This is a genomic window from Sphingomonas sp. AC411, from assembly GCF_979253035.1.
Genome location: NZ_CEEDAQ010000001.1, coordinates 173,161 through 227,738 on the forward strand (window position 1 = coordinate 173,161; position 54,578 = coordinate 227,738).

Sequence of the window (54,578 nt, forward strand, 5' to 3'; positions counted from 1 at the left end):
GGCACGCGGTCGATGGCGAGCGATCGCGTCTTATAAGTTCGCTCCCGCGTCGGCAGCCCGGAAGCCGACCACAAATATTTCGATGAACAAATGTCTGAAGTTGGGAAGCCGAAAACGAACCGCGAATGACCGGCTATGGGTCTTCGCCGCCAAAGCCGGTGAGAGAGGAGGTCGGGCAGAGCCCCTGAGCTGATTTGTCAGCAGGGCCTCTGCGTTTCCGATCCTGCGTCGGCTATCGCTGCTTTTGACGAATAGGGTCAGACTTTTGCGCTTGCTCATTGATCTGAACGTTAGAACCATGCGCGATGACGAGTTCATCCGCTTGCGGGATCAGAACGAGTGACATGCGATCGCGGCTTGGCGGCATCTGCTCGCCGAAGGGCGTTTTGAATGCGCCAATTGTCCATCGAAGCACGGTGACGACGGCTCCTCCGGGCAGCGCGACGGCGGACTCGACTGCTTCGAGCATCAGAGGGACACCCTTGAACATGATGCCGAAGTACACGCGGTGAGCCTGGTCGACCTGCGCCTTGCCCTGCCAGTGCATGCCCACGATGTTCACCCAGTGCACATCATCAGCGTACAGCTTGGCCATCGCGTCCATGTCGGAGGCGTTCCACGCATCGGCGTATCGTTCCGCCAGCCGCCGCACCTTGTCAGCCGTCGTGTTCAGCATCGCTGCCCCTATCCCACTGCTCATTAACGGTCCTACCGCAAGTAGCCCCAATATCGTTTGCCGCCGGTCCATGTCGCATCCTCCATAGCTGGGACCGGATTAGCGCCGGCGACACGACCGCGATTGAACAAAAGCGTCAGCGCCCTCGGGCCCATTCTGCAAAGAAGCTGGCGGGAGGACCTCCGGCGAGGGCACGGCAATCGCGTACAAAGTGTGCCTGATCCGCATAACCGGCGTCGTGGACCAACTCCGTCCAGGTAGCACACGGCAAGCGGACCTTCGCGTCGAGTACTGCATTCAGGCGTACCGTTCGCGCGAACAATTTGGGGGTGAGGCCGACCTGCCGCTCGAACCGGCGCGTGAACTGTCGGTCACTGAGTTCGGCCCCCGGGCAAGCGCGCGCACGCTCAACCTTCCCCCGCACGTTGCAACGCCGCGGCGGAACACGCCACCGGGTCAACGGGGGATAAGGGATCGAGTTTGCTCCTCAACCAGCGCTCTGCGGCGCTGACCCGCTCATCGAAGTTGCAAGCCAACATGACTGCATCCCGCAGATCCGTCGCGGCCGGGCCGATGACGTCGCTAATCGCGACGCCTTCATTGACCAACGCGGTCATCGGCGTGCCGAACAGAGCATGGAATCCAGCAGGCTGAAATCGGATCGTGAATACGTGGATGCTGCCGGACAGGATGAGGCGTGTGCGCCGGTAGCTTTGGGGGCCGACGATCACGACTTCGGGCGCGAATGATGCTGCGCGATCATCGTGCGAAACGCGATAGCGATCCTGCAGATAAAACTCGATGAATTGATCAGGTCTCGCCGGTAAGGGTGACGTGACGGCATCCACGCCAAGCTGCGCCTGTCGCTCGGCAAAGGAACGCACGATGCCCCTCAGACTCGCATCAGCCTGGCGTTGATCGACGATCATGCTGCATCATCGCGCAACCGAACCGCGCGCGCTAGCTTCATTACTGGCAGCGAGTTCATGATCGACTTCGGCACCGTGCCCACCGTGTGAACAAGTGTCTGAAGTTGGGAGTCGGCAAACTCGCTATGAACGGCCGGTTGTGGGTCATGGAACATCGCGGTTTCTTGGCGAGCTCGGTCCGGGCTCGTCGACATCCCCCTAAAACCGCAACGAACTTTCGACACCGAACTCCTGCGGCCGACCGGGTGTGTAGCGGTCGATGCCAAAGCCGCCGAAATACCCCGTACGGGCCTGCTGCGTCACCTTGTCCAAGACGTTGGTCCCGTAAACGCCGATCCGCCAGCGCCCGTCAGCGTCAGGTGAATAGTCGAGCCGGAATCCAACCAAGGCATAAGCCGGCAAGCGGCAAACATAGTCGGCCCCTGACTGGCACGCCGGCTTCTTGCCGACACCGCGGACGTCGACACTGGGTGTCACAAGCCCATCTCCAACATGCAGATCATAGGCTACGGCCGCGCTGTAGGTGTATTTCGGTGCGGAATTGACCGGCGTATCGAGCGTCAGAGTTACGGCGTTCGGGCGAATGCTGTCATAGCCCTGCGTCAGATACGAGACGTTGCCCCGTACCGTCAGATCCCGCACCGGCCGCAGCACGAATTCGCCTTCGAACCCTGCCTCGTGAGCGGAGGCCGCGCTCTGAACCTGGCGCGTAGAGACGTTGCCGACCAGGACGTTCACGCTCGCCTGGATGTCGGTGTATTTCTGATAGAAGCCGGAAAGGTTGATTACTGCTCGCCTATCGAGAAGGTCGAGCTTCACGCCGGCTTCGTACGACCACAGCTTTTCGGGGTCGTAGGAAGACGGGAAGCGTCCGTCGGCTGAAGGTCCGCCCAATTGCTGGTTGAAGCCGCCGGAATTGTAGCCGTGTGCGGCAGTCAGATAGGTGAAGACCGTGTCGGACCAGCGATAGGAAAGCTGAAGCTTCGGATCGAAGCCGTCCCAGTGATCGGTATCGCGCGCTGTGAATGGGGCACCACCGCAGTTGGCGATCCCTCCGAGAAAGTCACCGTTGAAATAGCCGCACTGCGTCGGCACCCCGTTGTAGAGGAACGTGTTCTCTCGGCCGGCGAAGAAGACGTAGCTCGAGCCCGTCTTGCGATCATAGGTGTAACGCCCGCCGAGAGTCGCCTCGAGTTTCGGCGTGATCTTGTACGACGCCTGCGCGAAGGCTGCGTAGCTGCGATACTTGAGCGAAGCGTCGTAGACGTAGCCAAGCGGATCGATCCAGTCGGGTCCGGTATCCTGGAGGAAGTCGGTCTTCTGCTGGAAATAGAAGGCGCCGGCGAGAAACGTCAGGCGGTCGTCCAGGATGGTACCACCGATCGTAAGCTCCTGCGTGAACTGCGTGCTGCGAGTGTCATCATATTCCGCGTAGATGTCGTTCGGGGCGTTGTTCACTGGCGTGTAGAACTGGGCGTGCGAGCGGCGATACGCGGTAATCGAATGCAGGGCGATGCCGCCGCCCAGATCATATCCGAGACGGCCGTTTAGTGTCGTTGCGTCGGTGTCGTTGAAGGGGCCACGGCCCGCATAACGAGAGATACCGCCTGCATCGCCACCGCGCGCGATGTCTGTCACGGCCGCGCTCGTAGGCGCAAGGAGAGTGGCGCCGCCATAGACGGTGTAGTCCTTCCCCAACACGGGATAGGCCGTGCAATAGGGGACGGCGTGCAGGGCATCGTAGTTTTGAATGTATCCCGCGGTGGAAAGGCAGCCGACGGGTATGGTCGCGCCGCCATCGGTCTTCGACCGGTTATACTCGCCGAGCAGATCGATCGTGAGGGGCCCGCCCTTGTCGACACGCAGCTGAAGGCGGCCCGACTGATTGTTGACGTTCCCGCTGCGGTCGTCGTCCAGAACGTGCTTGATATAGCCGCGTACGCTCTGCGTGCGAAAGCTTGCCCGGGCATAGATGCCATCGGTCAGCGGCACGTTGAGCGCACCCTCGGTATCGATCCGCCTGAAGCTGCCAGCGCGGACCTGCGCAAAGCCTTCAAACCGATCGGTCGGACGCTGCGTCGTGAGCAACACCGCGCCTGCCGTCGTGTTCTTACCAAACAGCGTTCCCTGCGGGCCTTTTAGGACCTGCAGCGACGCGACGTCGTAGAAGTAAAGGTCGTTGCCTTCCTGCCGGCTGACGTACATCTCGTCGACGTAGAAGCCGGCCTTTGTGTCCGAATTGACCTGATTGAACGTCTGTCCGATCCCGCGAATGGTGAAGCTCGTGCCGCCGGACAGCAGGGGTACCAGTTCGAGATTGGACACGGCGCCGCGCAGATCCTGGAAGTTGCGGATGTTCTGCTGGACAAGGTTCCTGTCCGACAGGACCGTCGCGGAAACCGGCGTGGTCAGCAGACTCTCTTCCCGGCGGCGAGCGGTGACCGTGATCTCGCCGACGTCGTCCGTAGGGGCGGCTTCAGCCGCGTTGGGCGACTGCGCGATCGACTGCGCGGTAACTGGCGAAGCTGCCATGCCTGCAATCAATGCAAGCGCCGAGAACGCGCGCGTCGTCGATGACGGATGTGCTGCCATGATACCCCTTTATGTCAGCGTTTGCCGCTGCTTGCCCTGTATGGCGATATCCCTATGCTGACAGTGGGGATTGTGGACAGAGCTTTTGTTTTGCGCTGCATCGCTCGGCTTTCGGTGCCTGGCATGGCATGATTTTCATCCTGCAGATCAGGTTGCAGGCAATCGAGTGGGTGAGGGCTGAGAGATGGTCATCAAGCTGGTGGTGTTGCTGTGATCAGGCCGATCTTGAAGATGGGGGATCCGCTCCTTCTACGCATTGCGCGGCCGGTGGTCGACCTCGCCGACCCGAAGTTGAGAAAGCTTATTGCTGACATGCACGATACGATGGCTGCGGCAAACGGCGTCGGCCTGGCAGCGCCGCAGATCGGCGTTGAGCTGCGCGTCATGGTCTTCGGCTTCGACGACAACCCGCGCTATCCAAACGAACCACCGGTGCCGAAGACCACGTTGATCAACCCGCAGGTCGACATCCTGACCGATGAGACCGAAGAGGGGTGGGAGGGATGCCTTTCGATCCCGGGCCTGCGAGGATCGGTGCCCCGCTCGACGCACATTCGTTACCGTGGCATCGGCGAGGGCGGTCGCGACGTCGTCCGCGAGGCCCGGGGTTTTCACGCCCGGGTCGTCCAGCACGAGTTCGATCACCTGAACGGCGTGCTGTATCCGCAGCGGATTGCCGACATGACGCAATTCGGGTTCACCGACGCTTTGTTCCCCGACAGCGACCTGGCCGCGCTCGAGACGGATCGGTGATGAGACTGGGTTCGAAAGACGCGAATGAGGTCGTCAGTCCAGACCGGGTAAGTCTCGTTCGCTCGCTCGGGCGGTGGGGGCTGACGGCGCTTACAATTAATTGCGTCGTCGGCGCGGGGATCCTCGGACTGCCAGGCAAGGTCTATGCGCTTGCAGGCGCCTCGACCGGCTGGGTCGTAGCCGGTGCAGCCATCCTCGCGTTAGCGGCCGCGCTATGCCTTGCGGAGCTTGGCAGCCGCATGGACGGAAGCGGGGGCCCTGTCGAATATTGCACGGCGGCCTTCGGTCCGGTCGCGGGGTTCGCGGCAGGCTGGCTCTTGTGGGCGGCGACCGTTTTGGCTGCAGCGTCTCTGCTCAACCTCTTCGCTACCATGATGGCACCTGACGCACACACCATGATAGTGGTCGGTACGGGACTGGGACTGACCGTCCTGACCTGTGCAGGCATGGAGCGCTCGGCAATCGCGAGCGGTGCGTTGACCGTCCTCAAGCTCGGTTTGCTGGCGGGGGTGGCCATCGCTGGCCTTACCGCATCAGCGGCTCCCGCTACCTTACCCTCTAAAGCTGCACAGCCCGTAACGGCGCTGATCCTGATGTTCTTCGCATTCGTCGGGTTCGAACGACCAACCGCGGTCGCAGGTGAGGTGGTAGACGCGCGCCGCGCAGTTCCGTTCGCCCTGCTTGCCGGTATGGCGGTGGTCACTGCGCTGTATGCAGGCGTGATCGCCGCATGCTGGCGCGGCGTGCCGAGCCTCGCGCTGAGCGAGCGTCCCGTCGGAGATCTGCTCGCCCGCTTGTTCGGGAACGAGGTTGCGCGTGGCGCCGAGCTCGCCGCAGCGGTGATCGTGCTCGGTACGCTCGTCAGCCAATGGATCACGGCTCCGCGACTTATGCTTGCGCTGTCAGAAAGCCGCCAATTGCCGGCGATATTCGGCCGCATCGCGTCAGGCAGGGGACGCCGGACGTGGCCATCGTAACGACCGGCATCGTCGCCGTTTTTCTGGCGCTCGGAGGCGATTTCGTCACGGGCATCGCAGCGTCAAGCGCATCGCGGTTGCTGATCTTCATGGGGTGCGCCGCGGCGCTGCTCCGTCTTCGTCGCCAGCGCGGCATTCCGGAAGCCCGCTTTCACTTGCCGCTTGGAGCGGCAGTCGCCACCTGCGTGATCCTGGTGTGTGGGGTGCTGCTCGTTGTGGCATCGGCCGAGCTTGCGCGGCTGGGTGTTCTGATCGTAGTTGGAGGATTGCTTTGGCTGATATCGAACGGGAGCCGCTGGTTTCAGCGGGTGTAGTCGACACCGCGGGTCTATCAGTCGCGCCATCCGGCCCGGTACTAGGCGCGGAAATCTCCGGCCTGCGTATCGATGGATCAATCGATGCGCCAGTGACCGCAGCTCTTCGCGATCTGCTGCTGCGCCACAAGGTCCTGTTCTTTCGGGATCTCGATCTCACCCACGAGCAGCATCTGACGCTGGCCAGGGTGTGGGGTGACCTCGAAGGGCATCCGGTCATCAAGCATGTACCGGGATATCCCGAAATCCTCGACATTCGCGGTTCGGAGGGACGCGTCGAGGACAACGCCGGCAACCAGCGCTTCCAGACGCTCGACAAGTGGCATGCGGACGTAACCTTCCGCGCCGCACCCTCGATGGGGGCGGTGTTGCGGGCACGCGAAATCCCTAAGATCGGTGGGGACACGTTATGGGCCGATGCCGCCGCGGTTTATGCGGGGCTTCCCGACGAGGTGAAAGCGCGGATCGCAGGGCGGACCGCGACGCATGACCTGCTCTTCGATTTCGGCGACCGGATCGAGCCCGAGCGCCGGGCCGCGTTCGCCGAAGAGTTTCCGCCACAGCACCATCCGATCGTCCGGGTGCACCCCGAAACGGGGGAGCAGGTCCTGTTCGTCAACGCGAGCTTCACCAGTCGGATCGACGGGATAGATGAGGCCGAGAGCGCAGAATTGCTCGGGTATCTGCTCGATCGGTTCAAGGTGCCCGAATATCAGGTTCGCTTCAGATGGTCGCCGAACGCGGTCGTCATCTGGGACAATCGAGCGACGCAGCATTATCCCGTCGCAGACTATTGGCCTGCGCGCCGCAAGATGGAACGTGTAACGATACGCGGTGACATTCCGGTCTAAACGCTTCTTCGCTTCCAGCATCGATGTGTTGCAAAGCAGGGCGGGCGCCGCACAGGCTCACAATGACGCAACCGAGATTAGCCGTCTGATGATGGGGCGGGGTGGTCATCGCAGGTTCGGGTAGCCGAAGCGGATCGCCGTTTGTTGCAGCGCGTGGATCGGGGCCAGCGCGTCGAGGTTCGCGGTGATGATCCCCGCCAGCCCGAGGCTGGCACGAGCCTCCGCAAGGCGTGGGTCCGTCATGACCTGTTGCAAGGCAAGTCGCAGCGCTGCGATCGTCTCGACGCCCGTCGCAGCGGACGTCACGAACGGCAGCGTCGGAGAGGCCGGGCTACGGGCGACGATCTTGAGGGGGCGGTCAAATCTGGTTCGTGACGCACCAGCGTCGCATAGGTGACGGTGTCGATCGCCGCGATATCCGCGTTCCCTGCGACGATCGCCGCAACGCTGCCGCGATGCGATCCGGTCTGCACAACGCGAGCGAAGAAGGCACTAGTCTCGGCTATCGGCGCTAACGTCGCGCGGAACAGGTTCATTCCTGTGTTCGACTGCGGATCGTTGATTGCGGCGCGGGTGTCGCGGTAGTCGACCAGCGACCTCCGTCCATCGTTCGCGCGCGCCACCAGTACGCTGGCATGTGTCGCGTCGCTACTCGTGAACCCCGGCATATCGTAGATCGGTAAGGCGATCACTTGCAGGGCAAGGCTATCGTCGGCGATCAGCGGATAGCCGCACGCCTGCCCGAACAGCAGGTTCGGGTCCCGCCAGAGATCATGGACGTGGCGCGCCCGGTCGAGGACGTCGGGCACGCCGTCGACCCCCGTTTGCGCAGGATGCGGACGATCGCGGACCAGATCCGGTCGTTGGCGGACTGCTGCGCCGGATGATCGTACATTCCAAGCGATGCGACCATGCGGCTCATACGGTATGTTGCCGGGCACCAGGATGGAGCATGTCGTCATGCGATCGAAACGCGAAACGCCGGACGATCTCACCATAGCCGCGATAGACCGGCGCGCCCTGCGCCACGAACCGGTCACGGTGGCTGCTGTGATAGGACGGGAGGCGATACCAGGGGAGCCCCGGCCGTTCGTGATGCGCGGCATGGAGATTGTTGTTGAGGTACAGAAGCGCGAACAGGCCGCCGCGCTCGACGATGGCGGCGCGTCCGGGACTCGTGAGGTCGGCACGATGCTCCGCATAGGAGCGCAGCATCGTCAGCGCGGTGCCCGGATAGACGAATGCCAGCACATACTTGGCGAGGCTCAGTCCGACATGATCCAGCCACCACAAGATCGCAGCTACGCCGATCAGATGCGGCACCCAGTCCCGCGCGACAGCAACAGGGTTGCGAACGGCGCGGCGCGCCTCGCTGAATAGGAATCGTCCGATCGACAATGCCGGGCCGAAGATCATCTGGCCAACCACGGTCGATTGTAGCGAGGCGATGAGGGCGTCGTGTCGGGAGAGATGGTAGCGCGATTCAGGATCATGTCGGGGATCGGTGATCACCTCGGCACCGTGATGCGCAATATGGCTTCGACGATACAGCCGATACGGCAGCCAGAGTGACAAGGGGGCAAATCCAATTGCACTGTCGATCCGGCCGATCCCGGTCGGATGGCCGTGGATCGTCTCGTGCTGCAGCGATCCCTGCCAGGCGATAAACCATCCGCCGAGGACGATAAGTACGGGCAGCGGAACCTGCGCGTGAAACGCGGTAAGCGCGATCCAGCTGGCGTAGATCAGCACCGCGACCGTGAGCGTGGGCCACTCGATGACGGACATCCTTGCGAAGAGATTACGCATATCCAACTCCTTGGCTGATGCTAACATCCCCCAGAGTGATAGGAATTTAAAGCAAGCAAAGGTGCGCGGCTGGGATAGGTTTGCTTCGTCACGAGGATACGCGGGCTCGCCGACCCCAAACACGAAGTATGATCTTCGACAGAGCGCTCACATTGCCTGACGTTCGGCAGGTCTTACTGGGCAGCCGGCGTCCAGCTAGGCGTCCCCGATCGCCTGGATGATGCGATACGCAGCAACGACGTCGCGCTCGACGACAGCCGAGGTAAAGCGTTCGATGATGGCGCGGAGGCGGTTGGTCGGCGCCGTCGCAGCGTTCAGGAGTGGGCCATCAATGAGGCGACTGCCCCATTCTACGCCCAGGCGCTGCGCTTCGTCATCGGCGCCGACGACGATCGATGGGAAGGGCAAGCCGATTTTTGGCGCCGCGAAGTTACGTTGGTCCAAGCTCGTGCCTTCGGGGGCGACCAACAAGGCGCCGGCAACGTTCGCGGTATAGGCTTTCGGTGAGAGTCGCGCCCACCATGCGGCGGCCGCGCAGGCGCTGCCCTGCGCCAGGAGCATGACGGCACGATCAGACGCCGATACGGCGGCATCGATCCGCGCCGCCAGCGCCGTTCGCTCAGAAGCGGTACGGCTGCGAACAGCGATATGCTGCGGATCGCCAAACCGGGGAAACTCCTGAAAACGCCCGAATATAGGGTCGGCCTTTTCGGGAACGAGCGCGATGAGCATCAGCCGATGGCTATCTAGGACAGCAACAGACACAATCCGGTCTCCCTCTCCGTGAATGCGTAAGCTGCCTTCTTCCGGTCGACGACGCAACGCAGCTCCTCAGTTACGCGCCAGACCGTTCTATCTCGGGCTTCGGTGGAAATCAGAGCAATCCGATTTCACACGAAATACCGTCCCAGTCGCCAAGTCACTTAAGCGGCGCATCTTCCTTCTCATCAAATAAGGGAGCAAAAAAGCTTCCGTCTCGTTCAAGACCAAACATTGAACGCGAACGTGTCGCGCTGCCCCGTTCACGTTGAATCTTCTGTCTCTCAGTGCGATGCGAAGTAGGTCGCAAGATCATAAATGTAGTCGCGGCCACGATACAGGGCATCAGACGAGATGCGCTCGTTCAGTCCATGCGTGCCGGCCGTCGCAGGATCGTTCCACAGCCCGGGAATGCCATAGGTCGGGATGTTCAGCTTGCTCAGGTATGTTGCATCCGTTGCCCCGGCCGACTGGGTCGGGATGACCGGGATGCCCGGAAAATGCTTGGCGCCGATCGCCGCGATTGGCTTCAGGATCGCGGGATCCAGTGGCGGTGTCACTGCGACCGGGCGTTCCTGGATCTTGCTACGGAGCACCTTGACCTGAGGGTCGGCGATGACTTGCTCGATGGCGGCCTTGGTCTGGTCCGCGGTTTCGCCCGGCGCGATCCGGCAGTTGATCGAGGCAGTGACGCGCTGGGGCAGGGCGTTGGCGGCATGCCCGCCTTCGATCAGGGTCGCCACGCAGGTCGTGCGAAGCAGAGGATTGAGGCTCACGTCCGACAATAGCTGCGCCGCAGCCTTAGCGTCGTCAGGTTGCTTCGCAAGCTGGACCATCGCAGCCCCGATGGCATCCTTCCGCAGGGCACCGGCCTGCGCCAGATACGCCGTCGAGACCGGGTTGAGGTTCACCGGGAATTGCAGTGTGCTGATCTTGGTCAGAGCCGCAGCCAGACGATAGATCGCGTTGTCGGGTTGCGGCTGCGAACTGTGTCCGCCGCGGTTGGTGACCTCGAGGATGAAGTTGCGCGGTGATTTCTGCGACACTTGGACGCCGAGCGTCTCCGGGCCTCCGCCAGGTGCCGTTCGGCCACCGCCGCCTTCGTTGAACGCGAAGCCGGCCCTGACGAGTTCCGGCCGGTTGTCGACCAGCCAGCCGGCACCGTTGAGCACGCGTTCGTTCGTCCCTTCCTCGCCGCAGGTCAGCGCGAGCTTCACGGTACGGCGTGGCTTGAACCCCGACTGCTTCCAGCGGATCAGCGTGTCCGAGAAGATCGCAGCCTGTGCCTTGTCGTCGCTGCTACCGCGCGCGTAGAAATAGCCGTCCTCCTCGATCAGCGTGAACGGGTCGCGGACCCAATCCTCGCGCTTAGCTTCGACGACGTCGATATGCGCGAGTAGCAGCAGCGCCGGCTCCTTGGCGTTCGATCCTGCGTAGGTCGCCACGAGGCCCCCGTCGCGCGGGCGGCCGTCCGGCACGTATAGTGTGAGATCGCGGTCGGTGAAGCCGGCCGTGCGCAGCCGGGCCGCAACCTGTTGCGCGGCCTTGGTGCAGTCGCCGACCGACGAGGTCGTGTTCGTCTCGACCAGTTCCTTGTAAAGGCTGCGGAAGGCGGTTCGATCGGGACGTTCCGTTGCTCCCTGAGCGGTCGCAGCGAGCGGCAGGATCAGGGCGACGGTCGCCATCAGGGCAGGCGTAATGTGCTTCATGCTATGTCTTCCTGGTCGATGAGATTGGGTAAAGGGCCGGGAACGGTGACGCCGTCGACCCGGCAGGTGGTCTTCAGAAGCTCTTGCGGACGTTGATGCCGATCGTCCGGGGTCGGGAACTGACGTAATAGTCCGGTACGCCGGTCGCGGAGGCAACCCGGTTCAGGCCGTATTTGTTGAAGACGTTGTTCGCGAACAACGAAACAGCAAGCCCGTTCTGCGCATCGACGCCAATGCGCGCGTTGAAGATGCTGAAGTTGCCGATCTCGCGATAGAACGCATTGGTCTCTCGCAATTCGGTGTTCATCCGCCCGGTATAGGTCCAGTCGAACCGCACCAGACCTGTCAGCGTATCCGTCAGGGGCGGGGAATACTCGACACCAGCTGACGCCGTCGTCTTCGGTATGTACGCCAACGTATCGCCGGTGCGGCCGGGAGCATTGATGAACCCGGTGGAATCGACCTGGTCCGAAGTCAGCTTGGCGTCGTTGTAGTTGACGCTGCCATTGATGCTGAGGTGGCGGACGGGGCGAACGCTTGCTTCGACCTCGACACCCTCGACCCGAACGCCGGCGAGATTGTAGATGAAGTTGAAATTGCCACCGCCCTGCTGGAGCGTCGATACCGAGGTCTGTACCTCGTCCCAGTCGGTCCGATAGATCGCGACGTTGAGCGTCGCCTTCCGATCGAACCACGACGTCTTCGCGCCGACCTCATAATTCCACAGCGAGTCCGGACGATAGACGAGATACTGAGCCGGCAGATTGGGAATGTTGTTGGCGCCGCCGGGACGAAACCCCTGCGCGGCGTTGGCGTAGACCAGGGCGTCACGCGTGACGCGAAGTTCGGCGTTGAACTTCTTCACCCAGCCCTTGGCGTTGGCCTTGGTTTCCTCATAGGGGCGCGGTTCCTGGCCGTTGGTGAAGTTGTAGCCGAGATATTCGCCGCCGACGGTCTTGGTATAATCGAAGTGGCGCAGGCCGACCGTCAGGGTCAGCGGCGACAGCAACCGGTAGCCGACCTCGCCGAAGAACGCGGTCTGCTTGACGCTGGTCAGGATGTTGCGACCGCCCAGATTGTCGACCGGATCGCGCTGTCCGCCGCTGACCGGGTCGCCGGCAAAGGGCAGGGTGTCTACGCGGTCGAAGCGATCCTCGTGGAACACGCCGACGGTATAGCTGAGTGGGCCATTCCCGTTCGAGCCGAGCCGTGCTTCCTGGATGAAGTTCCGGACATAGCGCGGCTGATAGGCACCAAACGGTGCCTTCGACCGGGCATAGGCCTGATACGCCGTACGTTGTGCAGGGGTACAGGTCGTCGTCGGAATGCCCAGGGCGACGCGGGTATAGAGCGGGCACCACCGTGCGCCCGAAACCACGCTGGCGAACGCGGCATTGTTGTCGTTGGTGCTCTCCACGTTCCAGCGATACCAGGACGCACTGGTCGTCAGGGTCGCGAAGCCGAGATTGAACCGCCCGACGCCGTTGTAGAGTTGCAGCTTGTCATGCCACGGCTGGAATATCTGGAAGTCCGCGCGGAACGGCCCGAGGACCGAGTTATACTGCGCGGTGCCGTCGATATTCTGGGTCTGCAGCAGCGCGGTCGCAGTAATGGAAACATTGTCGCTCGGCGTGAAGCCCAGGATGACGCGACCGCCTTCGAGCGTCGCGCGGTTGGTGTTTTTCCGGTCGAGCAGCGTGTAGTCGACATAACCGCCCTGCCGCTCGCGGTAGCCGACGACGCGCAGCGCGAGCCTGTCCGCGATGATCGGGACGTTAATCGCACCCTTTGCGAAATAGCCGATACCGCCGTTCTGCGTGGTGGTCGCCTGGAGTTCCGCCGTACCGTCGTATTTGCTCGCATCAGGCTGGTTGAACAGCACGCGCAGGGTGCCGCCCATCGATCCGGATCCATAGAGCGTACCTTGCGGACCGCGCAGGACTTCGACGCGTTCGACATCGAAGAGATTGAGGTTCGGCGTGTTTCCGGCGGGGTCCGAATTCGTCCCGGAAGGACCGGTCAGCGGCGTTTCGCCGTAATACAGCCCGACAGTGCTTTCGCCGGCCGCCTGAACGCCGCGGATCGAAACGCGCGTGCGTCCTGAATCGCTCTCCGTCAGCTGCAGTCCCGGGACTTGCCGAATGATATCGGCAATGGTCGTCGCGCCGAGCTTGGCCAACTGGCCTTCCCCAGCGCCGAGATGGCGATTGGCGTTGTCTGTACCGTCGATTGGCGACGGAGCGCCGTGACGACGATGTCGCCGGAAGCATCCGCACTTTCGGCAGGCGCGGGGGCTGATGGCACGTCCACGGGCACGGTTTGTGCCAGCAAGGGGCAGGGCAGAGCTACGGTCGTTAGAATTAAAAAGCCGGATCGCACGGATACTAGCATTCTGCCCCCATTTGTCGTTTCAGCGTGTCCTCTTCAGGCTCACGCTCCGGGAGAATGGACTCATATCCCATTGGCTCAATGGGATATGGAATTGGAGCTGGCGAAGATAATCCATGTTGCACAAACCTGTCCGATCGAGGCCTCGTTCGAGCTGACGACGCGGCGTGGGATACACTCACTAGAAACAGTGTTCCCCATTCGTTCGTTTTGCGATATTCAGCTCGACCATGGTCGTCGAGCCCAGCCGCAAGATCATTCACGTCGATATGGACGCCTTCTTTGCCTCCGTGGAGCAGCGGGACAATCCGGCGCTCCGAGGCCAGCCGGTTGCGGTCGGTCACGCGGGGGCTCGTGGCGTCGTCGCGGCTGCCAGCTACGAGGCGCGCGAATACGGGGTGAAGTCCGCCTTGCCTTCGGTGACGGCACAACGTCGCTGTCCGAACCTGATATTCGTGCCGCCACGCTTCGAGGTTTACCAGCAGGTGTCCCGACAAATTCACGCGGTATTCTCGCGCTACACGACCTTGATCCAGCCGTTATCGCTGGACGAGGCTTATCTCGATGTCACCGACAACAAGGTGGGCCTGCCGACGGCGTGGCTCACCGCGAAAGCCATCCGTGCGGACATATTCCGGGAGACCGGACTGACGGCATCCGCGGGGATTTCGTACAACAAGTTCCTTGCCAAGATCGCGTCCGATCACCGAAAGCCGAACGGTCAGTTTGCGGTCACTCCGGACATGGGGCCGGCCTGGGTCGAAACGTTGCCGGTCGCCCGGTTTCACGGCGTCGGTCCTGTCACCGCGGCTAAGATGAAGCGGCTGGGTATCGAGACGGGAGCCGATCTTCGCGCACAGTCGCTAGACTTCCTGCGGCGGCATTTCGGCAGTTCTGCCGAATGGTATTACGGCATCGCTCGTGCGCGGGACACGCGTTCCGTCAATCCGAACCGGGTCCGCAAGTCGTCCGGTTCGGAAACGACGTTCGACCGCGATCTGACGGACGAGAGCGAGATCGAAACCGGGGTGCTGCGGATGGCGGACGATGTCTGGAACTGGTGCGAACGGCGCCGAGCGTTCGGTCGGACGGTCACCGTGAAAATCAAATATGCCGATTTTCAGCAGATCACGCGAAGCCGCAGCCAACCGACGGTCGTGACCGTCCACGACCAGTTGCGTCAGGCGGCGATCGATCTCGTGCGTTCGGTCTTTCCCTTGGCCAAGGGCATCAGGCTGGTCGGCGTAACGGTGTCGAACTTTGCGGGGGCGACGGCGGCAGAGTTGGAGCAATTGCCGATCTTCGCAGCGCCCGCAGCGGCATAATGCTCGATCTTTTCGATATGCCGGTACTACCTGGGCTTCGTGCATGTCCCGACTTCCTCGATCGGGACGAGGAACAGGCACTGATCGTGCGGATCGACGCGACCGATCCGACCCCGTTCAAGTTCCAGGGCTGGACCGGCAAGCGCCTCACCACGTCATTCGGCTGGAGTTACGATTTCGAGGTGGGACGTCCGGTGGCTGCCGAACCGCTTCCCGATTGGCTGCTTCCGATCAGGGACCGCGCGGCACGTTTTGCCCAGCTGGACCCGACCCTTCTCGTTCAGGCACTGCTGATCCGGTATGATCCTGGCGCAGGCATCGGCTGGCACCGTGATCGACCGGTATATGAGGATGTCATCGGCATATCGCTCGGCGAGTCTGCGACGATGCGCTTCAGACGCCGGTGTAAAGGTGGCTTCGAGCGGGCTACTGCCCCGCTCGATCCCCGCGCCGCTTACCAATTAAGCGGAGCTGCTCGCCACGAATGGGAACACAGTATTGTCGAGATGGACCGACCTCGGTGGTCGATTACATTCCGCAGTCTGTCTATGATCGGGCGAAAGAATTTGGCTGGAGAACCCATATCCCGCTCTTAGAGCGTAACATGCCGTTCCGCAGAGATCTGATTAACGAATGTCCGAAACCGGACGGCGGAGAGTTACCCGCGAATGTCCACAACTGGGTCCTCCCAGCAACTGAGCGGTCGATGACAGCATTATTCAGCGTCAGCGGCTTCCTGACAGGCGCCGCCTTCCAGTTTTCTGTCGGCCTCTCAGTGTCGGGAACCCACCCACACTCTGGCCGACGGCGCATCAACCAAGACCGGTAGGAAAACAACGGCTTGAAGCTACAGCCCAAGTTCCTCCAGCCCCGGATGATCCTCGGGCCGTGGCCCGAGCGGCCAGTGGAACAGTCGCCCCTTTTCGGAAATCGGAACGTCGTTAATGCTCGCCATCCGGCGCGCCATCAGGCCATCGAGCGTGAATTTCCAATTCTCATTGCCGTAGGAGCGATGCCACGCGCCGGCATCGTCATGCCACTCATAGGCGAAGCGCACGGCAATTCGATCGCCGTCATGCGCCCACAGGCCCTTGATAAGCCGATACTCGTGCTCGCGACGCCACTTTGCGGTTAGGAAGGTGACGATAGAATCCCGCCCCCGAAGGAAATCAGACCGGTTTCGCCACTGGCTGTCCTCGGTATAGGCGAGCGCGACCCGCGCTGGATCGCGGCTGTTCCAGCCGTCCTCGGCGGCGCGGACCTTTAGCGACGCAGTCTCATGGGTGAAGGGAGGGAGGGGCAGTCGTGGCATCGAACGGATCCTTTCAGTCAAAGGGCGTGGCAAACTCCAGACGGATCCCGCCCGGAATGAGGATCAGGAAGTGGCGCGCCGTTGATCCGGGACGGATGGCGCCCGGCGCTGCGTCGACCACGACTTCTGGATGCGCCGTCACGGCGGCCCACGCCGCTGCCAGTGCAGCATCGTCGGCGACCGAGAGCGAGAGATGATGGAGACCGATATTGGCGCGCCGGTCAAAGGCGCGGGCCGTCACGGGGTCGGCCGCGCGCCACAAGGTCAGCAGGATTGTGCCGTCCGATACGAAGATAGCAGGATAGTCGGGCACGCCGCCTACTTCATCGAATCCGAGCGTGTCGCAGAAGAAGGCGCGTGCCTGATCGAGGTTGGGCAAGGTTAGCCCGACATGGTGGACGCCGCGTGTGAGTTTGCTGGTCATGATGCTGCCCGTTCAAGTTGAGCGATGTGGGCTCGAAGCACCGCAATCTCGTCAATGAGCGGCTGGGAAGTGCGGCGCACTTCCGCCTCGGTGAAACGCGGCGTGATATGCTGCGGGCAGTTCCAGTCGAACCCGACGACATCGATCAGAAAACCACGCTCCGGCTCGGCCGCGTAGCCGGACGGCATGAGCGCTGCGATGACGGCGGGGTCTTTGCTCACGTGGGCATGGCCGATGATCTTGAGGCGCCGGCGGTTCGGATAGTCCATTAAGAACAGCGCAACCCGGTCGTCGACCGCAATATGCGCGACGGAGAGATATTGTCGGTTGCCGCGAAAGTCGGCGAACCCGAAACAATTGCCCCCGAGGTGTCGGACGAAGCCGGTTGCCCCGCCGCGATGCTGGACATAGGGCCAGCCATCTTCGGACGTGCTCGCCAGGTAAAAGCTGTCGCGGGCGGCGATGAACGCAAGTTCTTTGGCCGTAATCCGGTCGACCGTCTCCGCGCCGGCTTCCATGCGTGCGTAGGACGCTCGCGATCCCGCTGCTTCTTGCAGCGCGCGAGCGCGTGGTCCGAAAAGGGTGTGGAGATATGCCTGCGCCATGGCCACGAGGATGGCGAGTTGCCCGCGATGTGATAATTCGCAATTACTGATACGGACTATTGCGATACGGGGAATAATGGACCGCTTCGAGAGCCTTTCCGTCTTTGTCGCGGTGGCAGAGCAGCGCGGCTTCGCGGCTGCGGCGCGCGTCCTCAATCTGTCGCCTCCTGCCGTGACCCGTGCGGTCGCGGCGCTGGAGCGGCATCTGGGCGTGACGCTGTTCCACCGCTCGACGCGAGCGGTGTCCCTGACGGACGACGGGGCAAGCCTGCTCGATCGGGCACGGCGCATACTCGCGGACATTCGCGAGGCGGAGCAGATCGCCATGGGCGGTCGCTCGGTTCCCCGGGGGCAGCTCTACGTAACTGCGCCGGTCATATTCGGGCGGCTGCATGTGTTGCCGGTCATCAGCGCGCTCTTGGCCAGCCACACCGGCCTCAACGCGCGCATGATGCTGCTCGATCGTAATGTCCGCATCGTCGAGGAGGGTGTCGATGTGGCGGTGCGGATCGGGACGCTGGCGGACAGCACGCTGCGCACCGTGACGATCGGTTCGGTCCGTCAGACCATCGTGGCAAGCCCGGGCTATCTTGCCGAACATGGCTTGCCCATCGATCATGGCGACCTGGCCCAGCATCGGTGTATCATGGGTAGCGGTGTGCGCGCCGGCACCCGATGGTCGTTTGGCGCGCGCGGCGAGAGGCTGTTGGAAATCGTCCCCCGCCTGACCGTCAACGGCATCGATGCGATCCTCGCTGCTGCGGAAGCAGGCGTCGGCCTTGCCAATGTACTGAGTTACCAGTCGGCCGCGCATATCGCGAGCGGGCGACTCATTGAGGTTTTGGCCGATCATGCTCCGTCCGCCATGCCGGTAAGCCTGCTCTATGATCCCGGTCGAGCCGCTATGCCCGCGGTCAGGGTGTTCATCGACGCGATGCGGGAACAGGGGCGGCGGGGCGTGTGGTCCTGACCGGGACCGCCGGACAAGCTATTTCGCGGCGAAGGCTCGGCAGATTTCCATTTCAGCATTCCTCCCGGTGAAGGCTCAAACGCAGGCCGGCGGCGTTCCGGCGGCGTTCGCCCATTGATCGCGGCGTCGCCGGCGCCTGAACGAACTGCAAATGTGTGGATGGGCGAGAGCGGTTCGGCAATGTCGCTTTCTGGGTCGGAGCGGTTGAAGGGCAGACGATCCGCACCTAGCCCACCTGGCGCCATTCACTTAATGCGCTGGCGTAGTCATAAGCGGACAATTGTTCATAACCGGATCCGGCATAGGTATGTCTCTCATCGATCGGTTTGAACTCTCGGTGCCCTTGATCCAGGCGCCGATGGCAGGCGTCGCCACACCTTCGCTGGCGGCAGCGGTATCCGAGGCGGGAGCCTTGGGATCGATCGGAGTAGGCGCGACCGACGCCGCCGGCGCACGGGCGATGATCGAGGAGGTGCGCAGCAGCACGACCCGCGCGTTCAACGTCAACGTCTTCGTCCACGCTGGCCCAAAGGCCGATCTGTCGCGGGAAGCGCAATGGCTGGATTGGCTTGCCCCGCTGTTCGCCGAGTACGGCGCACAACCCCGACGGCACTCATGACCATCTACAAGAGCTTCGCAGATGATCCCGACATGGTGGCGGTACTGCTCGACCTCGCGCCGCCAGTGGTTAGCTTCCACTTCGGGTTGCCGTCCGCCGACGTGCTCTCGGCGTTGCGAGCGCGTGGTATCTATCTCATGGCGACCGCAACCAGCCTCAACGAAGCACACGCGATCGAGGCCGCCGGGATCGATGCGGTGGTCGCGCAAGGGATCGAGGCTGGCGGGCATCGGGGTGTCTTCGACCCCATCGCGCCTGACGACGCGCTCGGCGTATTCGCGCTGACCCGGCTCCTGGTGCGCAAGAACAACCTACCAATCATCGCTGCTGGCGGGATAATGGACGGCGCCGGCATCGCCGCGGCGCTCGACCTGGGCGCATCGGCAGCGCAACTGGGAACTGCCTTTGTCGCGTGCCCGGAGTCGGCCGCAGACGATGCATACCGGGCGGCCCTCACCGGTGAGGGCGCTTACCACACCGTCCTCACTTCGCTAATTTCTGGTCGACCCGCGCGTGCGCTGGCCAACCGGTTCACGGCTCTGAGTCAGTCGGTTGATGAACGCCGACCGCCTGATTATCCTATCGCCTATGATGCGGGAAAGGCCTTGCACGCGGCTGCCAAGGCGCAAGGCGAGCACGGTTTCGAGCGCAATGGGCGGGGCAAGGTGCGCCGCTTTCTCGTGCCATGCCGGCAGCAGCCTTGGTCAGGGTGCTGCGAGAGGAATTTGAATTGCGACGGATTAGAGGCTCGGTTGAGCGTTGCGACGTTCCTTGATCGGACTGGCCGTTTCCCCACTAGAAGCCGTATAAGCAGACCTTTCAGCGTACTGAAAGCCTCAAATCATGATGAACCAGCGCCCGAAGTTAAGAAGCAAGGTAAGGGGCGCGGGCGTCCTTTTGTTGGTCTCCGCGGCCGCTGGTCGCCTGATCGCTGCATGATCACGCTCGTCTGCTCCCAAGGTCTTTCGCATCCTGGAACTCGCTGCTTTAAAAGGCTCAAAGCCTTTCCGTTTCTCCGTGTCCACCAGCCCATGTTGGGAAAGTGTATGCGGGAAAGGGTTTAGGGAAAGCGGTTTACGATGGTGAACGGTCGCGTGGTAAGCACGGGCGGCATACCAGTGAGAGGGCAGTAATGACGGACGCCACAAACGTAATTGCCGTGGACCACACAGGCTTCGCTGTGTCTTCTTTGGACGAAGCCGTTCGGTTCTGGACGGGAGCGCTCGGTTTCACACTTGAGCGGCAATCGGAGATGGGGGCGACTTCCTGCATCAGGTGACAGGTGTCGATGATCCGAAAGTGAGAACGGCAATCGTCAAGGCACAAGACGGCTACGTGGTCGAACTGTTGGAATATTCAAACGGGCTCCAGAACGGGACGGTGCCCAGCGGCGCGGGATCGATCGGAGCGGCCCACCTGGCTCTGACCGTAAAGGACATTCATGTCGCCATTGCCCGTGTCGAGGCAGCAGGATGGAAGGCGAAAGGTAATCCGCTGCCGATCCCAGGTGGTCCACGGAAGGGAACGTTGGTGGCCTACGTTTCAGGCCCCGATCATATCACGATAGAGCTTATGCAGCCGACAGCCCGTTAATGGGCCGGCAAAAGCTTTGCCGCCTCATCATCCTTTGAAAGCTGGCGAGTCAGCGTGCAGGGCCGAGGCTCAGCACCTTCTCTGCTGCAATACTGAATGGATGGCAGAAGTTGGGGAGCCAGAAAGAGGCCGCGAATGACCGCAAGTGGGTCCATTCGACTATCGGTCCTCTGACGCTACGCCATCATCGAATTCGTCAGGAGCGGTAACGCGAGCGCTTGCGGGCGGGTGTCGGGTATCGTCCGCCGGTTCGCAACCGAGCGGTTTCTTGGATCGTTCGGTGTGGTGAAGGAGAGCAAGCATGATGACCACCCCGAAATCGGAAGACCCTGGTTTTGAAACCGACGTCAATGAACTTCCGGACGACAACAAAGGGCCGGAAGATACCTTAGAGGATAAGTCAATCGCTGACGAACAAAAGCCAAGCGATCTTGAGGAAGCGCAGAAGGAAGGCGCGGAAGAGCGAGAAGAAGGCGGCTTATATTAAAATAAGCATGTAGCCGACGTAGGCCCGGAGCGTTAGCCGCCCCGGGCCAATAGCCCGCTCGGATTGCAACCGTGCTTTTGGCACTAAAGCGCTACATCTGCAGTCGTAAGCAGGATTGGTGGCTCACCACCGAGGCGTTTCACAAATTCGCGCTGGGCGATGCGATGAATGTCGCTTTCAAATTCGATGAAGACCTCGACCGCAGTTTCCGGGTCAATTCCTTCCAGCTCTGGGTTCAGCATCTCGGCCAACGCTTCGCTGGTGATCAGAAACTCAACGGGGCCAAAGTCGGTCGCGCCGGTGAAGCCGATGCTGTCACGCTCGGCCACCCAATATCCGTCACCGCGCTCGAACCGGACGCTGGATTTCGCCATAGCTATTACTCCTTTTCGCTTGGGATAGGTGGCAGGTGCTCGGCAATTGCTGCGATAGCCTCGCCAGTGAACGTCGTACTGGAAACTCCTTCGATCTGAACGGGATGATCCGTGGTCAAGGTAGCCGTGTCTCTATGTTCAGGATCCAGCCTGACCCAATCCCGCACCGCGCGCTCAAGGTTCGTCACCTCGGCAATATCAGTTTCACCACGGGGCACGTTTTCCAATGACGCACTCTTCCGCCAGTTGATGTCCGGAGTCTTGGCGCTTTCGCCCCATGTCGCTTCTGTCATTGTCAGTCACCTTACAGGTTTAACGGCTAGAATAGCACAGGCGATCGGGCATGGTCCGCGTCTGCCGTGACCAAGCCTTCAACCCGCATCAATTGCGAGGGGTAGGCCGCGACCAAGTCCTTCAGATCGTCCCAGGGGGCGGTAAGCCACCGATCATAATCGCCGTCGTGTAGGATGACCGGCATGGCCTTGGGGTGGACGAGCGCCACGATCGCGTTCGGCTCTGTGGTCAAGAAGCCATAGGCGTTGTCGCGTTCGGTCGGTCGCCAGATGCCTGCAAACGCAAAGATTGGACGGCTCGGCACGTCAAACCAGTGAAGGGGCTTCTTGCCGTCTTCGCCGGGTGCCAATCCATATTCGGAAAAAGCTGTGACCGGAACGAGACAGCGTCGCGCAGGCGTCATCAACATCGAGCGCCAGAAGCTCGAGTTCAGGTTGCGCACGTTCGTCACGTACTTGGTGAGCTTAACCGCGGGGTCGCGCGCGCTGGGCACCTGCGTCGGTACGCCCCATTCCATCCGCTCGAGTTTACGCTCACCGCCGTCCTGTACGATCACCTTGCCGTAGAACGGCGTCTTCTTTCCGGTCGGAAAGATGTCACCGACGGGGTATTCCTCGTCCCTATCATAAGGAGGCCGGATACCGAAGGTGACCGCAAGGTCAGCTTCCTTCGCCGTCATACGATACCGGTTGCACACGAAGCGTATTCCTAGGGTTGGCGCCGACGAGATGATCCCGTCGGCGCGCGCGGCTTACATCTTGTCTTTCAGCCCCTTGGCGGCCGTGAACGCAACCTTCTTGGAAGCGGCGATCGTGATCGCCTCGCCGGTACCGGGGTTGCGGCCTTCGCGCTCCGGACGATCCTTGACGGTGAACTTGCCAAACCCTGGAATCGAAACCTCCTCACCCTTCGCGGCTGCGGCCGCGATCTGGTCGAATACGGCGGTGATCGCCCTCTTCGCATCGGCTTCGTTCGAACCGGTCGCCTCAGCGACGCCCTTGGCCAGGTCACTTACGTTCATGCTATTCGTTCTCCAATGGAAAGACCGGCGGGACCTTAGCCATGGCGAACGACGAGACAAAGACCGGACTGGATGACGCGAGCGTTACGGCGTTTCGCCTCACGCTGGACAACCTCGCGGATCATGACGTCGCCGAAATCTTTGAGGCGGCCGCAGGGCGGGGGCCGATCGCAGATTTGGCGCCCAAGGCAATGCGTGCCCGAAACATCGATCTCTAACGGCCAGCGATGCGCTCGCGCGTGACGCGAGGATCCTCGTAGAGATCGCGGATCGCACGAAGCCGAAAGACATTCCACCAGCGCTGCCAGCGATGCTCGGCTGCATCGTGGATCATATGGCAGCGCTGACATAGCGCCTTGAGGTTCGAAGAGGCGCTGTTGCCCGGATCGTGATCGAGGTGCGCGCAGGCCAGGACGACATAGGTCACCCGGACCGACGCCAGGACGAACCCGGCTTTCATCGAAATACGCTTGCCCCGGTCCGACCGCCAGCACCGGACATCGGCATCCCACCAGCGTCCGTCGCCGAGATGGACCACACGGCGCAGATGGGGCCTGCTGCATCCTTCGCACCGAGCACCCGCGCGATCGAACCGGACCGTCTGCGACAGCTGCCGCCAGTCGATCGGGTAGAGCCAGCGGTTCTCGGGGCGGATCGGCATGACGATTCTATGAGTCAGCCGCGTTCAGAACGAAAGCGAATTCGTTCCGTCCTGTTTACGTTTCGTTGCGCAACCGTTCCGTACGGCGGTGAGCCGTGGTCAAGAGCAAAGAGTCTGAACTGCGGGACATAAACCCAGTTGACCAACGCCATCCGGTAACGGAACATAAAGGGAACAGGTAGAGTCCAGAAATCATGATCACCGCCCTCGAGTCCCTGCCGACAACCATCGCCCACCTGCGGACAATCGCAACGCCGGTGGTGGATCACCGCATCATGCCGTTCGGTATCCCTGTGCTCGACGATCGCCTCGCAAGCAGGGGCCTTCGCGCCGGCGCGTTGCATGAGGTCGCCGCGCAAAGCTGTTCGATGGTCGACGATGCCGCAGCAACGCTGTTCCTGACAGGCATCGCCGCGCGCGAGGCGGCGCATACAGGCGGACCGGTGCTGTGGGTAAGCTGTCGCAACGATCTCTATGCACCCGGCCTTGAGCAGGCAGGGCTGGCGCCTGCCGACTTAATCCATGCGCAACCCCGTGACGATGCGGCCTTACTGGCCGTTGTCGAGGACGCGGTGCGCGATGGAACGCCGTCGGCGGTGATCGCCGAGGTAAGCCGGATGTCGATGGTGGCGACCCGGCGCCTGCAACTGGTCGCGGCCGACGCCGACATTCCCGTTCTCATCCTGCGACGCAGACGTAACCGCGACCAGGATCCGCTTGCCGAACCGTCTGCGGCCTGGACGCGCTGGCGCATCGCCAGTGCGTCGTCCGAACGGCTGGGTGTCGCGGGTGTCGGCCGATCGCGGTGGCAGGTCGAGGTCGCACGGCAGCGTGGCGGTGAAGCATTTTCGATGATTTTGGAGGGCTGCGATGAGACGGGTTGTCTCGCTGTTCCTGCCGCACTTGGCCATCGAGCGGCTGAGACGGCTGGACCGGCACGCTACGCGGCCGCCTGAGCGGCCCGCCCTTCAGCTTCCCGTCGACGACGATCCCGGTGCGTGTTCGGTACCGCGGGGCGGCGGGTGGCGGCCGGGTGCGCGGTGGGCGCGCGCTGATATGCCGACCAGGCATGACGTGGAAGGTCAGATCGCAGCGCTGCCCGCGCATGCCAAGCCGCCCATGCGTGAACTCGGCCGACGATCGGAGGCGGCGAACCATCCGTTTCACGGACCAGCGCAAGCCGACAGTCACGACAGGGTCGCGGCGACCGTTGCCGCGTTTCACAGGGCGCCGCTCGCGCTGGTGGGCAAGGTCGGCCGGCGCGAAGAGGTGGTTGCCGCCTGCGATGGCGCTGCCGCGTTAGGGATCACGATCGGGATGGCTGCGACCCATGCGCGTGCGCTGGTGTCCGATCTCGACATCCGACCGTCCGAGACGGAGGCGGATGCCGCGATGCTGGATCAGCTCGCGCTACGCGCGGTGCGCCGCTGGTCGCCGATCGCAGCCGCCACACCACCCGACGGGCTGTGGCTCGACCTGACCGGCTGCGCGCATCTCCATGGCGGGGAAGAACGGTTCTGCCGGCGTCTGCGCGCGTTTTGCCAGCGTGCCGGGTTCACCGCGCGCGTGGCGGTTGCAGACACACCGGGCGCGGCACACGCTATTGCCCGGTTCGGGCCTGCCGACATCGCGATCGTGCCCACAGGGCGGACGGTCGACGCGCTCAGCGGCCTACCGGTCGCGGCCTTGCGCCTGGCAGGCACCGCGCTCGTTGCCGCCCGCAAGTTCGGCTTCGAACGCGTCGCCGATCTTCTACCGGTCGCGCGCGGGCCTTTGGCACGCCGGCTCGGGCTGGCCGCAATCACGCGGCTCGATCAGGCACTCGGCGCGGTCGCCGAACCCATCACGCCGCGCACCGACGAGGTCATGCCGATCGTCGAACGCCGGCTGCTCGAACCGATCGTCACCGCAGACGCGATTGCGCAGGTCATGGAGGATCTCCTCAGTGACATGGCCGAGCTGCTGCGCGCGAAAGGGCTCGGCGTACGATCGCTGCGGCTCGCTGGCCTACGCGTCGATGGCACCGAGCAGGTCGTGGCCGTCGGCACCTCATGCCCGACGCGCGAGGTCTCGCACCTTTTGCGGCTCATGAAGCTCAGGATTGAGCGGATCGATCCGGGCCTGGGGCTCGAGCAATTCTATCTGGCGGCACCGCACACAGAGCCGCTCGACGCGGTCGATCTTGGCGCGGTTCTCGCCGGTGAGGTACTCGTGCGTGATCCGGCCCGTCTCGTCGACGTCGTTGCCGGTCGCATCGGCGCTGACGCCGTGTTCCGGATCGCGCCGGTCGAAAGCCACGTGCCCGAGCGCGCCGTCATGCGTGCCGACCCGGTGGTGGCGCCCGCGGGCTGGCCGAAATGGCGACGACCGACGCGCCTGTTGGCCAGGCCCGAACCGCTATGGGGTGTCATAGCGCTCATGCCCGATCAGCCACCCCGACGGTTCGAATGGCGTGGCCGTCCGCACAAGGTCGTGGCCGGCGACGGCCCCGAGCGGATCCACGGTGAGTGGTGGCGCCGTGACGCGGAAGTTTGGGCGGTGCGCGACTATTACCGCGTCGAGGACGAGACCGGCGGTCGCTACTGGGTGTTCCGGCGTGGCGACGGGTTCGTCGAGGACACCGGCGATCTGAGCTGGTGGATGCACGGCGTGTTCGCATGACGGACTATGTCGAACTTCAGGTCCTCACGCACTTCTCGCTGCTACGCGGCGCCTCGAGCCCTGAAGAGCTGTTTGCGGCTGCCGCGCTGCTTGGTTATCCGTCGATCGGGGTCAGCGACATCGGCACCGTCGCGGGCGTGGTGCGCGCCTGGGAAGCGCAGAAGGCGACGGGCGTTCGCTCGATCGCAGGCACGCGTGTCAATCTGTCCTGCGGCCGGCAGTTGCTGCTGTACCCGACCAACCGCCCCGCCTGGTCGCGCCTGACGCGTCTGCTGACATTGGGCAAGAAGCGGGCGGGGAAGGGCGGGTGTCTTCTCCACTGGCATGACCTCGAGCCCTGGTCGGAAGGCATGATCGCCATCCTGCTGCCGCTTGAGGCGGACGAGGAGAACCTGGCAGCACTCGCCGACCTGAAGACACTCTATGGCCGTCGCGGGTATATGGCACTGTTCCAGCGGCGCCGGCCGGACGACGCCGTGCGGATCGATGCGCTGGCGCGGCAGGCAGGCGGCGCTGGCGTTCGCGCGGTGGTGACGGGTGATGTCCTCTACCACGCACCGGAGGCCCGGCTTCTCCAGGACGTGGTGACGGCCGTGCGCGAGAAATGCACCGTCGACGAACTCGGCTACCGGCGCGAGGTCAATGCCGATCGTGCACTCAAATCCCCCGACGAAATGGTCCGGCGGTTCAAGGCGTATCCCGATGCGCTGCGCGCCAGCGTCGACATTGCCCGTCTGTGCACGTTCGATCTGGGTGAACTGGCCTATCAGTATCCACATGAGCGTTTGATCGACGGGCTGACCGCGCAAGAGGCCTTGCAGAAGCTGGCGGAAGACGCCGTCGACGTGATGTTCAACGGCGCGGTGCCGGCTGCCTATACCGAGCAGATCGCGCACGAGATGTGGTTGATCGGTGAGCTTGGCTATGCGCCGTATTTCCTGACCGTCTACGCGATCGTCCGCGAAGCCCGCCGGCGCGGTATCCTCTGCCAGGGCCGGGGCTCCGCTGCGAACTCCTGCGTTTGCTTCGTGCTTGGCGTCACCTCGATCGACCCGATCAAGCATGAGTTGCTGTTCGAGCGGTTCGTAAGTGGCGAGCGCCGCGAGCCGCCCGATATCGACGTCGACTTCGAGCATGAGCGTCGCGAAGAGATCATCCAGTGGATCTATGAAACCTATGGCCGCAACCACTCGGCATTGACTGCGGTCGTCACTCGCTACCGGGCGCGCGGCGCGGTGCGCGACGTCGGCAAGGCGCTTGGCCTGCCCGAGGACCTGACCTCGTCATTGGCCGGCCAGGTATGGGGCTGGTCGGCCGAAGGCGTCGGCGAAAAGCAGGTCAACGAATTGAACCTCGACATCGGCGATCGTCGCCTGCGCCTCACGCTCGAGCTAGCCCGCAAGCTCATCGGCGTGCCGCGCCATATGTCTCAGCATCCAGGCGGCTTCGTTCTCACCCATGACCGTCTCGACGATCTCGTCCCGATCGAACCCGCCGCGATGGAAGACCGCCAGATCATCGAGTGGGACAAGGATGACATCGATGCGCTGAAGTTCATGAAGGTCGACGTGCTGGGTCTCGGCATGCTCGGCTGCATGAATCGCGCCTTCAACATGCTCGAGGTGGACAAGGGGCTTCGGGTCGGTTTGGCCGATCTGCAGGACGATGATCCCGACGTCTATGCGATGATCTCGAAGGCCGACACGCTCGGCACCTTCCAGATCGAAAGCCGCGCGCAGATGAGCATGCTGCCGCGCATGAAACCGCGGCGCTTCTATGATCTCGTGATCCAGGTCGCGATCGTACGACCGGGACCGATCCAGGGCGACATGGTTCACCCGTATCTGCGTAGGCGTGAAGGGCTGGAGAAGCCGGAATACCCGCGGCCCGAATTGCGCGCGGTGCTGGAAAAGACGCTCGGCGTGCCGCTGTTCCAGGAGCAGGCGATGAAGGTCGCGATCGTCGGCGCGGGGTTCACGCCGGCCGAAGCCGACCAGCTCCGCCGTGCCATGGCGACGTTCAAGTTCACAGGGGGCGTGTCGCACTTCAGCGAAAAGCTCATCGGGGGCATGGTCGAGCGCGGCTACCCGCGTGAGTTCGCCGAACGCACCTTCCGTCAGCTCGAGGGCTTCGGGTCTTACGGCTTTCCCGAGAGCCACGCGGCCTCATTCGCCAAGATTTCCTACGCATCGTCGTGGATGAAGCATCATCACCCGGACGTGTTCTGCGCGAGCCTGATGAACGCGCAGCCGATGGGGTTCTATGCACCCGCCCAGATCGTTCGCGACGCGCGCGAGCATGGCGTCGTGGTTCGCCCCCTTGCGTCAACGCAAGCCGTTGGGACTGCACGCTGGAGCCGTATGGCGGGCGGTACCTCGCCGTACGGCTGGGACTCCGGCAGATCCGCGGTCTGTCCAATGCGGACGGCGCCAAGATCGTCGGCGCGCGCGAGCTGACCGCGTTCGAAAGCGTGGAAGATGTATGGCGACGATCGGGCGTCCAGCGCGCGGCGATCGAGAAGCTCGCCGACGGCGACGCCTTTCATAGCTTCGGTGCCAATCGTCGGCAGGGCCTGTGGAAGGTGAAGGGGCTCGGCGAAGCGCCGCTGCCGCTGTTTGCCGCGGCCGACCGCGCGGACCAGGCCGTCAGCGCGGAAGGGATCGAGCCCGATGTCGAACTGCGCCCACTGACCGATGGTCGTGAGGTTATCGAGGACTACCGGGCGCTGCAGCTCTCGCTGCGCGCACATCCGCTGACTTTCGTGCGCGACGAGCTGGCGCGCCGTGGGGTGACCAAGTGTGCGGACCTGGCGACCATTCGCGACGGACGCCATGTCGAGGTCGCCGGCATCATCCTTGTTCGCCAGAAGCCCGGGTCTGCCAAGGGCGTGCTATTCATCACGATTGAAGACGAGACCGGGATCGCCAACGGCATTCTGTGGCCCGATCGGTTCGAGCGGCAGCGCCGCACTGTGATGTCCGCGTCGATGATCGGCATGAAGGGCAGGGTGCAGAAGGAGGGCGAGGTCATCCACGTCATCTGCGATCGGATTATCGACCACGGCGATCTGATGCACCGGGTCGGCGAGATGTCGTTCCCGCACCGGACCGGCCGCGGTGACGGCGCGAAGCATGCCGGTTCCCCCGACCGCGGTGACAAGGGTTGGAGCCCGAACCCTCGCAATTCCTACTGGCCGCCCCATGCCGACGGCATGGATCCGAAGCTGTCGTGAAATTCAAATCTCACGACTTCCATTGATGGCCAAGCTTGTCCGTCATCAACGCGTTGTCATCGCACTATCGGTGCATATCTTGCGGGGCGGCGTTGCGCGCTGCTCGGACGCTCGCGTCGATGTCGTCGAGATCCGGTTGGCGCTGCGCTGCCTGCTCCCGCACTGCCCGGAACGCTGGCCCCTCGAGCTCTACTGGGATGCCGCCCGGCAGGAGAACGAGATCGGCAGGTCACAGGGTGTGACCGCGGCGTTCAACGGGATTGTCCGCCAGCTGCGCCGCGCCGGCTGTTATGAAGAGGTGTCTGAGCCGTGAGTATGCGATTACCGCGAGCAGCGATTGCTCGCGTTCCCGACGGCACGCGGATCGTCAGCGTCGAACGCATGTCGCGGGCTTTCACCAAATATCATCTGGATGACGGACGCGCGCTGCACCGGTTCAAGATGGAAGAGCCGCATGCGACCCCGCATGATCACCCCTGGAGCTTCGACACCGAAATCGTTGATGGCGGCTATGTCGAAGAGGTGTTCCACCTGGATCCAAACGGCGGTTGGCACAGCGAACTGGTTCACCGACCCCCTGGCGAAACCTACCACGTCGACGCTACGCACATTCACCGCATCGCCGAGCTGCCGACGGGCGAATGTTGGACCCTCGTTCGTGCAGGTCCCCACACGCGGGAAACCCGGTTCTGGCGGTTCGGAGACATCGTTCAGTCCCGGGCCTGGCATGAGCGACGGTGGATGCGCTTCGGATAAGGCGTTACGGCGAGAGCCAGTCCACTGCGACGTTCAAGACGGCGTTGGCCGGGGAAGGGCATCGAGCGCTGCGGATACCTGCAGGCGCAGATCGTCATCCCGGGTAATTTCCAGCATCGCGCTGAGGCTGCTGCGGGCGCCGGCCACATCGCTTGCGACCAACTGAAGCCTGGCGCGCTCCCACCACCCATGGGCGTGCGTAGGCGCCACGATCGTCATGCGGTCGTACAGGACCAGCGCGCGCGCGGGATCCCCGGCCTGCTCGGCACGGGTTGCCTGGTTGAGCAGCAATCGAACGAGCGCCGATCGGTTCGACAGGGGAAGCATCCCGTCGGAAAACCGGGCCTGGCCTGTCATCTGCTCCAACAAGGCTTCCACCTGTGCAGGGGCAACGATACGACCATCGTTGAAGGGATCGATGATCAGCGCATCCGATGCGTCGCCAAGGCGCACCAGGACGTGGCCGGGGGTATTGAGCGGCATCGCCGACCATCCGAGACGCCGTGCCATCGCCACATAGATGATTGAGAGACTGATCGGCAGGCCGAGCCGTCGATCGACGACGGCGATCAAATCCGCATTCTGCGGATCGTCGTAGTGCACCCGGTCGCCAGAGAACCCAAACTCTTCGACCATCACGCTGCTCAGGGCCTGAGCCTGCGCGACGCTACTCACTGCGTCGCCGTCAGCGGCGCGGAGGGCTATTTCTATGTCCGTGAGCTCGTCGAGATATTCATCGAGATCGATACCGGGGTGATCGAGCGCTGCGAGTTCGAGGGCGGCCAGATCGAGTTCGATCTCCCCGTCTTCCATGAGGCCGAGATGCAGAATGCTATTGGTCATGAGCCGTTAGATGGGAGGCTGCTTCGATCGTTTCCATGGCAACGCCAGGATACGGCGCGCCTCATCCAACCAGTTTACGATACGGGAGGTGGTTAATTGCCAACGCTCAAATCGTAGGCCTGCTTTGCCACAAGAGCCCGCAATCTTTCATGTTGCTCATGCGCTATTGGATCGATGCGATAACGGCCGTTTCCTTCCAAATGGTCTACCGGTACGCTATGTTCATCACAAAATCCTCCCCTCCGGGTGGAGGATTGAACCAGCCGAAGCCCATCGATGAATCGTTGTCAGCAATGCAATAGCAATCGAACGCTAGTTCAGGAAATAGTATGGCAAGATAATTAAATACCGGAACGGGGAAACGATTGCCGGTATCGAACGCGAAATAGTAGGTTCCGAGGATTTGTTTTATAGAATCGCGAAAAGTCCAAGTTTGGAACCCCGCACATCTTGCGATTTTTCCGAAAAGCTCAAGGCTTTCCGCTCGAGCGATCGGAAGGATGGCATCAAAGGCCAGGAGCGTCTCGTCGCCATCGTCGTCAGGTACGTCGATGAACAACTCCTTGAAGCGATCAATTTCAGCCTGTCGACCGTAAAGCGTAACGCTATTCCACATCTCGTCGCAGATCATTATGAATCCTTTTAATGCATTGCGTGACGGCAATCGCTGATGCCTTTTTGGCAACGGCCGAACGCCTTCTCGAGGGTCAGTGCCACTATTAAAAGTGAGTGTGATGGGTAACTAAAAGTTTCATCTATGGAGCTGCGCGGCGCCGGAAATCTTTCTAAACTTGGTTTGATGCAACCTCACAGCGAGCGGTGCGTAAATTAAAACGAGTTCTGCAGCGGTAAAATCCTGTCCCCGCAACCATCTTCCCACATACCACAACACCCCGTAGCGCCAGCTCCGGGGCTTTTTGCGTTCCTGCTCAAGCGCCGATAGCGTCAGCATAGTCGCGGGCTCACCGCGCAGGTCGATAGCGAAATCCCCGTCTTCCGGCGTCAGCACCACCGCCTCGATGAGCGCGCGCAGCCGTTCGAAGGCCTGCACCTTCAGCGCATCGTCCTCAAAGGCCGCGGTAAGCTGGTCGACCTTCTCACGGTACAACGCGGTTCAGGTCCGGGTAAGCAACTGCGATTCTATGGATTTTGCGCTTGGGGCTGACGCTGGACCTAAGGGTCAGGGATAAGCCGCCCCACCGTCACGACCTTTGAAGGGGCCGCCTGCGCGTGACACTCGGACAGGCTTGGGTCGTTCGACGAATGTCACGCGTCGAAGATGTTTAAAAGGCGCGACCGCCGCCCCGTGGCGAGTTGGTCACGCACAAAGTTCAGGCTCGAGCGCTGGTTCGGCAGCGCTTCCATACGGACCGGCTACTGCATCCGCTTCGCGGCGGGCGTCATCATTATTTGACGGCAGGTCCTTCAGACCTAGCCCATCGACAGGCTTAGAACGGAAGTGTCGAGCATCGTATCCGCCAGTAGCCGCTTGCAACGGGCATTCACCTCCTCGAGCGGCTCGCAGCCGCTTGGCATCGGACACCTCCAGCCTACCAAAGTTGGCGATCCAAACATCATAGGTCGCGCTCGGAATTCCGTGCCGTCGACACAGACCCGCTACCGCCGCGCCCGCCCCGGCTTCGTTCAAGACACCAATAATTTGCGCTACCGAAAACTGCTTTCGCTTCATCTGTCCTCCCTTTCCGGCCGGACTCTGGCCCAGGTAAAAGAACAAAATGGGGGGCACCCTATGCTGAATGAACGGCAGTTCTCCAGAAACGGCAACATCGCCCGCCGAAGGTCTGCGAGTGGGTGATGCGAAAAGAAGCGCTGCTACACTGGCGTCAGTAAACTGCCGCTGCGCTTCAACTGTTCGATGTCACGTCGAGGCGGCGCGCCAAACAGACGCGCATATTCGCGATTGAATTGCGATGGGCTTTCATACCCCACGGCAAAGCCCGCGCCGCTTGCGGTCGTGCTTCCCGCCAGCATCAGGCGCCGTGCCTCCTGTAGGCGCAATTGTTTTTGATACTCCAGCGGCGTCATTTTCGTCACGGCTTTGAAGTGTTCGTGCAAGGACGACGGGCTCATGCCGGCAGCAGTGGCAATGTCACCGATGCGTAGCGGTCGGTCGAACGCCGTGCGGATCGTCGCGATAGCGCGGCTGACCTGGTTGAGGTGACTGTCGGCGACCGCCATGTAGCGGAGGGCAGGGCCGTGGGGCCTTTGAGCAAACGATACAGGATCTCCCGCTCGATCAGCGGTGCCAGCGCCGCGATGCTGTCGGGTTGGTCCAGCAAACGCACCAGTCGGCACGCTGCATCGACCAGATCGTCGTCGCTGCGATATACCGCGAGAGCCGGTAGATCGGCTTTGGGCGCCTGGCCGCCTTCTGCCACGATGAGGTCCGCCAATACCGCCTGGTCGATGTCGATCTTGCAGCACAGGTACGGGGCGTCGCGATCCGCCTGGATGACATGGCCGACGAGCGGCAGATCGACCGAGACCAACAGGTAATGCGCAGTATCGTAAAGAAGGCTCCGTCCGCCGAGCGAAACCCGCTTGGCACCTTGGGCGATCATGCAAAGCGACGCGTTATACACGGCTGGCAAGGGCACGGTCGGCTCATCCGCCCGGAAAAGCGACAATCGATCGATCGGCGTGCTGACCATTCCGGTTCTGGTCACTTGGCGCGCAACCAGTGCGGCCAGGTCTGCGATCGTGCTCATCGAGGGACTGTGTCCGCCGTTACTCACGCTCGCAAGCCTGGGCGGCGTCATCTCGGAGGATCGTGCAAGGATTGCGGTCGATCGGTCTCACGCCTGCCGACCGTTCGGTTCCATCTGTGCTCAGCCATCAGCGTAACAGGAAAGGAACCATCATGAACGACGTCATCGACAAGACAGTGCTGATCAGCGGCGCCTCGAGCGGTATTGGCGAGGCCACCGTTCGGGAACTGGCGGGCAGGGGGCGCGCCTCTTCATCGGTGCGCGCAGGACCGATCGCCTCGAAGCGCTTGCGGCAGAACTCGGCGCGAATGTCGCGTGGCATGCACTGGACGTGACGGACGCGGCAGGCTTCGCCGCCTTCGCCGATGCGGCGGAAGTGCGGTTCGGGCGCGTGGACGTGCTGATCAACAATGCCGGCGTGATGCCGCTGTCGCCCCTTGCCACGTTGAAGCAGGATGAATGGACGCGAATGATCGACGTCAACGTCCACGGCGTGCTGAACGGGATCGCCGCCGTGCTGCCCCGTTTCATTGCGCAGCAGGCTGGCCACGTGGTGAACGTCGCATCGATCGCCGCGCATTTCGTGATGCCGAGCGCCGCCGTCTACTGCGCAACCAAATACGCGGTTTGGGCGATCACGGAGGGGTTGCGCCAGGAACATGACGACATCCGCACGACGATCATCTCGCCGGGGGTCGTGGCGACCGAATTGGGCAACGACATCACTGACTCTGATATCGCCTCGGCGCTGAGCACGTGGCGGCAGAAGTCCCTGACCCCGGACGCGATTGCACGAGCGATCCGCTACGCGCTGGAGCAGCCGGAAGGAGTGGACGTCAACGAGGTCATTGTCCGCCCGACGGCAGCAGGCATGTAGGCGAGGTTGCGAAACTTTGTCCGGGCGGACTTCGAGTCTGCCCGGACTGGGTGTCGAGGTGAACGGACGTTCTCCATCGAGTCGAACGAAAGAAGCCGTGAATGTCCGCGATTGAGTCGGTGGAGATGCCTGATATCGATGTGAGCGCCAGCGATCATCATCGATCAGTATGTCTATTCATCTGATCGGGACGCGGGCGCTCAAGCGAGTAGATGTCACCCCTTCAGGCCCCTAGGCGTTCCGGTTTCACCTTCAGCGTGACCACGACGCCCTCTTCGGCCCAGTCATAGTCTATCGAGCCGCGTAAATGTCCCGTCACGCTGCGTTCGACGAGCATGCTGCCATAGCCTCCGGGGCCGGTCGGCTTGCGGACTTTGGGGCCGCCACGTTCCGTCCATACGGCGGTCACCGCTTCGTTGTGCGCGGAGCAGGAAACGTCGAGCGTTCCGGTGTCGACGGACAATGCGCCATGTTTCAACGAGTTGGTCGCGAGCTCGTGGACCACCATCGCGAGAATGGTCGTGGCTGCTTCTCCGACCCGCATCCGCGGTACAGATACCCGGATACGTCCGCTGAACGCTCCAAGGTCATCGTAGGGCGCGAGCAGCACGGTAAGGAGATCCCCGAGGAGCGCGGATGCCGCCTCCGTCTGACCAGGCACTGGCCGGACAAGATCATGTGCTCGATCGGGCGCTGTGAGCCTCAACGTGAGTTCGCGGGCCATGTCATCGGTGGTTTTGGTCGACCGCGAGGTGATGGCCGTGAGCCCTGACGCGATGGCGAGAAGGTTTTTCACCCGGTGGCTCATCTCGCCCGCCAGCAGTTCGCGCCCCTCCTCGGCCTGTTTTCGACCGGTGACGTCTATGAATATGCCGAACATGATGCGCTCAATGATCCCCGCATCGTCCCCTTGCCCGCGCGCGGAAATCCACTTCAGCTCATCATCGATCATGATCCGAAAATCGATTTCGTACGGCCCGATCAGCCCGCGTGTAGCATTGAAGGCGGCGCGAACCCTGTCCCGATCGGCCGGGTGAATATGTGCGGAGAGATCCTCGAACTGGACGTTGATGCCGCGGGGGATACCCCAAAGGTCATAGGCCTTGTCGTCCATCGCGAAGGCATCGGTGTCGACGTTCCACGACCAGAGCGTGACGCCGGCCGCCTCGATGGCCCGAACCAGATTCTTGGGCTCCCAGAGCAGGGGTTTCAGTCCTTCGGGGGTGCTCGTCATTGAAACTCCTGTGTCTGCGGGCGCGCTGGACGGAGACTGGCAGCGGGGACGAGCGGCAATTCGATCAGCGCGGCTATTGCCTGTCCGCTTATAGACGCCGGCATTCAAACGCCAAATCGCGGTTCGTCCCGTCCGAAGATCGCAAGCAGGCGACCGCGCCGACACGTGCACATGAGCCGACCGCCGACCTGCAGGAGGCGCTTCCAACGAAGTCTATCGCGGGGTAGGCTGCAACGGCATCTCCAAAACCCTGAAATCTTCGATCGGAGCAGTGTAATGGCAGAGAGGTTGGTAGACGTGCTGGACCGCAATGGGCGCGTCATTCATACGTACCCGGTCACGCTGGACGAGACGGGCGAGGCCGTCGGCGATGCGGACTATCAAGCCAAGGCCTTGCAGGCCGCCGCGCACGGGCAGCTGGTCGCCGATGCGGAACTCGAAGGCTTGATCGCGCAAATGCATCAGAGCCGGGGCGGGCGTATGGAGCCCCTAGACGATAAGATAAGCTCCAGTTCCGAAACGAAACTCGGCCTCGAACAGGCCGTGCGCGACCGGGCCTATGCGCTTTGGGACGAAGACGGTCAGCCAGAGGGGCGGGCGGACGAATATTGGCATCGTGCCCTCGATCAGCATCTCCGCGAGCGTGCCTATGTCCTGTGGCAGCAAGGGGAAGCCGCGAAGGCGGGGCCGGCGAAGATTGGGATCGGACTCGCGAGTTCGAGGCGCGGTAGCGCATGCCCACACGGCCGATCTTGTAGCGGCACGCATGCCCGGGCGAAACGTAATGGCGCTCGACCTCGCGCTGCGAGCACCGGGGCTAAGCCGACCGTATCAGCGTGATTTCTCTGCCGCGATCCACGTCATCATCTCGGCCTCCATCGCTGGCAGGGGGACCGAGCCCATGTTGAGCAGGGCGTCGTGAAAGCGGCGCTGGTCGAAGCGGTCGCTCAATTCCGCCTCCGCCTTTGCACGCAGCCCGCGCATCTTCATCTCGCCGAGCTTGTAGGCGAGCGCCTGGCCCGGCCAGCTGATGTATCGGTCGACTTCGATCTCGACGTCGAGCTTCGCGAGCGCCGTGTGTCCGGCGAGGTAGTCGATCGCCTGCTGCCGGCTCCATCCCATCGAATGGATGCCGGTGTCGATGACGAGGCGCGCGGCGCGCCACATCTCGAAGGTCTCGCGACCGAACTCCTCATACGGCGTGCGGTACATGCCGAGCTTGGTGCCGAGCCATTCCGAATAGAGCCCCCAACCTTCGCCATAGCCCGAGAAGTATGTCTGGCGGCGGAAGGCGGGGCGGCTGGGGCTTCAATGCCATTGCGGCTTGATGGCTGTGACCGGGAACGCATTCGTGCAGCGTCAACGCAACGATGTTGTAGAGCGGGCGCGACTTCAGGTCGTAGGTATTCATGAGGCAGGCGCTGAGCCCACCGCGACCCGAGGTGTAGACCGGCGCGATCGCGTCGGGCACCGGCTGGATGGTGAAGCGGTAACGGGGAAGGGTGGTGAAGACGTCCTTCAGCCGACCGTCCATCCGCTTCGCCACATAGGCCGAGAAGCCGAGCAGTTCGTCGGGGGTTCGGGCGTAGAATTGCGGGTCGCTGCGCAGGAACGCGAGGAAGTCGGCGAAGCTGCCCTTGAAGCCGGTGGTGGCGATCGTCGCCTTCATGTCGGCGTCGATGCGTGAAACTTCCTTGAGGCCGATCTGATGGATCGCCTCCGGTGTGAGATCGAGGGTCGTGTATTCGCGGATCTGGCTTTTGTAGAACGACTCGCCGTCGGGCAGTGCAGCGGCGCTGACCGTCGTGCGCGTGCCGGGCAGGTAGGTGCCCCGGTAGAAAACGAGGAGCTTCGCATAGGCGGGGGCCGCGGCGGTATCGACCGCAGCCAGTCCTCGGCGCGCAGCGTCGCCTGCTGGCTCGCCGGGATCGAGGCGGGCATCGCCTTGAACGGTTCGGCGAGCGGGTTGTCGGCGCCCGGCTTGGTGAAGGCGGCAATGGTCGCATCGCGCCCGGCGAGTGACACGCGTGGCGGCGTGAAGCCGCGCTTCAGTCCGGCGCGCATGTTGGCGATGTTCTGGTCGAACCAGCGCGGCACGTCCTTGAGCCGGCCGATGTAGCGGCGATAGTCGTCGGCGGTCTCGAGCGGGGCATAGGGCTTCACTTCGCCCCAGAAGTAGGAATCGCTGTTGAGCGGCGCCTCGTAGGTGCGGAAGTCGATGTTCGCGACTTTCCCGCGTAGCGATTCCGCGAGGACAGCGGCGTTCAATCGTTCTTCGGGCGAAAGTTGCGCCGCAGGAATACGGTCGATGCGGTCGAGAACTGTGCTCCAATAGGTGCGCCGGCGCGCCCAGTCAGCCGGGGCGACGGCGGGGAAATGATCATCGGGCTTGCTGCGCAAGCCGTCCGCAATCTGCGCGAACTCCTTCTGTCGCCATTCCCATTCGGCGTCGTAGATCGTCTTGAGTTGCGCATCAGCCGCGCTCGGCTGGGCCCACGCCGTTGCTGGAGCAAGTGCGAGAAGCACCGTCGCCGCGACATATTCAAACCTCATCGTGTCCCCTTTGGTTGCGGCAGTCGTATCTGCCTCGGTCGGCAAGGGAAGCGCGCCGGCTGCACTCGGTCGGCCGCGTGAATTCGACCGTGTCGTGTCCTCGTTGCCGCATCCTGCCGGCTGTGGATGAAAGAACGGCTGAAGAGAGGAAGCGTCCAGGGCGGTCGTGAATGTCCACAACTGGATCGAAAAGGCGCGGTAGGAACGGGCTGTTTCCGCCGCGAATGCAGCTTACACCGGTAAGCGGTAGGGCTCGCGGTAGCGCGGCGTAATGAGTGCGTTGGCCTCGGCATCGCTCTTGAACTGTCCAGCCGCAGCATCCCATTCGACCTTCCGGCCAGTGCGCCAGGCAACGTTGCCCATTTGACAGACGATGGCGGTGTTGGCCGCTGACTCGATCGGGCAAGCGGGGTACGAGCGCGATCCTTCACGCAGGCGATAAAGTCCGCGGTGTGCCGATCAAGCCCGTCGTCCTTGGCCTGGGTCAACGGAATTTCACGGGTCAGGGCCTTGCCGTCACGCATCTCGGGCGAGACCCACCATTTGCTGCGGTCTACAACCAAGGTGCCCAGCTCGCCCACGAAGGCCACGCCATGATCGTGGCCGCCGAAGGGACCCCGGCTGATGCCGACCGCATGCTCCCATTCCACCGAATAGTCGCCAAAGTCGAAAAGGGCGGTCTGGGTGTCGGGGTCTCCATAGCCGAATCCGGATAGCCGTAGGCTCCGCCTAGCGAACTGACCGAATTGGGCACCTGCGCCTTCATTCCCAGCAGCGCGATGTCCATCAGGTGGACGCCCCAGTCGGTCATCAGGCCACCCGCATAGTCCCAGTACCAGCGCCAGCTGAAGTGGAAGCGGTTAGGGTTGAAGGCGCGCTGTTGCGCCGGGCCCAGCCAGCGGTCGTAATCGACCCCCGGCGGCGGTGCCTGGTCGGGCTTCGGCGCAACGCGCGTCATCCATCCCATATAGGCCCAGGCCTTGACCTTCCGCACCCGGCCGATGCCACCCGAATGGACATGGGCGATCGCATCGGCCCAATGCTGGTTGCTGCGCTGCCATTGGCCGACCTGAACGACGCGGTTGTAGCGTTGTTTGGCGGCGACCATCGCGCGGCATTCCGCGATGGAATTGCCGAGCGGCTTTTCACAATAGACATCCTTCCCCGCCGACATCGCATCGGCGAGTTGGAGCGCGTGCCAGTGATCAGGGGTGGCGATGATGACCGCATCGACCGATTTGTCATCGAGCATCCGGCGGTAGTCGCCGTAGAGGCGCGGCGCGCGACCCGATGATTTCTTCAGTTCTGCGCCGCGCTCGGCGAGGACCTTGGCATCGACGTCGCACAGTGCGACCGGCGTGACATCGGCCCCCTTGCACATCGCGGTGAGGTCCGCCCAGCCCATGCCTTTGCAACCGATCAGCCCCACCTGAATCTTGTCGTTGGCCGACCCGTGGCGGCGGGTCTGGGCGAAGGCTTCGTTCAAGGGAACTGCGCTGGCGGCGGAGGCGGCGAGGCCGCCGACCAAGAGAGCTCGGCGATCGAGGCTGTCGGTCATTTTGATCCCCCTGATTATCGTTGCAACATTGGTAGCGCCAAATCGTCGAGCCGCAAGGCCGCAGGGCGCACGCTGGCGGACCGTCGAAGCTTGCGGGGTTGTAAGGCAATCCTGAGGGGCGACATGGTGGCGATGCGGTTTATCGTGCCTCTCCTCATCCTCCTTACCGGCTGCGAGGGACCGACCTCGTCAGCAGGTGCGACTATCCCAGGCGCGGTCGCCGGATCGGACACGAAGGGACTCGATGCCGCATCCATGCGCGACGTGCAGGCAAGAGCCTCGGCGCTGCCGCGGCTTCGTTCGCTCCTCGTCCTTCGAGACGGACAGACGCTGACAGCGCAGGTGTTCAACGGCGGTCCCCCGCTGGATCGACCGGTCAACATCAAGTCGGCATCGAAGTCGGTCATGTCGGCACTGGTCGGCATCGCCATCCAACGCGGTGTCTTCGACGGCGTCGACCAGCCGATCCTGCCGCTGCTCAGGCGTGACGCGCCCGCCGATCCCAACCCACGGCTAGCCAGGGTGACCATCGGCAACCTTCTGTCGATGCAGGCCGGACTCGAACGCACCTCTGGCGAGAATTACGGTCGGTGGGTATCCAGCCCCAATTGGATACGGTTCGCGCTGGCTCGCCCCTTCGTCGCTGATCCCGGTACGGCAATGCTCTACTCGACCGGGTCCACCCACCTGCTCTCGGCGGCGCTTACACGGGCGACGGGCCAGAGCACGCTCGCCAACGCGCGCGCGTGGCTCGGCGAGCCGCTTGGAATTACGATCCCGTCCTGGCCGGCCGATCCGCAAGGCATCTATTTTGGCGGCAACGAAATGAGGCTCTCGCCGCGCGCACTCGCGCGTTTTGGCGAGCTCTATCGGCTAGACGGCATCATCGATGGCCGGCGCATCCTCCCGGCCAAGTGGATCGAGCAGAGCTGGACACCGCGCGCCGTCTCGCCTTGGAGTGGGAAGGCGTACGGCTTCGGCTGGTTCCTGACCGAGATGAAGGGCCATCCAGTGCGGTTCGCCTGGGGCTATGGTGGCCAGATGGTCTACGTCATCCCCAATCTACGGATCACGGTCGTCATGACGTCGGATCCGAACGGCTCACGGGACACGGGGCATATCGATGCGCTCCATAGCATCGTCGAGAACGCGATCGTGCCTGCTGCCGAGCGGGGTGCGTAGCGAGTTTTGCGCCGCTGCCATCCGCTGAAAGCGGGAACAGCACTGGGGAACCGTGATTAACTCGTCGGCATGGCCGAGTGAAAGACGCCCACGACCAGCAGCACGAGGACGAGGGATACGGCGCTCGACAGCGCGACAAGGATCGCCGCCGATTTGCGGTTCGTGTCGAGGAGGGTCGCGAACAAGGTCACGTTGCTGGCGATCGGGAACAGGGCGACGAGCCCGACGATCACGCGGTCGCGTGGGCTCAATACACCGACGAAGGCCGCTTCGAGTGCGAGCGCGGCACCGAGCAGTATCACGCCGGCGACCTGCCTGACCGCGAGGATGCGCGTCATCAGTCTTGGCCGCCAGTCGTCGCGGCCGGTTTCGGCAAGGTTGAGGCCGATCACCGCCATGCCGAGGACCGACACCAACGTGCCGGCGATCGAGACGATAGGGCGCTGCCGCTTCAGGCATCGTGACGCCGCCCCACTTTGCCAGGAGCGAGCCGATGACCACATACACGAGTGGCACCCGCAACGCCTTGGTAGCGGCCTTGCGCGTACCTTCCTTGGTACGCGCGATGGAAATACCCGATCGTGTTGCCGTACAGCGCGCTGCCGATATACGCGCAGATCACCGTCGATACGCCGACCTCGCCGAACAGGGCCTGGCTGACGGGCACCCCAAAGAACGCAACGTTGAAGAACGAGAAGGACGCCGACAGCAGTTTGGGATCGAAGTCGTCGCCGAGCCGCTTGGCCAACCGGTATGCCGGGATGCTCATCAGTGCCGAAACCACGAACATCAACGGTGGTATCACCATCAGCTGTTGCACTTCCGCGCCGAGCACCTTGTCGATGACCAGCAACGGGATGAGGCCGAAAACGAGTGCCTTCGAGCACAGCTTTGCCGCCCAGGGAACGCGGGAGCCGACAGCCCAGGCGAGCAGGATCACGCCGTAAAGCGGCAGGAGTGCCGCCGCGATGTTGCCGATCGCGCTCATTGCTGGCGCAGGATGTCGTCGACCGCACGACCGGCGCATTCGACATTGAACCAGACCGCATTGGTGTCGCGCAACTCGCCGTTCAGCAATTGGCCGAGCGCGTATAGCCGTGGTGCATCGCGCGTGGCGGATATGATCCGACACGTCGCCCGGTGCGCGATGGCCCCACCGACCGGATGCGGCTGCAGCCAGTCCTTCGCGAGCAGATCCTTGACCAGCGTCTCCTTCATCTCGTTCAGTGCGGTAGCCTGTCCCGTGGCGTTGACGACGACCGGTGCGTCGATCGTATCGCCATTCTCGAACCGGACCGTGAAGCCCGTACCGGTCTCGCTGGCAACGGTTTCATCGATCCGACCGCGTACGCTGAGCAATCCCCGCGTCATCGCATCGGCCAGGCGCCGCGCGTTCACCATCGGCGTGACGAAGCGCGCCGCAGCGAAATGCGGTGCCAGCCATTGCCCGAACCGTTTCTGGTCGGCGGGGCGCAACAGGTTCCATATCGCCGTCGAGTCATGACGCGTGGCGGTGAGGATGCGCTGGAACGGTTCGTCTCCGGACTCCGCCGCGGCGATGTCGCGCAGCAGGGCGGCCTCGGCGTCCCCGTCGTAGCGATCCTCCGCCTGCCAATCGATCGCACGTCCCGCGGCAGTTTCGGCCTCCAGACGAAAGAGGCGGAACAGATCCACTACCGAGAATGCGCTGCCCCGCTCGCGGATGAGGCGATGGACGTTTTCCAGCGTGAGGTGCTGACGGTCATAGCCTGTCTCGGGCGCGGGAATTTCGACGCGTGGCAGCATCCCTTCCTTCGATACGAGGTGGATGTTGCCGCGGTGTCCATCGTCGAGCAGTGTCATGACCGCGTCGATGGCACTGAGGCCGCTGCCGAGGACGACTACGGGCTGATCCCGCTCGATTTCCTGGGTCATGCGGTGGGCGGGGTAGGGGAGTCGAAATAGCCGGGCGTACCGTTCAGATTGCCGAACCGGTCCGGATCGGGCGTGCCGATGGTCAGCAGGACGACGTCGGTGGCGATCGTCGACCCGTTCGCGAGACCGAACCGTCCCCGCAGCGTGATCGCCCTCGATGGCGATTGCTTCCTCGCGGTGGACTTGGACATCGATCCCGGCGGTGCGCGCCTGCTGGAGCGCATTGTCGAGAACCTCCTGCATGTAGACGCGGTATTCGCGGCGTTGCGGGTATTCGACGCCATCGGGATCGAGCGGCGTGCCCGACGCCGCGCGCCGCGCCTCAAGCCAGGTTCTGAAATGACCGGGCTCGCGGTCGTAGAGCCCCATGAGACGGGATTCCGTGTTCAGAAGATGGCCGGGCTGTTCCGTGCCGAACGCCAATCCGCGCGCGAGTTCATCGTCACGCTCGACCAAATGGACCTTCCACCCGTCGCCTGGGTCATAGCATAACCGGGTGACAGCTTCGGCGAACGCTGCGACGCCACAGGCGCCCATGCCGATAATAGTCAATGTTTTCGGCATGATATCCGTTCGCTGAGGAACGGCGACAACGCGCGGGCGCTGTTTCGTGCCACGGCGACGTGAAAATTATGTCATTTTGATCCTGCGTCCAGTTCGACAGCCTTGGCCTGTTGCCGAGAGCGGGATTCCGAAACGTCAGGAATTAATCGTCAATACTGTCCAACTCACGGATATCCATGATTGTCAGGGGGTTACTCTTTCGATCATGATCCGGGAGACATTATGAAAACGATCCTTGCTGCCGCCGGCGTATTGAGCCTTGCAAGCGGTGCCGTTGCACAGAAAACACCGTCGGTGGTCGGCCTGAAGACGCAGGCAGAGCCTTATGCGACCGCGTCCGTGGTCAACCACCCCAAGACGATCGGCTGGCCCGAGGGGCGTAAACCGAAGGCGCCGCAGGGGTTTGAGGTCGTCAAATTCGCAGGTGGCTTGGACTACCCTCGCCAGGCACTGCTGCTACCCAATGGTGACGTGCTGGTCGCGGAAGCGCGTACGAAGCCCAAGCTGGATGCCGAGCCGGACGTCCAGCGTGGCCAGGCGCTGTCGAAGACGACCGGCTTCAGCGCCAACCGTATCACCCTGTTACGCGACGCGAACCGCGACGGGATCGCCGAACAGCGTTTCGTTCTGATCGAGGGGCTCAACCAGCCGTTCGGGATGCAGTACGGCAACGGTCGCCTGTATGTCGCCAATACCGACGGCGTCGTCAGCGTCCCGTTCACGCCCGGCCAGACGCGCGTGACCGCCACGCCGCAGCCGCTAGTGTCGCTGCCTGCGGGTGGCTACAACAATCACTGGACGCGAAACCTGTTGCTCAGTGCAGATGCGCGGACGCTGTATGTGTCGGTCGGATCGGCATCCAATGTCGGCGAACACGGCATGGACGAGGAGACCCGAAGAGCGGCAATTCTCGCAGTCGATCTTCGTACCGGACGAGGAGCGGCTCTATGCCTCGGGGCTTCGTAACCCGGTCGGCATGGCTTGGGCGCCGGGATCGAATGTGTTGTGGGCCGCCGTCAATGAACGCGACCAGCTCGGCGACGATATCGCGCCGGACTATCTCGTCGGCGTGCGTGACGGCGGGTTCTACGGATGGCCCTACAGCTATTACGGGAGGCAGGATCCACGTCATGCGAACGACAAGCGCGAGTTGTTGGCGACGACGTTGATGCCCGATGTTGCCGTTGGTCCCCATGCCGCGGCGTTGGGCGTGGCGTTCGCAAAGGAGCGCCGGCCGCGCAACAGATTGCGTATGTCGCGCGGCATGGCTCGTGGAACCGGTCCGCGTTCATCGGGTATGACGTGCTCGCGGTACCATTTGCAAATGGGAGGCCGACGGCCGCGCCGCAGCCGTTCCTGACCGGGTTCGTCGCGGACGAGAAGACGAATGAAGTCTATGGTCGACCGGTGAGCGTGCAGACGCGCGACGATGGTGCGATCTTTGTCGTCGACGATGCCGGGGATACCGTGTGGATGGTGCGACGCACCTCGTGACCACGACAGCCCTGATGGGTCTCGCAGCGACGCTCGTCTGCGTCGTTGCGCCACCCGCGTCGGCGCAGACCGTGCCGTTCATCGACACCGAGGATGCGACGTTATCCGAAGTCGACGTGGGCGACGGCGCCGTTCATCCGATCGTCTCGTTCGATGTCCGTAACGGCGATTACGCGCGCGGAGCGTATGACGACGATGACGCCGGCCTCGGCAGGGTTCCGATCCATGTCGCGATCGGCGGCGCCGCGGTGCTGAAGCGCCGCGCGGATGGGGAGGGGTCCTGTTCCTGACAGGGCAAAGCTCGAACGGCTTCCACGCGCCGCGATCCGACGAGAGATCTCGACCGCGCAGCTGGTACGAGAGCAACACGATCGTCGGTCTCGCATGGCGGCCTGGCACGGGGCTGTCGGCAGCGGGAGCGTATGCCATCAAGGCCAGTCCCAACGGGGTGGCGGGCACGACCCATGAAGCCAGCCTGACGTTCCTCTACACCGGCAAGGACGCACTTGGGTTTCTCGCGCCACGCTTTGCCGCGACGACGCGGACGAAGGGGCAGGGGGCTTCTACACGATCGTCGGTATAGCCCCGCGTTCCCGCTCACGCGCGCGGAGGACGGCCCGACGCTCACGGTGCCGGTTTCGGTCGGTGCCGGTTGGCGCAGCTTCTATGCAGCGGATAGCGGAGACAGGGTTTATGGCAGTGCCGGGATGAGCGTTGCCCAGCCGGTGAAGATCGCGGGCGCAAAGGCATCGTTGCAGGGCGAAATCCTTGCTCTCGTTCGAGACCCTCAGCTCCGAAGGCTCGACGCTCCCGATGGCACGACCGCGTCTGTCGTGCCGTTGGCAACGATCTCGATCGCCATGGCCTGGTGATGGAGCTCTGCGCGTCTTGACCAGCAACCGCCGGGCATGGACGAGAGGGCGCGAACGCGGCCCATCGTTTTGCCCGGCATCGTGGATTTGATGCTTGGCACTGCCGTCGCGCTCATCGAGCGTTAAGCCGAACCGGACCTATACGCTGCCCGGTACGACAGGAGCGACCCCATGAAATATCTGATCCCCTGGTCTTTGCCCTCACCGCAACCGCCTCGGAAGCCCGATCGTGGCAGAGTGACTATCCGAGCTGTAACGTGACGCAACAGCGTCATCTGAAGAGCGGCTCGGGCAAGACCGCGATGCAGGACCATATCTCGATGCGGGCGAACATCCTGCAGGCGGATATTGGCACCGCCAGCAAGGCGCGCCGGATTACCAAACAAACGTCGCAGCGCTTGTGGAATCGCGTCGAAGCGATCCGCAAGGCGAGCGATCGACTTGCCGCCAAACAGGGCTTCCTGAGTGCGGCGGAGCGAGCGAGCTACGATCGTCAGCTTGATGCGATCGCTCTACAGCTCTGCAAGTAAACGCCGCACCGTCACCCGATCAGACGCCTGCTAACCGCATGATCAGCGTCATCTCGCGATCGAACATCGCCTTTGTCGGCCCGACACACACGACGGCAATCGTGACCGGCAACGACGACGAGTGCTGCGAGGCCTCACTGTCAGACGGCGATGCGGACCAGATGCCCGTTCAGGAGCTGTCGCGCTGTTCGTCGGCCCCATTTGGCGTGTCGCACAATCAAAATATGCGAATTTTCAGCGAGATAGGGAACGCCGCCTGATCGCGCCACGTTGGGCGCGGGCAAAAGGCGGGGAAGCATGATGAAGACGTTGATCGCGGTACCCAGATTATGCCGCGCCTTGCACTGTCTCGTCGGGGAAAAGTCATCTGCCTTGAGCTTGACCGGCGGTCCGTCGACGCGGTCGGCGATCGTTCGTGATGACGCCTGTCGGAGCCGCGCATGCGCATCGTGATCGCCCCATCGGGGTTCAAAGAAAATCTCGATGCCGAGAATGTGGCGTCGGCGATCGCCCAGGAGTCCTGCGGGCCTGCCCCGACGCCGACGTGGTCGAGTTGCCGCTTGCCGATGGGGGCGAGGGACTGCGCATACCATGGCGCGGATGACCGGTGGTTCTGTGAAGGATGTCCGGGTTACGGGCCCGGTCGGCGAACGGATCGATGCGGGGCTCGCGCTGCTCGGCGGCGAAGAGCCGGTCGCCGTCGTCGAGATCGCGATGGCCGCAGGGTTGAAACTCGTTCCCCGTGAACAGCGCGATCCCTGTCGAACGACCACGCGAGGCGTAGGCGAACTTATCGCGCTCGCGCTGGATGCCGGCGTCTCGCGTATTCTCGTCGGGTGCGGTGATTCCGGCGTCAACGACGGCGGTGCAGGGCTGGTACGCGCACTCGGCGGAAAGTTGCTGGACGCCGATGGCGAGGAGATCGCGGAAGGCGGGATGGGGCTGAAGCATCTCGATCGCATCGATCTTTCGGGTCTCGATCCGCGCCTGCAGGGCGTCGAGATCGAGGTCGCCTGCAACATGAAGAACCTGTTGTGCGGCGAGAATGGCGTGGCGAGGATTTTCGGTCCGCAAAGGGCGCCTCACCCGAAGACGTCGAGTATCTGGCCGCTGCACTGGATCACTATGCGGACGTCATCGAACGCGATCTCGGGATCGACGTCCGGTCGATGCCAGGCGGCGGAGCGTCTGGCGGCATCGGTGCCGGTTTGCATGCGATGCTTGGCGCGAAGCTGAGTTCCCGGTTCGACGTCCTGCTGCCTTATTTCGGGCTCGACGAGGCGTTGGCCGGCACCGACCTCATCATCACCGCTGAGGGTGGGATCGACTTCAAGACTGCGCGGGGCAAGATCCCTGCGGAGATCGGGGACCGTGCCCGGTTGCTCGACATACCCGTCATCGCCCTGGCCGGAACGATCGGCGAACGAGCCGAAGTCGTGCACGAGCACGGGGTCAGCGCCTTCTTTTCGACCGTCCACGCGCCCGAAACGCTGGAGGAGGCCATGTCGATCGCGGAAAGCGAGCTCGTGCAATGTGCCGAGAACGTCATGCGGACCGTATTGGCGGGGATCGCGATTGCCGACAAACGCGCCGCGGCGCGGTGATGTCGGATAGTTCCTTGTGGGCGCTCGCGGACGATCCCCCGCGCGGAGCGTGCCGGAACGGCGCTGGCGCTGGACGATCGGCGCAGTCCCGGTCGTTCTGCTGATCGCCTTGCTCGGGATCGGTGTCATGATCCCGGCGGGGCTGGGCAACGAGGCTCGGCTTGCGCTTTTTGGCTTTGGCACGGCCGTGGTGCTCTGGTCGCTGACGCAGATCAACGCCGCCTATGTCGCGTTGGGCGTGGTATTGCTGCTCGTGCTCGGCGGTGCGCTTGAACAGGAACAGCTTTTCACAGCGCTCGAATCCGACGTCATCTGGCTGATGATCGGGGCGTTCATCCTGGGCACGGCGGTCCAGGATACAGGTCTCGCCGCGCGGCTGACCGGTCTGGTCGCCAAGCGGGCGCGAAGCGTCAGCGCCATGATGTGGCTGGTCACGCTCGTGCTGTTGCCGACCGCTTTCCTCATCCCGTCCACGTCGGGGCGTGCAGCCGTCGCGCTGCCGGTCTTCCGCAGCCTGTCCGATGCGGCGGGCAGCGCAAAAGTGACCCGCGCGCTGGCATTGCTGATTCCGACCGTGATCCTCGTCTCCACGGTCGCCAGCTTGACGGGGGCCGGATCGCATCTGATTGCCAACGACCTGCTCGGCGATCTTGGCGGCACCAAATTGTCGTTCGTCCAGTGGCTGCTCTTTGGCCTGCCGTTCGCGCTCATCGCCAGCGCGGTCACGACCTGGATCATCGGTCGGCTGTTTCTCGACAAGGATCTGCGCGCGAAATCGTTGTCGATCGAGACGACCGCGTCCAAACCGTTCAGTCGTGACGAGTGGATCACGCTGATGGTGATCCTGGCGTCGGTCGGTCTGTGGTCGACCGAACATCTGCATGGTCTTCAGATCGCGACGGTCAGCGTGCTGGCAGCCCTGATCCTCACGCTGCCCGGCATCGGCGTCATCGCCTGGAAGGACGGGCTGAAGGCGGTAAACTGGAATCTCATCGTCTTCGTCGGGGCGGCGCTGGTGCTTGGGCAGGCGTTGATCGGGACGGGCGCCGCAAAGTGGCTGATCGGGCTGGTGTTTTCAGCCTCCGGACTGACCGATGGTGGATCCAGCAGTTTTATCCTGCTGGCCCTCGCGCTGATAACGCTCACGTCGCATCTGTACATGACATCGCATACCGCGCGTGCGGCGGCGCTGACGCCGGCGCTGCTGTATCTCGCTGGTACGTTGAAACTCAATCCCGCCGCGGTCATGTTCATCGGATCGGTCGGCATGGATTATTGCCTGACGTTTCCGGTAAGTTCGAAGGCGTTGCTGATGTTTCAGGAAGCCGACCCTGATGCCTGGGCGCCCGCCGATCTGCTTCGGCTCAGCGCCATCCTGCTGCCGGTCCATGCCCTGCTGATTATCGCGGTCTATTTCGGCTGGTGGCAGCATGTGGGGTTAAAGCTGTGACGTTACGGCGTAAATTGATGATCGCGTTCGGCGGCTTGGCGACGACCACGCTCTTGATCGCGATGGTCGCGCTGTTCATGTCGCTGCGTTGGCAGACCACGTCGAACGAGGTGGAGACGCATTACCGGCGCAGCCTGTACCTCGAGCAAATTCGCGCCGAAACCTTTCAGGCGCTGTCCGAGGTCCATGACAGCCTGGCGGGTGGTCGAGGCGAGATTCCCGACGCTCGGCAGGATTTCGAGCGGGCGATTGCGCCGACCCGCGCCGTGTTCGCGAAATGGGATCGGCTCGCGACCACGGCGCGCGAGAAACGTGATCTGGAAACCGTGAAGACCGCGCATGAGAGCCTGATCGGTGCGGCGCGCGATGTGTTCGTTCTCGCCGGGCAGGGGCGCCGGGCAGACGCCGTGCGGCGGGTCGACGATCGGCTGGATACGGGGGATTATGCCGCATTCCGGGCATTGACCGAACGCATCGCCCAAGCCGATCAGGTGCGTGGACAGGTGATCCGCGACGAAACCAGGAAATTGCGACGATCTGCCAATGTGATGGCTGCGGTCGCGATCCTTGCTGCGCTGTCGTTGTCGCTGCTGATCGCGGCCTATCTCGCATCCGATCTGTTCGGCCCGCTCCGCCAGTTGGGCAAGGCGCTCGACGGGCTGGCCTCGGGCGATACGACCCAACGTCTCGATCAGGATCGCAAGGATGAAGTCGGGGCCGTGGCGCGTGCCTATAATGGGACGGCCGAGGCGATGGCATTGCGTGAGGCGGCGGCCCACGACGGCGGGGCCCGAGATGCGAAGTCCGAGAGCCTTTCTCACCTGACGGTGCACCGGTTGGTCGACACCTTGGAGAGCCGCATCGCTTCGCTGCGAACGTCGGAGAGCTTGGAGGATGCGCTGGTCGATGTGGAGCAGATCATGCGTTCGATCGGCCGCGTGACGCAGATCGGCCATCCGCTCGATCTCCATCTCGAGCCCTGTGATCCGTGCCGTCTCTCACAAGCCGCACTCACGCGGTTCGGTCCGGAAATTGCCGCGCGGGGGATCAGTTGCGAACTCGATCTGGAGGCGGACGCGAGATCCATACTGGCGGACCGCCTGAAGCTACGCGGAGCCCTCGAAGAACTGATACGCAGTGGGCTGGCGATGCTGCCCGATCGTGGCGGTCGGATCGGCGTGCGGATCAGGAGCGATCAGAAGGACGATATGGTGCTGATTGAAATTGCCGATAACGGGCGCGGGATGGACAGCGAAACGGTCGAGCGCGCGCTGTCCGTTGCGCCGCCCAGCGATGCTGGAGCGCCGGATACGTTGGACGTCGGCACGGCGATGGTTAGGGCGCTTGTCGAGCGCCATGGCGGAACCTTCACGTTGCTCAGCAAGCCCGGGCAGGGGACCGTGGCCCGCCTGTCGCTGCCGGTGCGGCAATGAGCCGACTATACCTGGTCCGCCATGGCGAATCCGTCTGGAACGCGGCGCGACGTTTGCAGGGGCAGGCCGATCCTGACCTTTCACCCCGCGGCGAAGACCAGGCCCGCGCGCTGGCGACTGCCTTGCCGCCCCATCTTCCCCGCGATGCGATCTGCTCCGACCTCCGGCGCGCGAGCCGCACCGCGGCGTTGTTGGGACTCGACGCTCGGCCGGATCGACGGTGGCGTGAAATCGGCGTCGGCGAATGGGAGGGTCAGGACACCGATGACCTGCGCACGCGCGATCCCGCGTGTTGGCGGGCGTGGCGGGCGGGCGACTTCACACCGCCGGGTGGGGAGTCCGGCCAGGCATTTCGCGATCGGCTATCGGATGCGTTGGCAACGCTAGCGGGTGATGCGCTGGTGGTAACGCATGGCGGGGTCGTCCGCGCTGTCACGTCGATGATCCTCGACCTGCCGTCGGATCGGCTGGCACCGGTGCCCCCGGCAAGCATCACCATCCTCGACCGCGGCCAGTGGCCACGGCTCCGGGGCTATGGCCTGACCGCGGACCTGTCGCGGGACACGCCCGACTAAGACGCCTTGAAGACCGATGCCTGTTCCGCGGTATCCGGCTCAGCTCCAGTGACGCACTGCGCCTGTATCCATGTGTACGAAACCGTCGTTTGGGTAATAGCCGACGCCCCACCGCGCAGCGACAAGGCGGCGCTTCGGAGATGACTGAGCGGCACCCCTGGGATTGCGATGTCGGTCGCCTTGCCGAGCATGTGCTGGCTCTTGCTGGCGACGCCGTGCGACCGCGCATGCAGCGCGCGGTTGGTCTTCGGGCTCCGATACCCCGAAACCAGCTTCAGCGCCTTGCGTGGAGGGACGTCGAGCCGATCACGAACCCGCACCAGCAGGTCGAGGAGCCCCGGGTCCATTTTCCGGGTCGCTCCCGTGCGCCAATCGCGCATGGCGTGGTTGAGTTCGGCAAGACCCTCCGCGCGATAGCGGCCATTGGCGAAGAAGCAGGCGTCGTAGCGCTCGCCGTTATGCGGATTGACCAGTACGAGCCGGCGCTCGGGCGCGCGCGCGGAAACCCGTTCCGACAAGGCGGCCGTCACGAGCGCGGCGACACCGCCGTTGATCAGATCGCGGCGGGAAAACAAGGCGTTGGACAAATGTCGGTTCCGGTCAAAGAGTGGCCCCAACCTTAGGGCATGACCGTGTGCGTGTTCCTTAATGGCGGGCGCTTTCGTCGCACCCATTCCACCGTTCGCCTGATTGTTGGCCGCTGAGCGGGGCGGGGGCGTCACGACAAGGGCACGTCGGTCGCTGACTTGCTCATGAAAAACCACGTTTTTGCCTGAGGCGCGACGGAAACGGCGTCTTGCGTCGTTGAAGCCTGCATGACGCCGCGCAACCGGCGTCGATCACGTCAGGAGGTATTTCATGAAAAAGCTCTTGCTGGCCGCACTGGCGGTCGGAACCGCCATCACGACGGCTATGCCTGCCGAAGCGCGACAAGGCTGTGGTCCCCGGTTTCACCGTGGCGCCTATGGTCGCTGCGTCCCCAACCGCGTCCGGCGCGTCGTGGTCGTGCCTCCGCCGCGGGTCGGCGTCTATTACCCCGGTCGCGGGTATTGGCATGCCAACCGCTATTGGGGGCATCGCTATCGCTGGCATGGCGGTTGGCGGTATCGCTGATCGACTGGGTCCGGGAGCGACACGCTCCCGGACCTTAGTCAGCAGGACGTACCGCGCGCCGGACGCCGATAGCGGCTTCGGGTAAAACCGGTTCCTGACTCGACGATGGACATCATGGCGGCGCGAAAGACCAGGCTTGCTCGATCACGATCCGGATACCGCCCTGCTCGCACGGATCGGTCGCGGCGATGCAGCGGCAGCGCGGCTGCTGGTCGCCGCGAAATTGCCCCGCATCCTCGGCCTTGCGACGCGGATGCTGCACGATCGCGCGGCGGCGGAAGACGTCGCGCAGGATGCGTTCGTCCGCGTCTGGCGAACAGCTGCCGCCTGGCAGCCGGGCGCAGCGCGGTTCGATACCTGGCTCCATACGGTCGTGCTCAACCTGTGCCGCGACCGATTGCGTCGCCGCCCCCAGATGGGCCGCGAGGCGGCGGACGGCGGGCTACCAGAGATGCCCGATCCCGCCCCGGACGCGGAGTCGAGCCTGATCGAGGCCGAGCGCGATCGGACGGTCGCAATAGCGATCGCCAGCCTGCCCGAGCGCCAGCGCGACGCGATCCTGCTGGTCCATTATCAGGATCTGCCCGGTGGCGGAGGCGGCGGCCGTGCTCGACGTCAGCATCGAGGCGCTGGAATCTTTGCTGGCACGGGGACGGCGCACGTTGCGCACCCGGCTTTCCTCGTCGCAGGAGGACGACGCCCATGACTGATCCGCTGACCATCGACCGCGTCCGCGATCTGGCCGCCGCTTACGGTGCCGCCGTGGCCCGCTGGCCAGATCGGTACCGCGCGGCCGGCGCCCGCCTCGCCACGACGCCGGCGGGGGCCGCGATCCTTGCCGAGGCCGCCGACCTCGACGCACGGCTGGACAGGTGGCGGGTCGAGGCTCCTGGACTGGACCTTGCCGCGCAGATCGCCACCAGCGGGGCTATCGCGACCCGCCGTGCCGCGTTGCGGCTGCGCTGGTGGTGGTCGGGAGTCGGGATCGCGGCGACGCTGGCAGGGGCGGCGGCCGGTACGGCAGCGGTGGCGATGAGCGTGCCGATCGATCTCGGCCACGGGGTGGGTGCCGCCGCCGATCTGGGCGCGATAAACGGCAGCACGTCGTTCGGCGACATCACGGGATCGGATCGATAGATGACGGCAAAACTGCGCATCGGGCTGCTCGTTTCGATCATTCTCAATCTGTTTCTCGCGGGCGCGCTGGGCGCCGGCTACGCATCGCTGCGCACCGATACGCGCATGCTCAACGCCGGTTCGCTCCGCATCGCGGGGGCCGAATTGTCAGCGGCCGACCGCCGGCCGTTCCGGCGGGCTTTGCGGCAGGCGCGACGCGCGATGCGACCGACGATCGCGGTCTCTCGCAAGGCCAAGGCGGAGGCCGCCGCGCTCCTGCGGCGAGATCCGGTGGATCAGGCCGCGGTGCTCGCCGCGCTGGATCGGGCGCGAACCGCGGACATGGCAGTACGCGCAGCGGTCGAGCGTCGCGCCGTCGCGTTCGCTGCGGATCTGCCCGTTGCGGATCGTGCGAAGCTTGCCGACGCAGTCGAACGTCGCGCGGGCCGGGTGAGACCCGGCCGGGAATAACCTCGCGACGGGTCTTCGTGGCGGGGCGTCGGACGATTGAAGTTGTGACCCGTTATCGCGGACCGGAAGGCCGGACGCGCGTAGTTTTCGGAAATGTAGCGGTAATCGCCGCAGTGCCGGATAAATTCGGCCGGACGATCTTTCATCTGCCTCGTTCTGTTGACGAGCGGGTTGCAGGCGATCCGCATGATCTCGACCTCGCTCAACCCGTCTAGCGGCCTGTCGGTTTAGCCTTCTTGCCGTTCCCCGGCGCGGCGATTGGTTTGGCTAACCGCCATACCGTCCAATCAACGCTCGCCGTAGCATCCGGTCCTCCAGCGAATAATACAGCGCTATCAGGTTGCCAGCTGCCACGGCCGACGCTGCAAACGCGAT

General features: G+C 63.3%; 61 protein-coding genes and 9 pseudogenes (1 of these 70 running past the window's edge). 36 read left to right on the plus strand and 34 right to left on the minus strand.

The window, feature by feature from the left end:
• Window positions 1-232: 232 nt before the first annotated feature.
• From AC0IX7_RS00875 to AC0IX7_RS00890, 4 genes are all read right to left on the minus strand, one after another.
• Complete coding sequence (locus tag AC0IX7_RS00875; protein WP_333922116.1) at window positions 233-676, minus strand: SgcJ/EcaC family oxidoreductase; 444 nt, start codon at window positions 674-676, stop codon at window positions 233-235.
• A 136-nt stretch (window positions 677-812) separates the two neighbouring features.
• Window positions 813-1,100, minus strand: a complete 288-nt coding sequence (locus AC0IX7_RS00880) for a helix-turn-helix domain-containing protein (RefSeq protein WP_443027414.1) — start codon at window positions 1,098-1,100, stop codon at window positions 813-815.
• On the minus strand, window positions 1,084-1,605 hold the full coding sequence (locus AC0IX7_RS00885; protein ID WP_333922117.1) for a DUF6597 domain-containing transcriptional factor: 522 nt from the start codon (window positions 1,603-1,605) through the stop codon (window positions 1,084-1,086). The genes AC0IX7_RS00880 and AC0IX7_RS00885 overlap by 17 nt, the downstream gene beginning before the upstream one ends.
• A gap of 198 nt (window positions 1,606-1,803) precedes the next feature.
• Window positions 1,804-4,197: a TonB-dependent receptor gene (locus AC0IX7_RS00890; RefSeq protein ID WP_471810058.1), complete on the minus strand. Its 2,394-nt coding sequence runs from the start codon at window positions 4,195-4,197 to the stop codon at window positions 1,804-1,806.
• Between the two features lie 210 nt (window positions 4,198-4,407).
• Here AC0IX7_RS00890 and def point away from each other — a divergent pair, with 210 nt between their 5' ends.
• From def to AC0IX7_RS00910, 4 genes are read left to right on the plus strand one after another with little or no spacing between them, the layout of a single operon-like run.
• Window positions 4,408-4,950, plus strand: a complete 543-nt coding sequence (def, locus tag AC0IX7_RS00895) for a peptide deformylase (RefSeq protein WP_333922119.1) — start codon at window positions 4,408-4,410, stop codon at window positions 4,948-4,950.
• Entirely contained in the window at window positions 4,950-5,927 is a 978-nt protein-coding gene (locus AC0IX7_RS00900; RefSeq protein WP_471810059.1) for an APC family permease, read from the plus strand. Before def ends, AC0IX7_RS00900 begins: the two co-directional genes overlap by 1 nt.
• Window positions 5,915-6,241, plus strand: coding sequence for a hypothetical protein (locus tag AC0IX7_RS00905; RefSeq protein ID WP_471810060.1), 327 nt, complete (start codon window positions 5,915-5,917; stop codon window positions 6,239-6,241). Before AC0IX7_RS00900 ends, AC0IX7_RS00905 begins: the two co-directional genes overlap by 13 nt.
• Window positions 6,199-7,092, plus strand: coding sequence for a TauD/TfdA dioxygenase family protein (locus AC0IX7_RS00910; RefSeq protein ID WP_333922121.1), 894 nt, complete (start codon window positions 6,199-6,201; stop codon window positions 7,090-7,092). The genes AC0IX7_RS00905 and AC0IX7_RS00910 overlap by 43 nt, the downstream gene beginning before the upstream one ends.
• A gap of 105 nt (window positions 7,093-7,197) precedes the next feature.
• Here AC0IX7_RS00910 and AC0IX7_RS00915 read toward each other — a convergent pair whose 3' ends face one another.
• The 6 genes from AC0IX7_RS00915 to AC0IX7_RS00940 form a co-directional block, all read right to left on the minus strand.
• Window positions 7,198-7,398: a hypothetical protein gene (locus AC0IX7_RS00915; RefSeq protein ID WP_333922122.1), complete on the minus strand. Its 201-nt coding sequence runs from the start codon at window positions 7,396-7,398 to the stop codon at window positions 7,198-7,200.
• A complete protein-coding gene (locus AC0IX7_RS00920) occupies window positions 7,395-8,054 on the minus strand; it encodes a phosphate/phosphite/phosphonate ABC transporter substrate-binding protein (protein ID WP_471810061.1) in 660 nt (219 codons plus the stop codon). The genes AC0IX7_RS00915 and AC0IX7_RS00920 overlap by 4 nt, the downstream gene beginning before the upstream one ends.
• Window positions 8,011-9,024, minus strand: a complete 1,014-nt coding sequence (locus AC0IX7_RS00925) for a fatty acid desaturase (RefSeq protein WP_471810062.1) — start codon at window positions 9,022-9,024, stop codon at window positions 8,011-8,013. Before AC0IX7_RS00925 ends, AC0IX7_RS00920 begins: the two co-directional genes overlap by 44 nt.
• 72 nt (window positions 9,025-9,096) lie before the next feature.
• Window positions 9,097-9,633 carry an alpha/beta hydrolase gene (locus AC0IX7_RS00930; RefSeq protein WP_333922125.1) on the minus strand — a complete coding sequence of 179 codons (537 nt, stop codon included), beginning with the start codon at window positions 9,631-9,633 and terminating at the stop codon, window positions 9,097-9,099.
• Window positions 9,634-9,944: 311 nt separating this feature from the next.
• A complete protein-coding gene (locus AC0IX7_RS00935) occupies window positions 9,945-11,369 on the minus strand; it encodes a M20/M25/M40 family metallo-hydrolase (RefSeq protein WP_333922126.1) in 1,425 nt (474 codons plus the stop codon).
• Window positions 11,370-11,442: 73 nt separating this feature from the next.
• Window positions 11,443-13,548: a TonB-dependent receptor gene (locus tag AC0IX7_RS00940; protein ID WP_471810063.1), complete on the minus strand. Its 2,106-nt coding sequence runs from the start codon at window positions 13,546-13,548 to the stop codon at window positions 11,443-11,445.
• Window positions 13,549-13,987: 439 nt separating this feature from the next.
• On the opposite strand from AC0IX7_RS00940, the gene dinB reads away from it, so the two are divergent.
• A complete protein-coding gene (gene dinB / locus AC0IX7_RS00945; RefSeq protein WP_353435709.1) occupies window positions 13,988-15,082 on the plus strand; it encodes a DNA polymerase IV in 1,095 nt (364 codons plus the stop codon).
• The gene (locus AC0IX7_RS00950; protein WP_056485412.1) at window positions 15,082-15,678 is read left to right on the plus strand and encodes an alpha-ketoglutarate-dependent dioxygenase AlkB; all 597 of its coding nucleotides are present in this window, start codon (window positions 15,082-15,084) and stop codon (window positions 15,676-15,678) included. Before dinB ends, AC0IX7_RS00950 begins: the two co-directional genes overlap by 1 nt.
• Before the next feature lie 251 nt (window positions 15,679-15,929).
• Here AC0IX7_RS00950 and AC0IX7_RS00955 read toward each other — a convergent pair whose 3' ends face one another.
• From AC0IX7_RS00955 to AC0IX7_RS00965, 3 genes are read right to left on the minus strand one after another with little or no spacing between them, the layout of a single operon-like run.
• Window positions 15,930-16,394 carry a nuclear transport factor 2 family protein gene (locus tag AC0IX7_RS00955; RefSeq protein WP_056025067.1) on the minus strand — a complete coding sequence of 155 codons (465 nt, stop codon included), beginning with the start codon at window positions 16,392-16,394 and terminating at the stop codon, window positions 15,930-15,932.
• Between the two features lie 13 nt (window positions 16,395-16,407).
• Complete coding sequence (locus tag AC0IX7_RS00960; RefSeq protein ID WP_471810064.1) at window positions 16,408-16,818, minus strand: VOC family protein; 411 nt, start codon at window positions 16,816-16,818, stop codon at window positions 16,408-16,410.
• A complete protein-coding gene (locus tag AC0IX7_RS00965; RefSeq protein WP_471810065.1) occupies window positions 16,815-17,423 on the minus strand; it encodes a pyridoxamine 5'-phosphate oxidase family protein in 609 nt (202 codons plus the stop codon). Before AC0IX7_RS00965 ends, AC0IX7_RS00960 begins: the two co-directional genes overlap by 4 nt.
• Window positions 17,424-17,499: 76 nt before the next feature.
• Here AC0IX7_RS00965 and AC0IX7_RS00970 point away from each other — a divergent pair, with 76 nt between their 5' ends.
• The 5 genes and pseudogenes from AC0IX7_RS00970 to AC0IX7_RS00990 all read left to right on the plus strand — a co-directional run bounded on the left by AC0IX7_RS00970 (window position 17,500) and on the right by AC0IX7_RS00990 (window position 21,092).
• The gene (locus AC0IX7_RS00970; RefSeq protein WP_056025076.1) at window positions 17,500-18,393 is read left to right on the plus strand and encodes a LysR family transcriptional regulator; all 894 of its coding nucleotides are present in this window, start codon (window positions 17,500-17,502) and stop codon (window positions 18,391-18,393) included.
• A 307-nt stretch (window positions 18,394-18,700) separates the two neighbouring features.
• A pseudogene (locus AC0IX7_RS00975) lies at window positions 18,701-19,787 on the plus strand (NAD(P)H-dependent flavin oxidoreductase).
• A 357-nt stretch (window positions 19,788-20,144) separates the two neighbouring features.
• Window positions 20,145-20,291 (plus strand): VOC family protein, encoded by a 147-nt coding sequence (locus AC0IX7_RS00980; RefSeq protein ID WP_471810066.1) that lies wholly within the window; start codon window positions 20,145-20,147, stop codon window positions 20,289-20,291.
• Window positions 20,288-20,605, plus strand: coding sequence for a VOC family protein (locus tag AC0IX7_RS00985; RefSeq protein WP_471810067.1), 318 nt, complete (start codon window positions 20,288-20,290; stop codon window positions 20,603-20,605). The genes AC0IX7_RS00980 and AC0IX7_RS00985 overlap by 4 nt, the downstream gene beginning before the upstream one ends.
• Window positions 20,606-20,906: 301 nt before the next feature.
• The gene (locus AC0IX7_RS00990) at window positions 20,907-21,092 is read left to right on the plus strand and encodes a hypothetical protein (protein WP_332756696.1); all 186 of its coding nucleotides are present in this window, start codon (window positions 20,907-20,909) and stop codon (window positions 21,090-21,092) included.
• An 83-nt stretch (window positions 21,093-21,175) separates the two neighbouring features.
• On the opposite strand, the gene AC0IX7_RS00995 is transcribed toward AC0IX7_RS00990, so the two are convergent.
• From AC0IX7_RS00995 to AC0IX7_RS01010, 4 genes are read right to left on the minus strand one after another with little or no spacing between them, the layout of a single operon-like run.
• A complete protein-coding gene (locus tag AC0IX7_RS00995) occupies window positions 21,176-21,466 on the minus strand; it encodes a DUF1488 family protein (RefSeq protein WP_332756697.1) in 291 nt (96 codons plus the stop codon).
• Between the two features lie 5 nt (window positions 21,467-21,471).
• Entirely contained in the window at window positions 21,472-21,759 is a 288-nt protein-coding gene (locus AC0IX7_RS01000) for a hypothetical protein (protein ID WP_332756698.1), read from the minus strand.
• Between the two features lie 26 nt (window positions 21,760-21,785).
• Complete coding sequence (locus tag AC0IX7_RS01005) at window positions 21,786-22,457, minus strand: SOS response-associated peptidase (protein WP_333922133.1); 672 nt, start codon at window positions 22,455-22,457, stop codon at window positions 21,786-21,788.
• Between the two features lie 54 nt (window positions 22,458-22,511).
• Window positions 22,512-22,781, minus strand: coding sequence for an HU family DNA-binding protein (locus AC0IX7_RS01010; RefSeq protein ID WP_471810068.1), 270 nt, complete (start codon window positions 22,779-22,781; stop codon window positions 22,512-22,514).
• Window positions 22,782-22,822: 41 nt separating this feature from the next.
• On the opposite strand from AC0IX7_RS01010, the gene AC0IX7_RS01015 reads away from it, so the two are divergent.
• Window positions 22,823-22,999, plus strand: a complete 177-nt coding sequence (locus AC0IX7_RS01015) for a hypothetical protein (RefSeq protein ID WP_332756701.1) — start codon at window positions 22,823-22,825, stop codon at window positions 22,997-22,999.
• On the opposite strand, the gene AC0IX7_RS01020 is transcribed toward AC0IX7_RS01015, so the two are convergent.
• Window positions 22,996-23,442: a hypothetical protein gene (locus AC0IX7_RS01020; protein ID WP_332756702.1), complete on the minus strand. Its 447-nt coding sequence runs from the start codon at window positions 23,440-23,442 to the stop codon at window positions 22,996-22,998. The genes AC0IX7_RS01015 and AC0IX7_RS01020 overlap by 4 nt on opposite strands.
• Window positions 23,443-23,636: 194 nt before the next feature.
• Between AC0IX7_RS01020 and AC0IX7_RS01025 the strand changes: the two genes are divergently transcribed.
• The 5 genes and pseudogenes from AC0IX7_RS01025 (at window position 23,637) to AC0IX7_RS01045 (ending at window position 30,091) form a co-directional block, all read left to right on the plus strand.
• Window positions 23,637-24,398 (plus strand): ImuA family protein, encoded by a 762-nt coding sequence (locus AC0IX7_RS01025; RefSeq protein ID WP_332756703.1) that lies wholly within the window; start codon window positions 23,637-23,639, stop codon window positions 24,396-24,398.
• On the plus strand, window positions 24,313-26,103 hold the full coding sequence (locus AC0IX7_RS01030) for a Y-family DNA polymerase (protein WP_471810069.1): 1,791 nt from the start codon (window positions 24,313-24,315) through the stop codon (window positions 26,101-26,103). The genes AC0IX7_RS01025 and AC0IX7_RS01030 overlap by 86 nt, the downstream gene beginning before the upstream one ends.
• Window positions 26,100-29,361, plus strand: a pseudogene (locus tag AC0IX7_RS01035) (error-prone DNA polymerase). Before AC0IX7_RS01030 ends, AC0IX7_RS01035 begins: the two are co-directional and overlap by 4 nt.
• Window positions 29,361-29,648 (plus strand): hypothetical protein, encoded by a 288-nt coding sequence (locus AC0IX7_RS01040; protein ID WP_471810070.1) that lies wholly within the window; start codon window positions 29,361-29,363, stop codon window positions 29,646-29,648. The pseudogene AC0IX7_RS01035 and the gene AC0IX7_RS01040 overlap by 1 nt, the downstream one beginning before the upstream one ends.
• 68 nt (window positions 29,649-29,716) lie before the next feature.
• Window positions 29,717-30,091 carry a hypothetical protein gene (locus tag AC0IX7_RS01045; protein ID WP_332756707.1) on the plus strand — a complete coding sequence of 125 codons (375 nt, stop codon included), beginning with the start codon at window positions 29,717-29,719 and terminating at the stop codon, window positions 30,089-30,091.
• A gap of 33 nt (window positions 30,092-30,124) precedes the next feature.
• Here the strand turns inward: AC0IX7_RS01045 and AC0IX7_RS01050 are convergent, their stop codons facing one another.
• The 5 genes and pseudogenes from AC0IX7_RS01050 to AC0IX7_RS01070 form a co-directional block, all read right to left on the minus strand.
• Entirely contained in the window at window positions 30,125-30,934 is an 810-nt protein-coding gene (locus tag AC0IX7_RS01050; RefSeq protein ID WP_471810071.1) for a SirB1 family protein, read from the minus strand.
• Window positions 30,935-31,139: 205 nt separating this feature from the next.
• Window positions 31,140-31,565, minus strand: a complete 426-nt coding sequence (locus AC0IX7_RS01055) for a hypothetical protein (protein ID WP_471810072.1) — start codon at window positions 31,563-31,565, stop codon at window positions 31,140-31,142.
• Window positions 31,566-31,685: 120 nt separating this feature from the next.
• Complete coding sequence (locus AC0IX7_RS01060) at window positions 31,686-32,042, minus strand: hypothetical protein (RefSeq protein ID WP_471810073.1); 357 nt, start codon at window positions 32,040-32,042, stop codon at window positions 31,686-31,688.
• 341 nt (window positions 32,043-32,383) lie between these two features.
• Window positions 32,384-32,624, minus strand: a pseudogene (locus tag AC0IX7_RS01065) (transposase); the annotation flags it as partial.
• Window positions 32,625-32,767: 143 nt separating this feature from the next.
• Window positions 32,768-33,663 (minus strand): annotated as a pseudogene (locus tag AC0IX7_RS01070) (AraC family transcriptional regulator).
• Window positions 33,664-33,815: 152 nt separating this feature from the next.
• Between AC0IX7_RS01070 and AC0IX7_RS01075 the strand changes: the two are divergent.
• Window positions 33,816-34,540, plus strand: a pseudogene (locus AC0IX7_RS01075) (SDR family oxidoreductase).
• 223 nt (window positions 34,541-34,763) lie between these two features.
• Here AC0IX7_RS01075 and AC0IX7_RS01080 read toward each other — a convergent pair.
• Entirely contained in the window at window positions 34,764-35,774 is a 1,011-nt protein-coding gene (locus AC0IX7_RS01080; protein ID WP_471810074.1) for a sensor histidine kinase, read from the minus strand.
• Window positions 35,775-36,071: 297 nt separating this feature from the next.
• Between AC0IX7_RS01080 and AC0IX7_RS01085 the strand changes: the two genes are divergently transcribed.
• Complete coding sequence (locus tag AC0IX7_RS01085; RefSeq protein WP_471810075.1) at window positions 36,072-36,614, plus strand: DUF2934 domain-containing protein; 543 nt, start codon at window positions 36,072-36,074, stop codon at window positions 36,612-36,614.
• On the opposite strand, the pseudogene AC0IX7_RS01090 reads toward AC0IX7_RS01085, so the two are convergent.
• The 3 genes and pseudogenes from AC0IX7_RS01090 to AC0IX7_RS01100 form a co-directional block, all read right to left on the minus strand.
• Window positions 36,606-38,327, minus strand: a pseudogene (locus AC0IX7_RS01090) (DUF885 domain-containing protein). The gene AC0IX7_RS01085 and the pseudogene AC0IX7_RS01090 overlap by 9 nt on opposite strands.
• A gap of 231 nt (window positions 38,328-38,558) precedes the next feature.
• Complete coding sequence (locus AC0IX7_RS01095) at window positions 38,559-38,762, minus strand: hypothetical protein (RefSeq protein ID WP_471813680.1); 204 nt, start codon at window positions 38,760-38,762, stop codon at window positions 38,559-38,561.
• Between the two features lie 118 nt (window positions 38,763-38,880).
• Window positions 38,881-39,885, minus strand: a complete 1,005-nt coding sequence (locus AC0IX7_RS01100; protein WP_471810076.1) for a Gfo/Idh/MocA family protein — start codon at window positions 39,883-39,885, stop codon at window positions 38,881-38,883.
• A 255-nt stretch (window positions 39,886-40,140) separates the two neighbouring features.
• On the opposite strand from AC0IX7_RS01100, the gene AC0IX7_RS01105 reads away from it, so the two are divergent.
• Window positions 40,141-41,067, plus strand: coding sequence for a serine hydrolase domain-containing protein (locus tag AC0IX7_RS01105; protein WP_471810077.1), 927 nt, complete (start codon window positions 40,141-40,143; stop codon window positions 41,065-41,067).
• A 56-nt stretch (window positions 41,068-41,123) separates the two neighbouring features.
• Here AC0IX7_RS01105 and AC0IX7_RS01110 read toward each other — a convergent pair whose 3' ends face one another.
• From AC0IX7_RS01110 to AC0IX7_RS01130, 5 genes and pseudogenes are all read right to left on the minus strand, one after another.
• The gene (locus AC0IX7_RS01110; RefSeq protein WP_471810078.1) at window positions 41,124-41,480 is read right to left on the minus strand and encodes a hypothetical protein; all 357 of its coding nucleotides are present in this window, start codon (window positions 41,478-41,480) and stop codon (window positions 41,124-41,126) included.
• Between the two features lie 38 nt (window positions 41,481-41,518).
• A complete protein-coding gene (locus tag AC0IX7_RS01115) occupies window positions 41,519-42,055 on the minus strand; it encodes an AEC family transporter (RefSeq protein ID WP_471810079.1) in 537 nt (178 codons plus the stop codon).
• Entirely contained in the window at window positions 42,052-42,981 is a 930-nt protein-coding gene (locus AC0IX7_RS01120) for an FAD/NAD(P)-binding protein (RefSeq protein WP_471813974.1), read from the minus strand. The genes AC0IX7_RS01115 and AC0IX7_RS01120 overlap by 4 nt, the downstream gene beginning before the upstream one ends.
• The gene (locus AC0IX7_RS01125; RefSeq protein ID WP_471813976.1) at window positions 42,978-43,172 is read right to left on the minus strand and encodes a hypothetical protein; all 195 of its coding nucleotides are present in this window, start codon (window positions 43,170-43,172) and stop codon (window positions 42,978-42,980) included. The genes AC0IX7_RS01120 and AC0IX7_RS01125 overlap by 4 nt, the downstream gene beginning before the upstream one ends.
• Window positions 43,165-43,545, minus strand: a pseudogene (locus AC0IX7_RS01130) (FAD/NAD(P)-binding protein); the annotation flags it as partial. The gene AC0IX7_RS01125 and the pseudogene AC0IX7_RS01130, both read right to left, overlap by 8 nt.
• Window positions 43,546-43,767: 222 nt before the next feature.
• Here AC0IX7_RS01130 and AC0IX7_RS01135 point away from each other — a divergent pair.
• The 12 genes and pseudogenes from AC0IX7_RS01135 to AC0IX7_RS01190 all read left to right on the plus strand — a co-directional run bounded on the left by AC0IX7_RS01135 (window position 43,768) and on the right by AC0IX7_RS01190 (window position 51,503).
• Window positions 43,768-44,511 carry a PQQ-dependent sugar dehydrogenase gene (locus tag AC0IX7_RS01135; RefSeq protein WP_471810080.1) on the plus strand — a complete coding sequence of 248 codons (744 nt, stop codon included), beginning with the start codon at window positions 43,768-43,770 and terminating at the stop codon, window positions 44,509-44,511.
• Between the two features lie 10 nt (window positions 44,512-44,521).
• Window positions 44,522-44,608, plus strand: a pseudogene (locus tag AC0IX7_RS01140) (hypothetical protein); the annotation flags it as partial.
• A 239-nt stretch (window positions 44,609-44,847) separates the two neighbouring features.
• Complete coding sequence (locus AC0IX7_RS01145; protein WP_471813978.1) at window positions 44,848-45,039, plus strand: hypothetical protein; 192 nt, start codon at window positions 44,848-44,850, stop codon at window positions 45,037-45,039.
• Window positions 45,036-45,329, plus strand: a complete 294-nt coding sequence (locus tag AC0IX7_RS01150) for a hypothetical protein (RefSeq protein WP_471810081.1) — start codon at window positions 45,036-45,038, stop codon at window positions 45,327-45,329. The genes AC0IX7_RS01145 and AC0IX7_RS01150 overlap by 4 nt, the downstream gene beginning before the upstream one ends.
• A gap of 158 nt (window positions 45,330-45,487) precedes the next feature.
• Complete coding sequence (locus AC0IX7_RS01155) at window positions 45,488-45,622, plus strand: hypothetical protein (RefSeq protein ID WP_471810082.1); 135 nt, start codon at window positions 45,488-45,490, stop codon at window positions 45,620-45,622.
• Between the two features lie 46 nt (window positions 45,623-45,668).
• Window positions 45,669-45,911, plus strand: coding sequence for a hypothetical protein (locus tag AC0IX7_RS01160; protein ID WP_471810083.1), 243 nt, complete (start codon window positions 45,669-45,671; stop codon window positions 45,909-45,911).
• Between the two features lie 257 nt (window positions 45,912-46,168).
• Window positions 46,169-46,441 carry a hypothetical protein gene (locus tag AC0IX7_RS01165; protein WP_471810084.1) on the plus strand — a complete coding sequence of 91 codons (273 nt, stop codon included), beginning with the start codon at window positions 46,169-46,171 and terminating at the stop codon, window positions 46,439-46,441.
• 38 nt (window positions 46,442-46,479) lie between these two features.
• Window positions 46,480-46,701 carry a hypothetical protein gene (locus AC0IX7_RS01170; protein ID WP_471810085.1) on the plus strand — a complete coding sequence of 74 codons (222 nt, stop codon included), beginning with the start codon at window positions 46,480-46,482 and terminating at the stop codon, window positions 46,699-46,701.
• Window positions 46,702-47,041: 340 nt separating this feature from the next.
• A pseudogene (locus tag AC0IX7_RS01175) lies at window positions 47,042-48,045 on the plus strand (glycerate kinase family protein).
• A 49-nt stretch (window positions 48,046-48,094) separates the two neighbouring features.
• On the plus strand, window positions 48,095-49,495 hold the full coding sequence (locus AC0IX7_RS01180; RefSeq protein ID WP_471810086.1) for an SLC13 family permease: 1,401 nt from the start codon (window positions 48,095-48,097) through the stop codon (window positions 49,493-49,495).
• Between the two features lie 62 nt (window positions 49,496-49,557).
• Complete coding sequence (locus tag AC0IX7_RS01185; protein ID WP_471810087.1) at window positions 49,558-50,928, plus strand: ATP-binding protein; 1,371 nt, start codon at window positions 49,558-49,560, stop codon at window positions 50,926-50,928.
• Entirely contained in the window at window positions 50,925-51,503 is a 579-nt protein-coding gene (locus AC0IX7_RS01190) for a histidine phosphatase family protein (protein ID WP_471810088.1), read from the plus strand. The genes AC0IX7_RS01185 and AC0IX7_RS01190 overlap by 4 nt, the downstream gene beginning before the upstream one ends.
• Here AC0IX7_RS01190 and AC0IX7_RS01195 read toward each other — a convergent pair.
• On the minus strand, window positions 51,500-52,090 hold the full coding sequence (locus AC0IX7_RS01195; protein WP_471810089.1) for a peptidoglycan L,D-endopeptidase MepK: 591 nt from the start codon (window positions 52,088-52,090) through the stop codon (window positions 51,500-51,502). The genes AC0IX7_RS01190 and AC0IX7_RS01195 overlap by 4 nt on opposite strands.
• Window positions 52,091-52,361: 271 nt before the next feature.
• Here AC0IX7_RS01195 and AC0IX7_RS01200 point away from each other — a divergent pair, with 271 nt between their 5' ends.
• The 4 genes from AC0IX7_RS01200 to AC0IX7_RS01215 all read left to right on the plus strand — a co-directional run bounded on the left by AC0IX7_RS01200 (window position 52,362) and on the right by AC0IX7_RS01215 (window position 54,203).
• Entirely contained in the window at window positions 52,362-52,616 is a 255-nt protein-coding gene (locus tag AC0IX7_RS01200; protein ID WP_471810090.1) for a GCG_CRPN prefix-to-repeats domain-containing protein, read from the plus strand.
• A gap of 136 nt (window positions 52,617-52,752) precedes the next feature.
• Window positions 52,753-53,322 (plus strand): sigma-70 family RNA polymerase sigma factor, encoded by a 570-nt coding sequence (locus AC0IX7_RS01205; RefSeq protein ID WP_471810091.1) that lies wholly within the window; start codon window positions 52,753-52,755, stop codon window positions 53,320-53,322.
• The gene (locus tag AC0IX7_RS01210) at window positions 53,319-53,753 is read left to right on the plus strand and encodes a hypothetical protein (protein WP_471810092.1); all 435 of its coding nucleotides are present in this window, start codon (window positions 53,319-53,321) and stop codon (window positions 53,751-53,753) included. Before AC0IX7_RS01205 ends, AC0IX7_RS01210 begins: the two co-directional genes overlap by 4 nt.
• Entirely contained in the window at window positions 53,754-54,203 is a 450-nt protein-coding gene (locus tag AC0IX7_RS01215; protein ID WP_471810093.1) for a periplasmic heavy metal sensor, read from the plus strand.
• 267 nt (window positions 54,204-54,470) lie between these two features.
• On the opposite strand, the gene AC0IX7_RS01220 is transcribed toward AC0IX7_RS01215, so the two are convergent.
• A protein-coding gene (locus AC0IX7_RS01220) for a hypothetical protein (RefSeq protein ID WP_471810094.1) crosses the window boundary here: on the minus strand, window positions 54,471-54,578 show its 3' end. Its footprint extends 441 nt past the window's final position; only the last 108 of its 549 coding nucleotides appear in the window; its start codon lies off the right edge, out of view; the stop codon is at window positions 54,471-54,473.

Bases quoted from the DNA above. Each gene is read 5' to 3' on its own strand.
- AC0IX7_RS00875 (WP_333922116.1), bottom strand. From the start codon at position 676: ATGCTGAACACGACGGCTGACAAGGTGCGGCGGCTGGCGGAACGATAC.
- AC0IX7_RS00885 (WP_333922117.1), bottom strand. From the start codon at position 1,605: ATGATCGTCGATCAACGCCAGGCTGATGCGAGTCTGAGGGGCATCGTG.
- AC0IX7_RS00890 (WP_471810058.1), bottom strand. From the start codon at position 4,197: ATGGCAGCACATCCGTCATCGACGACGCGCGCGTTCTCGGCGCTTGCA.
- AC0IX7_RS00900 (WP_471810059.1), top strand. From the start codon at position 4,950: ATGAGACTGGGTTCGAAAGACGCGAATGAGGTCGTCAGTCCAGACCGG.
- AC0IX7_RS00920 (WP_471810061.1), bottom strand. From the start codon at position 8,054: ATGACGACATGCTCCATCCTGGTGCCCGGCAACATACCGTATGAGCCG.
- AC0IX7_RS00930 (WP_333922125.1), bottom strand. From the start codon at position 9,633: ATGCTCATCGCGCTCGTTCCCGAAAAGGCCGACCCTATATTCGGGCGT.
- AC0IX7_RS00935 (WP_333922126.1), bottom strand. From the start codon at position 11,369: ATGAAGCACATTACGCCTGCCCTGATGGCGACCGTCGCCCTGATCCTG.
- dinB (WP_353435709.1), top strand. From the start codon at position 13,988: ATGGTCGTCGAGCCCAGCCGCAAGATCATTCACGTCGATATGGACGCC.
- AC0IX7_RS00950 (WP_056485412.1), top strand. From the start codon at position 15,082: ATGCTCGATCTTTTCGATATGCCGGTACTACCTGGGCTTCGTGCATGT.
- AC0IX7_RS00955 (WP_056025067.1), bottom strand. From the start codon at position 16,394: ATGCCACGACTGCCCCTCCCTCCCTTCACCCATGAGACTGCGTCGCTA.
- AC0IX7_RS00960 (WP_471810064.1), bottom strand. From the start codon at position 16,818: ATGACCAGCAAACTCACACGCGGCGTCCACCATGTCGGGCTAACCTTG.
- AC0IX7_RS00965 (WP_471810065.1), bottom strand. From the start codon at position 17,423: ATGGCGCAGGCATATCTCCACACCCTTTTCGGACCACGCGCTCGCGCG.
- AC0IX7_RS00970 (WP_056025076.1), top strand. From the start codon at position 17,500: ATGGACCGCTTCGAGAGCCTTTCCGTCTTTGTCGCGGTGGCAGAGCAG.
- AC0IX7_RS00980 (WP_471810066.1), top strand. From the start codon at position 20,145: ATGACGGACGCCACAAACGTAATTGCCGTGGACCACACAGGCTTCGCT.
- AC0IX7_RS00990 (WP_332756696.1), top strand. From the start codon at position 20,907: ATGATGACCACCCCGAAATCGGAAGACCCTGGTTTTGAAACCGACGTC.
- AC0IX7_RS00995 (WP_332756697.1), bottom strand. From the start codon at position 21,466: ATGGCGAAATCCAGCGTCCGGTTCGAGCGCGGTGACGGATATTGGGTG.
- AC0IX7_RS01000 (WP_332756698.1), bottom strand. From the start codon at position 21,759: ATGACAGAAGCGACATGGGGCGAAAGCGCCAAGACTCCGGACATCAAC.
- AC0IX7_RS01010 (WP_471810068.1), bottom strand. From the start codon at position 22,781: ATGAACGTAAGTGACCTGGCCAAGGGCGTCGCTGAGGCGACCGGTTCG.
- AC0IX7_RS01015 (WP_332756701.1), top strand. From the start codon at position 22,823: ATGGCGAACGACGAGACAAAGACCGGACTGGATGACGCGAGCGTTACG.
- AC0IX7_RS01020 (WP_332756702.1), bottom strand. From the start codon at position 23,442: ATGCCGATCCGCCCCGAGAACCGCTGGCTCTACCCGATCGACTGGCGG.
- AC0IX7_RS01025 (WP_332756703.1), top strand. From the start codon at position 23,637: ATGATCACCGCCCTCGAGTCCCTGCCGACAACCATCGCCCACCTGCGG.
- AC0IX7_RS01030 (WP_471810069.1), top strand. From the start codon at position 24,313: ATGAGACGGGTTGTCTCGCTGTTCCTGCCGCACTTGGCCATCGAGCGG.
- AC0IX7_RS01040 (WP_471810070.1), top strand. From the start codon at position 29,361: ATGGCCAAGCTTGTCCGTCATCAACGCGTTGTCATCGCACTATCGGTG.
- AC0IX7_RS01045 (WP_332756707.1), top strand. From the start codon at position 29,717: ATGTCGCGGGCTTTCACCAAATATCATCTGGATGACGGACGCGCGCTG.
- AC0IX7_RS01050 (WP_471810071.1), bottom strand. From the start codon at position 30,934: ATGACCAATAGCATTCTGCATCTCGGCCTCATGGAAGACGGGGAGATC.
- AC0IX7_RS01055 (WP_471810072.1), bottom strand. From the start codon at position 31,565: ATGATCTGCGACGAGATGTGGAATAGCGTTACGCTTTACGGTCGACAG.
- AC0IX7_RS01080 (WP_471810074.1), bottom strand. From the start codon at position 35,774: ATGACGAGCACCCCCGAAGGACTGAAACCCCTGCTCTGGGAGCCCAAG.
- AC0IX7_RS01100 (WP_471810076.1), bottom strand. From the start codon at position 39,885: ATGACCGACAGCCTCGATCGCCGAGCTCTCTTGGTCGGCGGCCTCGCC.
- AC0IX7_RS01105 (WP_471810077.1), top strand. From the start codon at position 40,141: ATGCGCGACGTGCAGGCAAGAGCCTCGGCGCTGCCGCGGCTTCGTTCG.
- AC0IX7_RS01115 (WP_471810079.1), bottom strand. From the start codon at position 42,055: ATGAGCGCGATCGGCAACATCGCGGCGGCACTCCTGCCGCTTTACGGC.
- AC0IX7_RS01120 (WP_471813974.1), bottom strand. From the start codon at position 42,981: ATGACCCAGGAAATCGAGCGGGATCAGCCCGTAGTCGTCCTCGGCAGC.
- AC0IX7_RS01125 (WP_471813976.1), bottom strand. From the start codon at position 43,172: ATGTCCAAGTCCACCGCGAGGAAGCAATCGCCATCGAGGGCGATCACG.
- AC0IX7_RS01135 (WP_471810080.1), top strand. From the start codon at position 43,768: ATGAAAACGATCCTTGCTGCCGCCGGCGTATTGAGCCTTGCAAGCGGT.
- AC0IX7_RS01170 (WP_471810085.1), top strand. From the start codon at position 46,480: ATGATCAGCGTCATCTCGCGATCGAACATCGCCTTTGTCGGCCCGACA.
- AC0IX7_RS01185 (WP_471810087.1), top strand. From the start codon at position 49,558: ATGGTCGCGCTGTTCATGTCGCTGCGTTGGCAGACCACGTCGAACGAG.
- AC0IX7_RS01190 (WP_471810088.1), top strand. From the start codon at position 50,925: ATGAGCCGACTATACCTGGTCCGCCATGGCGAATCCGTCTGGAACGCG.
- AC0IX7_RS01200 (WP_471810090.1), top strand. From the start codon at position 52,362: ATGAAAAAGCTCTTGCTGGCCGCACTGGCGGTCGGAACCGCCATCACG.
- AC0IX7_RS01210 (WP_471810092.1), top strand. From the start codon at position 53,319: ATGACTGATCCGCTGACCATCGACCGCGTCCGCGATCTGGCCGCCGCT.
- AC0IX7_RS01215 (WP_471810093.1), top strand. From the start codon at position 53,754: ATGACGGCAAAACTGCGCATCGGGCTGCTCGTTTCGATCATTCTCAAT.